The sequence below is a fragment of the Blastococcus sp. Marseille-P5729 genome, from assembly GCF_900292035.1.
GTDB lineage: Bacteria > Actinomycetota > Actinomycetes > Mycobacteriales > Antricoccaceae > Cumulibacter.
In genome coordinates, this window is record NZ_OMPO01000002.1 from 342,361 (window position 1) to 400,031 (window position 57,671).

The window sequence follows — 57,671 nt, forward strand, 5'->3', positions numbered from 1 at the left end:
GGCACCCTCGCGCCCACCGAGGCGGCGCGGATCGGGGTGGCGGTGCTCGCGGCGCTGGAGTCCGCGCACGAGGTCGGCATCATCCACCGCGACGTCAAGCCCGGCAACATCCTGGTGCCGCCGGACGGCCGGGTGAAGCTGGCCGACTTCGGCATCTCGCGCCGCGCCGACGACTCGCAGCTCACCCGCACCGGCCTGATGGTCGGATCGCCGTCCTACATTGCCCCTGAGGTGGCGCGCGGCCGCGAGGCGACGTCGGCGTCCGACATCTGGGGCCTGGGCGCGACGCTGCAGTGCGCGGTCGAGGGAGCCCCGCCGTTCGATCTCGGCGACCCGGTGGCGACCCTCACCGCCGTGGTCGGTGATCCACCGCGACCGGCGCCGCACGCCGGCCCGCTCCAGCCGCTGCTGACCCGGATGCTCGACAAGGACCCGCGCACCCGGATCCGCACCGACGAGCTGCACGGCGCTCTACAGGCGATCGTCGATCAGCATTCCGCGCCGCGGCCCAGCTACTCCCCGCCCAGCGGTCCGCTCGCGCAGCCGATGAGCGGCCCGATGAGCGGGGTGATCAGCCCGGCGGGGGCCCAGGGCTACCAGAACCGCCCGGCCCCGCAGACCTACCCAGGCTGGCCCGGCGCGGGGCCGGGGCAGCCGGGCTCGGGGCCCGCTCAGGCGGGGCAGCCGGGCTCGGGGCCCGCTCAGCCGGGACAGCAGGGCGCGGGGCCGGGCCAGCGGACGGCGTACATCCAGGGTCCGCACGGTCCGACGTACGCCGCGGCGCGCACCCTAGCCCCGGCCACCGGCCAGCACACCGGCCTCGCTGCGCACCAGCCGGCGACCAGCTACGGGCGGCCCGCGACGGCGCACTCGCCGAAGAAGAAGCGCAACGCGTGGATTCCCGCCGTGATCGGCATCCTGGTCGCGGCGCTGATTGCGGGCGGCATCTACTGGTTCCTGTCCGAGAAGGACTCCGGCAGCGGCAGCGCCGATCCGAGCACCACCGGGACGACGTCCGTCGGGCCGTCCGAGAGCGGCAGCCAGACCACGACGCCCCCGGAGCAGAACGACTCGAAGATCGAGGGCGGGACGGCGTCCGGGGCGATCAAGGTGGGCGAGGAGTTCCGGCCCTTCGCCTTCACCCTGCCCGCCGGCTGGGAGGTCGGGACCTTCAACGACGACCGCAGCGAGTTCCTGCTCAGCTCCGGCGGTGAGGATCCGGCGTCGATGGTGAAGGTGACGGTCGTCGCCGGGGTGCTCAGCGCGCCGTCCGTCGACGCGCAGATCAAGTCGGAAATGGGCAACGAGGGCTCCCCCGCCCAGCTGCCGGCCTACCAGGAGATCACCTACGAGGTCCGCAACGGCAACGTGCTGTGGCAGTACTCGAACAAGCTCAAGGGCGCGGACCGCCGCGGCTTCTACTACGCCGCAAACCGGGACGGCATCCTCTGGAAGATCATCACCGCTGGCCCGGCCGACCAGGCCACCGAGACCGCTGCGGTCGCGAACGAGATCATCGCCTCCCTGCAGACCTGAGCCCACCCGTCGCCCCGACCCGCTCGATCTGCGGGGCAGCAGTGCACGATAATCGCCCGATAGCGGTCTGCACTGCACCGCAGAAGAGCTCCCGAAGGAGAATCACGCATGGTGAGTAGGCCGTCCGAGACCGCGCTTCGGGAGACCGTCGAGGCGTGGATCGCCGACGACCCGGACCCGCGCAGCCGCGGCGAGCTGCAGGAGCTGGTCGCGAGGCTTCCCGACGAGGCGGCTCTGGGTGCGCTGGCCGACCGGTTCAGCGGGACGCTGCAGTTCGGGACGGCGGGGCTGCGGGGTCCGCTGCGCGCCGGGCCCAACGGCATGAACCGGGCGGTGGTGGGCCGCGCCGCCGCCGGGCTGGCCCGCTATCTCGACGACGTCGGTGCCGAAGGTCCGGTCGTCATCGGGTACGACGCCCGCCACGGCTCGCGAGAGTTCGCCCTAGACACCGCGCAGATCGTCGCCGGCACCGGACGCACCGCGCTGCTGATGCCCCGCGAGCTGCCCACGCCCGTGCTCGCGTACGCCGTGGGAGCGCTCGACGCGGCGGCTGGTGTCATGGTCACCGCCAGCCACAACCCGCCGCAGGACAACGGCTACAAGGTCTACCTCGGCGGCCCGCTGGGCCTGAACGCGCAGATCGTGCCCCCGGCGGACGCCGAGATCTCGGACCGCATCGCGGCCATCTCCTCGCTCGCCGACGTACCGCGCTCCGACGACTACCGGCAGGTGGACGAGGCGATCTACGACCAGTTCCTGCAGGCCGCGGCGGACGCCGTCGCCGCCGAATCGCCGCGGGAGGTCTCGGTCGTGTCGACCGCGCTGCACGGCGTCGGCGGCGAGACGCTGCAGGCGGCCTTCGAGCGCGCCGGGTTCCGGGCGCCCACGCCGGTCACGCACCAGCAGCGGCCCAATCCGGAGTTCCCCGGCCTGGCCTTCCCCAACCCCGAGGAGCCCGGCGTGATGGACGACGTCCTCGCGCTCGCCGTGTCACAGGGCGCGGACCTCGCCGTCGCGAACGACCCGGACGCCGACCGGTGCGCGGTCGCGGCGCCGATGCGCGAGGGGTGGCGGCCGCTGCGCGGGGACGAGCTCGGCGTCCTGCTGGCCGACCATCTGATGCGCCGCGGCGAGCGGGGCACGTACGCGACCACAATCGTGTCGTCGTCCATGCTGGGCGCGCTCTGCGAGCGGCGTGGCGTGCCGTACGCCGCCACGCTCACCGGCTTCAAGTGGATCGTGCGGGCGTTTGAGCAGACCGGCCAGCCGCTGCGCTTCGGCTACGAGGAGGCGATCGGGTACGCCGTCGACCCGGCGTCCGTCAACGACAAGGACGGCATCTCGGCCGCGCTCGTCGCCGCCGGGCTGGCCGCCACTCTGAAGGCCGAGGGATCGTCGATTCAGGCACGTCTCGACGAGCTGTACGCCGAGCTGGGCACCTACCTGACCGCGCAGATCTCGGTGCGGGTCGAGGACCTGTCGATCATCGCCGGCACCATGGCGCGGCTGCGCGCCGAGCCGCCGTCGCGGCTCCGCGACTGGCAGGTCGTGACCGACGACCTGCAGGAGCGCACCGACGCGATCATCATTCGCGGCGACGGGGTGCGGGTCGTCGTCCGCCCCTCCGGGACCGAGCCGAAGCTGAAGGCCTACCTGGAGGTGGTGCAGCCGCCGTCCGGTGATGTGGTGGCGGACGCCGACGCCGCTGCGGCCCGCATGCAGCAACTGCGGGCCGCCGTCCAGCAGCTCGTCACCTGAGCCGGCAGCACCCCCAACGGTCGTCGAGCGAGGGAGCGCCAGCGACCGACGCCGAGACGCCACCCCCAACGCCCGTCGAGCACCCCCAACGGTCGTCGAGCGAGGGAGCGCCAGCGACCGACGCCGAGACGCCGCAGGACGACAGTGTCCGCAACCGCCCCCAACGGTGGTCGAGCGAGGGAGCGCCAGCGACCGACGCCGAGACGCCACCCCCAACGCCCGTCGAGCACCCCCAACGGTCGTCGAGCGAGGGAGCGCCAGCGACCGACGCCGAGACGCCGCAGGACGAGAGTGTCCGCAGCCGCCCTAGTGGGCGACGCCGTAGAGGCGGTCGCCGGCATCCCCGAGACCCGGGACGATGTAGCCGACGTCGTTGAGCCGCTCGTCGACGGCGCCGGTCACGAGGGTGATCGACGGCGCGACGTCGTCCAGCACGGTCCGGAGGTTCTCGATGCCCTCGGGGGCTGCCAGCAGCGTGACGGCGGTGATGTCGTCGGCGCCGCGGTCGAGCAGGAAGCGGATCGCGTCGGCCATCGACCCGCCGGTGGCGAGCATCGGGTCGAGGACGTAGACCTGCCGCCCGGAGAGGTCGTCGGGCAGCCGGTTGGCGTACGTCGTCGGCATGAGCGTCTCCTCATCGCGCGCCATGCCGAGGAAGCCGACCTCCGCCGACGGCAGCAGCCGGACCATGCCTTCGAGCATCCCGAGCCCGGCGCGCAGGATCGGCACCACGAGGGGCTTGGGGTTGGACAGCTTGATGCCCGTCGTCGGGGCGACCGGCGTCTCGATGTCGAAGGGCTCGACGCGGACGTCGCGGGTGGCCTCGTAGGCCAGCAGCGTCATGAGCTCCTCGGCGAGCCGCCGGAAGGTCGGTGAGTCGGTCCGCACATCCCTCAGGTAGGTCAGCTTGTGGGCAATGAGCGGATGGTCCGGGCAGATGACTCGCATGTACGAAACCTATCGCGCCGTCCGATCACCCGGGCCGAGGCCGCGGCGAAAACTCGTGAGGACGATCCGGTCCCATAGTGTTACCGGATCGTCCTCACGAGTTCATAGGACCGGTGACCGACTCGCTAGAGTGGCACCGTGAGTTTCGACCTTCTGAGGGGTTATCGATGAGCGCCGCCGAGATCATCCCGATTGCCCTGGTTCTTGACGAGCGCACCGGATACACGCTGTGGGCACCTCCGTGGGAGGAGGACGGCGAGGTCTGGCAGGCCTTCCTGGGCAAGGAGGACAAGATCCTGCTGTTCACCTCCCCCGCCCAGCTCGCGCAGTTCATCCGGGACGAGGACGACCACGATCTCGCCGACCACCCCGAGTGGGAGGAGTGGGAGGACTCCGATCCGTTCGAGCTGGTCCCGGACGACGACCACGTCTTCGACCTCGACGGGGTGTACGAGCTGGTCGCCAGCCGTCCTGACCGGTGGTCGGTGAACGATCTCGGCCGCACCCTCGGCATCGTCGACTCGATCGCGCAGTGCTGCGACGAGGAGATCCTCGAGCCGGTCGCCGACACCCCCGAGCTCGGCCTGGTCGCCGACGGCCCGGGCGCGTTCACCGGGCGCGGCGGCGATCGCGCCTGGGACAAGATCGCGATCGCCATCTCTGGCCAGTGGGAGTCGGTGTGCGAGCGGGTCGGCGATTGGATCGACTGGCGCGAGCCGGTCACGTTGGACGACGAGCTCGCCGAGGCCCAGCGCGAGATCGATGCGACGACGGTCCCGGTCGACGATCCGGACGCGCTGATCGAGGCCGAGGAGGAGGCGCGCGACGAGGACGACGACGAGGGCGACTACCTCGGCGTGCGCGATGCGCGCGAGCAGGCGGATCTCGAGGACGAGGACCTCGTCTCCGACGACTCCGACGACGACGATGACCCCTCCGATGATGACGACTCCGACGACGACCGTGACGATGACACGGACGACGACGTCCAGGACGTCGACGCCGACGACCTCGCCTACCGGCCGCTGTCGGGCTCGTCGTCCGACGACGATGACGACGAGATCGACGCGGAGACGGCGTACGCCTTCTGGGAGGAGTCCGGGATCCTGCCGGTGCGGGTGAGGTTCCCGAAGGAGGACTTCGACAACGCCGAGGCGTACACGCTGCGCTGCTATCTCGAGGACAAGCCGGTGTTCCTGGGGTCGTCGCTCTCGCCGTGGATGTGCAGCTCGTCCGACGGGCTGCTCGACGTCATCGAGGACGAGGACCAGAACGACATCGAGAAGCCCGGCCACGATCTGCGGGACCTCGCCACCTGGCCGACCGTGGTGGGCGCCGTCCGCGACGAGGACATGCCGCTGGCGATCGCCAACGAGGACGACGTCGACCTCGAGGCGGCCGATGCGATGCTGCGCGGCGAGGTGGACTTCGATCCCGCGATCGTCGCGGCGGCTGCCGACCTACTGCTGGATCTCAGCGAGTACGGCGAACTGGACGGCAGCAGGGAGCTACTCGACGGCGACGGCGACCTCGCCGACGTGCTGTCGGCCGCGCGCGACGGCGAGGTCGTGCGGATCGACGACGACGAGTCCGACGCTCTCGACGAGTGGGAGAAGGTGCTGCGCGAGGTCGCCAGCATCATCGAGTGGACCGACTGACCCCGCCACGCCCGTAGCGACCACCCCGCGGGCGCCCAGGACGCCGCCAGCCACTACCGGGCTCTACGGGCGAATGATGTCACGCACCAGCGGCTGCTGCGTCACGTCGGTGCCGGGATCTGCGAGGCGGACGGCGCCGTCCAAGGCCTCTAGTGCCCGCTCGAACCGCGCCGGATCATCGGTATGCAAGGTAAGTAGCGGCTGGCCGCGTCGTACGGCGTCCCCCACGCCCGCGTGCCAGGTGACGCCGGCGACGGCGCTGACCGGGTCCTCCTTGCGGGCTCGTCCGGCCCCGAGTCGCCATGCCGCGACGCCGACCGACAGCGCGTCGAGCCCGGCGAGGACGCCGTCGCGCTCCGCCAGCACGTCGTGCCTCTCGCGCGCCACCGGCAACGCAGCGCTAGGGTCACCGCCCTGCGCGGCGATCATCTCGCTCCACTTGTCCATCGCCTTGCCGGAGGCGAGCACCTCGGCCGGATCGCGCGAGATCCCCACTGATGCGAGCATCTCGCGGGCGAGCACGAGGGTCAGCTCGACGACGTCCGCCGGTCCCCCGCCGGCCAGGACCTCGACCGACTCGGCCACCTCGAGCGCGTTGCCCGCCGAGCGGCCGAGCGGGTTCTCCATCGACGTGAGCACGGACGCGGTGCGGACGCCGTGCGCCGTACCGAGTGCGACCATCGTGCGGGCGAGCTGCTCGGCGTCGGCGTACTCGCGCATGAACGCCCCGGAGCCGAACTTGACGTCGAGGGTGAGCGCGTCGGCTCCCTCGGCGATCTTCTTGCTCATGATGGAGCTGGCGATCAGCGGGATGCAGTCGACTGTCCCGGTCACGTCACGCAGCGCGTAGAGCTTCTTGTCGGCGGGCGCGAGCGTGTCGCCCGCCGCGCAGACCACCGCGCCGACGTCCTCGAGCTGTTGCCGGTACTCCGCGGCGGTGAGCGACGCTTTCCAGCCAGGGATGGATTCCAGCTTGTCGAGCGTCCCGCCGGTATGTCCCAGGCCGCGGCCGGACAGCTGCGGCACGATCGCCCCGCACGCTGCCACGAGGGGCGCGAGCGGGAGGGTGACCTTGTCCCCCACCCCGCCGGTGGAGTGCTTGTCGGTGGTCGGCCGGTCGAACTCCAGCCGCATCCGCTCCCCCGAGCGGATCATCGCATCGGTCCACCGGGCGATCTCGTCGTCCGCCATGCCGCGGATGAAGATCGCCATCAGCAGCGCCGACATCTGCTCCTCGGCGACCTGCTCGCGCGTGTAGGCGTCGATCACCCAGTCGATCTGGCTGTCACTGAGCCGCCCGCCGTCGCGTTTGGCGCGGATGACGTCGACCATGTCGTGCTCTGCCATGCGTTGACCTCTCGTCTCACTGCGTCTCGGCGTCGTCTCCGCTAGCGCTCCGCCTCGCTCGACGACCGTGGTAAGGGTTCCGCCTCGCTCGACGACCGTGGTGGGGCCGCCTCGCTCGAGTGCTCTGGCATGCGTTGACCTCTCGTCTCACTGCGTCTCGGCGTCGTCTCCGCTAGCGCTCCGCCTCGCTCGACGACCGTGGTGGGGCCGCGTCGCTCGAGTGCTCTGGCATGCGTTGACCTCTCGTCTCACTGCGTCTCGGCGTCGTCTCCGCTAGCGCTCCGCCTCGCTCGACGAGCGTGGTGGGGCCGCCTCGCTCGACGAGCGTGGTGGGGCCGCGTCGCTCGGGGAGTGTGGATCCGTGATCTCGTTGATGTCGGTGGCATCGAAGGCGTCGGGGAGCACATCGCTCATCGGCCGGACGCCGCGCGAGGTCATCAGCGAGCACGACGGCCCGCCGTGCTCCCACAGCAGCTGCCGACACCGCCCGCACGGCATCAGCGCCTCGCCGCGCGCATCGACGCAGTACACCGCGACCAACCGGCCGCCACCGCTGGCGTGCAGCGCCGAGACCATCCCGCACTCGGCGCACAGGCCGACGCCGTACGACGCGTTCTCGACGTTGCAGCCGACGACGATCCGTCCGTCGTCAACCAGCCCGGCGACACCGACCGGGAACCGGGAGTAAGGCGCGTACGCCGTCCGCATCGCCGCCACCGCGGCAGTGTGCAGCGCAGACCAGTCGACGTCCGGCACCCCGACTACTCCCCTCGTCGGTAGGTCAGGCCGTCAGCCGCCGGCATTCGCAACCGCTGGGAGGCGAAGGTGAGCACCATCAGGGTGATGATGTTCGGGATCGCGCCCTTGAACGACTGCGGAATGCCGGTGTTCGACAGCCACATCCACGCGAACAGCAGATACCCGATCGCGTACGCCGGGAGGTTCGCCGACGATTGCGCATGGGCGAGAGTCCGCCGGAAGGCCTGCACCCCGTAGTACAGCAGCGCAATCAGCACCAGCATGACCACCACGATCAGGATGACCACGCCCACCTTGCCCAGGCTCGTGGACTGTGGGTTATCGGGGATGAACTGCGATTTCAGCAGCAGGGTCCGCGCCGAGAAGAACAGCGCCACCACGGCACCGGCGAGCAGCAGCCCGATGAACACCAGCGTCGATATCCGGGTGGACTTCTTGATCGCGTGATCGCCGCGTCCGGCGGCGAGCTTGCGCAGCTCGATCACCAGCAGGACGGCGAGCCCGATCGCGACGAGGACGACGATCGCGGTGGACGCCGAGAGGTCCGAGCGGGCGTTGACGGCGCTGGTGTAGCCGAACAGTAGCGAGCCCAGGAGGGTGCCGGACGCCGTCCAGTTGCCGAAGATCAGCGCGGCGAGGCCGATGTAGCCGCGTCCGCCGGTCTGGTTCTCCAGGTAGCCCTGCGAGGTCACGATCACCAGGAACGCACCGCCGAGCCCACCCATGGCGCCGGAGATGATCACCGCGAGGTACTTCTCGCGGTAGACGTTGACGCCGAGCGACTCCGCCGCCTTCGGGTTCTCACCGGCCGAGCGGACCCGCAGGCCCCACGGGGTCTTCCACAGCACCCACCAGGTGGCTGGGAACAGCGCCAGGCACAGGATGGTCAGCAGACTCAGGTTCGTGGTGAGGCCGCCGACGATGCCGGCGACGTCCGAGATCACCGGTGTTCCCTTGGCGTGCAAGGAGCCTAGCGCGTCGCTCCACGGCAACGTCACCTTGGTGATCTGGCCCGGAGGCGGCGACATCTTGCCGTTCTGCTCGGGAAAGAGGATCTCGGCGAGGAGTCCCGCGACGCCGAGCGCCAGCAGGTTGATCGCGACGCCGGAGACGATGTGGTCGACGCCGAAGGTGATGGTCGCGACCGCGTGGATCAGGCCGAACAGCGCACCGCCCGCGACGGCGGCGATCACGCCGGCCCACGGGCCGCCCTTCACGCCGATCCAGGCACCGAAGATGGTGCCGGCGATCAGCATGCCCTCCAGGCCGATGTTGACGATGCCGGCGCGCTCGGACCACAGGCCCGCGAGACCGGCCATCGCGATCGGGATGGTGAACACCAGGGCCGCGGAGACCGACCCCGCGCTGGTGAACTGGCTGGCACCGGTCGCCCACCGCACGAGACAGAAGGCGAGGAAGGCGCCGCCGATGATCACCCACCGCTGCTGCGCCGTCAGCTTCTTGCGCTTGGCCGGCTCGCCCGGTGCGGGCGTCGTGGTGTCGATGAGCGCTGCGCTGCCTGGAGTCGACTGCGTCATCACGTCACCTCCCCATCGCTCGTCGGGCCGTCGGTAGGTCGGCGCCGTTCATCCCCACCTGCTGTAGGTTCTGCCTCGCTATAGCGAGGCGTAACGTCCCGCAGGTCGTCGGGTGGTACGGGCGTCGACCCAGAGGCGCCGTCCGTGGCGTCCACGCGCGTCGAACCGGCGGCATCGCCGCTGCCTGAGGCTTCGCTGTCAGAACCCGCGCCCGCCGGGTGCGCGGGCGTGTTGGCCGCAACCGCCTTCGCCTCGGCGGCCTTGGTACGACGGGAGACGACGGTGTAGGCGACGACGACGGCCAGCAGGACGACGGCCTGCATGATCGCCGACAGCTTGTTCGAGATGCCGATGAGCTGGAACCCGCGGGTGGCGACGTCCAGGAACGCCCAGATGAACGAGGCGATGAACATGCCGACCGGGTTGTTGCGGCCCAGCAGAGCGACTGAGATCCCGGCCCAGCCGACACCGGTCACGAAGGTCTCATCGAAGCTGTGCTGGCGTCCGCCGAGCAGCTCGGGCAGGCCGGCGAGGCCCGCGAGCGCACCGGAGATCAGCATCGCGTACACAGTCATCCGCTTGGCGTTCACGCCGCTGGCGCGCGCGGCTTCGGCGTTCTGACCTGAGGCGCGCAGATCGAAGCCGAACCGGGTGCGCTTGAGCATGAACCCGTAGAGGACGCCGAGCGCGATCGCGACCAGCAGGAAGCCGTAGGTGTTCGAGCTCAGCGGCGGCGGCTCCAATCCGAAGGCGTTGAGGATCGGGTCGACGATCCCGTTGATGTTCGGGAACCAGGCCGACTCCGGCAGCGGCGGCGTCGCGGGACGGCGTCCGGCAGCGTCCGGGCTGAAACCCGCATCGCGCAGCAGGAAGCCGATCAGCGCCGCCGCGATCGCGTTGAGCATGATCGTCGAGATGACCTCGGAGACACCGCGGGTCACCTTCAGGAATCCTGCGATGCCCGCCCAGATCGCGCCGACGATCATCGCGGTGGCCATCATGACGAGGATGTGCAGCACCGCGGGGAGCTCGCCGACCGAGGCGCCGACGTACGCCGCGAACAGCGCCGCCAGGCGGTACTGTCCCTCGACGCCGATGTTGAACAGGTTCATCCGGAAGCCGACCGCGACCGCGAGCGCGGAGATGAAGTACATCCCCGCCTTGTTGATCATGTCGATCCAGTTGCGGCCGAGGTCCATCGTGTTGCCGATGCTGTCGAACACCTCGCCGATGCCGCGACCGGAGGCGAGGACGACGAGGATCACGACGACAAGCGCTACGAGGAAAGCCGCGATCGGCGCCGCGAGGGTGAGCCCGAACGAGCGCCACCGGGTGCCCTTCACCGAGGGCGCGGTGATCTCCTCGGCCACGAGCGGCGAGCCGTCGGACGGCGGCGGTGTCTGGGTGGGGGTCGCGGTGTTCTGGTCGCTCATCGCGCGTCCTCCTCGCTGGTCGTCGCCGTGGCCCCGGGGCCGCCGCCCACGACCGCTGCGGTAGCTGGATCCGGGGCGTCGGTGCGCGCAGCGGTGGTATCGGCCGAGCCGTCCGCGCCGGTCATCGCCGAGCCGAGATCCTCCGGGGTCACCTTCGCGGGGTCGAAGGAGCGCACCAGGCGGCCGCGCAGGATCACCTGGAGGCTGTCGGAGAGCCCGATCAGCTCGTCGAGGTCCGCAGAGATCAGCAGCATCGCCATACCCTCGGCGCGGGCGGCCCGCAGCTTGTCCCAGATGGCGGCCTGCGCGCCGACGTCCACGCCGCGGGTGGGATGGGCGGCGATGAGCAGCTTGGACTGGTGCGCCATCTCGCGGCCGATGATCAGCTTCTGCTGGTTGCCGCCGGAGAGCGATCCGGCCGTGACGTCGATGGACGGCGTCCGGACGTCTTCTTCACGCACGATCCGCTCGGTGTCGGCCTTGGCGCCCTTGGTGTCGATCAGCGGGCCGGAGATGTTCGGCTCCTGGGTCTGGTGCCCGAGGATCCGGTTCTCCCACAGCGGGGAGTCCAGCAGCAGCCCGTGGCGGTGCCGGTCGGCGGGGATGAAACCGATGCCGGACTCGCGGCGGCGGCGGGTCGACCACTCGGCGATGTCCTCGCCGTCGAGGGTGATCGTGCCGCCCTGCAGGATCTCCATGCCCATGATCGCCTCGACCAGCTCTTCCTGGCCGTTTCCTTCTACACCGGCGATCCCGAGGATCTCACCGGCGTGGATGCGCAGGTTGATGTGGTCGACGACTGCGCGGCCGCTGAAGTCGCGGACGACGAGGTCCTGCACGTCGAGGACGACGTGGTCGGTCTGCACGGTGTCGCCGCGGGTGGTCGGCTCGGGCAGCTCGTTGCCGACCATGAGCTCGGCGAGCTGCCGCGAGGTGGTCTGCTTGGGGTCGACCGCGGCGACGGTGGTGCCGCGGCGGATGACGGTGACGTCGTCCGCCACCGAGAGCACCTCGTCGAGCTTGTGCGAGATGAAGATGACGGTGTAGCCCTCGCTCTTGAGCTCGCGCAGGTTGTCGAACAGCTCGTCGACCTCCTGCGGCACGAGGACGGCGGTCGGCTCGTCGAGGATGATGATCTTCGCACCGCGGTAGAGGACCTTGATGATCTCCACGCGCTGCCGGTCGCCGACGCCGAGGTTCTCGACCAGCTCGTCGGGATCGACCTCGAGCCCGTAGTCCTCGCCGATCTTGCGGATGACGTCGCGGGCGCCGTCCCCGATGCCGTGCAGCTTCTCGGCGCCGAGGACGATGTTCTCGAGCACGGTGAAGTTGTCGGCGAGCATGAAGTGCTGGTGGACCATGCCGATGCCGGCCTTGATCGCGTCGGACGGCGTGTGGAACACGACCGGCTTGCCGTCGATCAGGATCTCGCCCTCGTCCGGACGCTGCATCCCGTACAGCGTCTTCATGAGGGTGGACTTGCCCGCGCCGTTCTCCCCGACGATCGCGTGCACGGAGCCGCGGCGGACCTTCAGGAAGATGTCCTTGTTGGCGATGACGCCGGGGAACCGCTTGGTGATGCCGACCAGCTCGACCGCGAGCTCGTCAGCGCTCTCGCTCGCTGCTGCGGGAGGCGCAGTTGTCATGGCTACCTCGAACCAGGTGGGTGCTAGAGGGAATTCTCAGGCGAGAAACATACCGCTCGCCCGGGGTGCCGCGCGGGTGGTCGCCGATCGCCAGCAGCGCCGGTGATCCCGCTAGTCACGTCTCAGAACGCGACCGTCGGGGTGTGAAAGGCATCGGCCTCCCACACCCCGACGGATGAAGCATTGCAGTTACGCAGTCGGGACGGTGATCTCGCCGCTGACGATCTTGTCCTTCATCTCGGTGACCTGAGACTCGACCGCAGACTTGACCTCGGCGTTGTTGATGACGAAGTCGACGCCCTCTTCCTTCAGGCCGACCGAGTTGGTGCCGGCCTCGAACGAGTCGTCATTGACGTTCTTGATGAAGTCGTAAACGACGGTGTCGATGCGCTTGAGCGCCGAGGCGATGATCGTCTCCTTGTAGGAGGGGTCAGCGCTCTCGTACTGGTCGGAGTCGGTGCCGATCGCCTGGCCGCCCTTCTCGGCCGCGGCCTCGAAGACGCCGTTGTTCGACAGGCCGGCGGCGGCGTAGATGACATCGGCGCCTGCGTCGTACTGACCCTCTGCGGTGACCTTGCCCTTGCCGGGATCGGTGTAGCCGGAGTAGTCGCCGGCCTCGGTGAGGTACTTGACGTCGATCTGGATATCGGGCTTGGCGGCCTGAGCTCCGGCGATGTAGCCCTTCTCGAAGTTGTTGATCAGGGTCTCGTTCACACCACCGACGAAGCCGATCTTGCCGGTCTTGGAGGTCAGCGCCGCGATGGCGCCCACGAGGTAGGCGCTCTCGTTGTCCTTGAAGACGTAGGAGGCGACGTTCTCGGCCTCGAGGACGTTGTCGATGAGAACGAACTTCACGTCCGGGTAGTCCGGAGCGACGGTCTCGAGGGCGTTCTTGTAGGAGAAGCCGACGGTGACGATGGCGGTCGCGCCGTTGTCAGCCAGCTGGCGCAGGCGCGCCTCCTTGTCGGCGTCCGTCTCGTCCGGCTTGCCCGAAAGCTCGGTGGCCTTCTCGAGGTCGAACTCCTTGACGGCCTTGTCCAGGCCTGCGGCGGCGGCGTCATTGAAGGACTTGTCACCGCGGCCGCCGGTGTCGAAGGCAACCGCGACGACCGGGGCGTCGCCCGAGCCGCCGTTGCCTCCGCCGCCGTTCTCCGAGCCGGACCCGCCGGAGTCACGGTCGCTGCTGCAGGCGGAGAGAACCAGGGTCGCCGCGAGGGCTACGGCTACCGCGCCCCGACGGAACAAACGTGGACGGCGCAAGACCGTCTCCTTTCGTGAATGTCCAGCCGGCAACGGGGTCGACGGGACGGTCATGATGGCTACCCAAGGGTAGCGCTCGGCTAACGGTCGTTAACCCGAGGTTGGGTACACCGACACCATTTCGTGCCCTGCACAACGATGGAGTCCGCGCTATCCGGTGGTGGCCGGGGCGGCTGGGCCGCGGTGTCCCGCTGCGGGGAGGTGGGTGGTGATGAGGTCGGCGGCGTCGCGGTAGAAGGCGTCGCGTTGTGTGGTGGGGATGTGTGCGGCGATGAGCTGGATGAGCTCGTCGATGTCTTCGCCGGGATCGAGCAGGTCCCGTATCAGCCCGGTCGGGTCGCCCGGCGGACTCCCGCCACCGCCTCGGCGTCGCGCTCGTTCTCGTTCGGCGCGGTCGCGTTGGGCTTGCCTCACACTGTCGGCGAGGTGGGTGATCTCGTTTTGGCAGGGGATCTTGATCCGGGCGTTGATCTGCGGTTTCTGCTCCGGGTCGAGCCACGCCGGTGGGGTCCAGACGGGGATGCCGTTGATGATGTCCACGGCCCAGCCGCGTTTGTCGAATTCGCGGTGGTGATACCCGCAGACGAGGGTGAGGTTGTCCAGGTCGGTGTGTCCGCCTGACCACCACGCGATCACGTGGTGGCGCTGGCACCAGTCGGGTGGGGCTTGGCATCCGGGGAAGCTGCACCCGCCATCGCGGGCGATCAGGGCGTGGGTCTGGGCCGGGGAGGCGGTGCGGCGGTCGCGGCCGTAGGCCACGATCCCGTGGATGTTGCTGATCCACACCGGGATCAGGGCCGCGTCCCGCGCCAGGCGCAGGATCTCGTTGATGGTGAGCTGCCCGCCGCCGGCGATGCGGCCGGCGGCCTGCTGCGCGGTCGTGCGGCCGGAGGGGTCGTCGCGTAGCTGCGCGATGGCTTCGATGAGCCGGTCGAGGTCGATGGTGATGTGCACCGTGGCAGCGGTCCCGCCGGACGCCGGCGCGCCGGCGAGCTCCAGGAGCCGTTGGCAGGCATCTTGTAGGCCGTCGTGGGTGCGCTGGGCGGCGGTGCGGTCATCCGGGCCGTTGGCGTCGGCGGGGTGGGGTGCGGCGAACGGCCCGATCGCGGCATCGAACAGGGCCTTGCCCTCGCGGGTCAGCGCGCCGGAGATCTTGTGGGTGCCGTCGCGGCCTTCGGGCCCGATCATCACCCCGCGCCGCGCCGTGGCGACCTCGTCGCTGGGCAGGGTGCCGTCGGGGTTGATGACCTCCTCGACCTTCTCCGCCGCGACCTCCAGCTCCTTATACGTCAACCCGGCGGCCTGGTGGACCAGCAGCCGCTCGGCCAGCTCGAGGTTGTGCGGGTCGAGGTCGGGGTTCTGCCCCACCCGCGTCATGGCCTTGCAGATCACATCCACCTGGCCGGTGCTCACCGAGCCACCCTGGCGGACCGCGTCGGCCAGCAGCGGGAGGCGCGGTGGGGTGGTGCCGCTGCTGAAGGCGTTCTGCGGCAACAACTGCTCGGCGCGTTTCGCGCGCGCGTTCGCCTCACCACTGGAGACATGCAGCACCTGACACAGCGCGAGGGGGATGCTGCTGGCGCACACGTGATCCTGCAACCGATCCTCCCTCGCGGCCTCGATCACGTACGAATCGACCATGATCAGCCGCGTGCGGTGCGCCTCCAACCGCTGCGCCATCGCGATCAGGCGGTCCGGACCCAACGCGCCCAGCTCGCCCTCTTCCCCGATCCCCAGCAACAGCTCATAGCCGCGCTGCAGATGCGCGAACGCCTCATCCAGATCGCGGTCCAGCTCCCGAGCAGACTCGCTCGCCAACCACAACCGCTCCGCATCAGCCGGCGAGGCGGCAGCAGCGATCGCCCAATCCGGCTCCGTCGCGGACGCTGGCGTGGCCGCTGCGTCGGCCACCGGCGGGGCGGCGTCCGCCGGAGAGTCGACGATCGCCGGGGAGGGTGCGGTGGGCAGTCCGTCGCTCGTGTGCTGGTCGTCCACTGCGCTCACCTCCCTACGTGGATAACGTTATCGTACATGTGTTCGAGGCACCACGCAAGCGAGAATCTGAAAATCTCGGAAAGGGCGCTGCGGGAGATGACCGTCCAGGTCACCGGGGCGATTCCATAGAACTGCGTTACGTGGTTGTGATCGCGGCGCAACGGGGATCGGCTGAGTCGGGTTGTAGGGTTCATGCCCATGACACGAGCGAACGACCCAGTTCCGGGCGATTCGAACGATCCGGCGCTCACTGGTTCGAGCAGTCCTGCCGCGGCCGGCTCGAGCACGGCCACCGCGGAGCCGCCTCTGGTGCAGATCGAGGGCGTCAACAAGTGGTACGGCGACCTGCACGTCCTGCAGGACATCAACCTCGACATCCGCAAGGGCGAGGTGGTCGTGGTCGTCGGTCCCTCGGGCTCGGGCAAGTCCACGCTCTGCCGCTGCATCAACCGCCTGGAGACCATCCAGGAAGGCACCATCCGGATCGACGGCGTCCCCCTCCCCGAGGAGGGCAAGCAACTGGCGAAGCTGCGCGCCGAGGTCGGCATGGTGTTCCAGTCGTTCAACCTGTTTGCGCACAAGTCGATCAAGGACAACGTGACGCTCGGCCCGCTCAAGGTGCTCGGCAAGTCCAAGAGCGAGGCGGACGACGACGCGATGCGGCTTCTAGACCGCGTCGGCATTGGCAATCAGGCCGACAAGATGCCCGCTCAGCTCTCCGGCGGACAGCAGCAGCGTGTGGCGATCGCCCGTGCGCTGGCCATGCACCCGAAGGTGATGCTGTTCGACGAGCCGACGTCCGCCCTCGACCCCGAGATGGTCAACGAGGTCCTGGACGTCATCACCGACCTGGCCCGCGAGGGCATGACGATGGTAGTGGTGACCCACGAGATGGGGTTTGCCCGGAAGGTCGGTGACCGAGTGATCTTCATGGCCGACGGGGCGATCGTCGAGGAGGCGACCCCCGACGAGTTCTTCACCAACCCGCAGTCCGATCGTGCCAAGGACTTCCTCGGCAAGATCCTCAACCACTAGCCCTCAGCCATTAGCCCTCAACCACTGATCCTCAACCACTGAAACCTCGGCGAGCGCCGTGTCCCGGTCGCACCGGCCGGGTGTCCTGGAGAAAGAGAAGGTAGAGCGTAGATGCGTATCAAGTTCGCCGCGGTAGCTGCGGCATCGGCCCTGGCCCTGACGCTCAGCGGCTGTGGCAATGCAGAGTCCGAAGGTGGCGCTGATCCGACCGTCGAGTCCGAGGTCAGTTTCGAGGACGGCACCACCATGGCCACCCTCAACGAGGCCGACGCGATCAAGATCGGCGTCAAGTACGACCAGCCCGGCCTCGGGTACGTCGACCCGGCGCAGGGTGACGAGCCGCAGGGCTTCGACATCGAGATGGGCAAGATCATCGCGGCGAAGCTCGGCATCGAGGCCGACAAGATCGAGTGGGTCGAGACGGTCTCGAAGAACCGCGAGCCGTTCCTGCAGAACGGCACGGTCGACATCGTCATTGCCTCCTACTCCATCACCGACGAGCGCAAGCAGGTCGTCGGCCAGGCCGGCCCGTACTACGTCACCGGTCAGCAGCTGCTGGTTCGCGAGGACGACGACTCGATCAACGGCCCCGATGACCTCAGCGGGAAGTCCGTGTGCTCGGTGACCGGCTCGACGTCCATCAAGACGGTGCAGGAGAAGTACGGCGCGAACCCGAGCCCGGCTGCGACCTACTCCGAGTGCGTGCAGGCGCTGCTGAACAAGACGGTAGACGCGGTGACCACCGACGGTCCGATCCTGCTCGGTTACGCCGCGCAGGACCCGGGCAAGATGAAGGTCGTCGGCGACCCGTTCTCCGAGGAGCGTTACGGCATCGGCTACAAGCACGGTGACACCGCGATGTGCGAGTTCATCACCGAGACGATCAACGAGTCTTTCGAGGACGGCTCGTGGGAGAAGGCCTTCGACGACACGTTGGGCAAGGCGGACGTCGACGCGCCTGAGGCTCCCGAGACCGACTCCTGCTCCTAGTTCCCTCGGTGTCCGCGGCGGTGGCCTGATCTGCGCCACCGCCGCGGCCCGTCCGGCCGGTACGCCGCCCGCGGGTGGCGCACGGCGGCCAGTTCTTCTCAGCTGAAGGGCACTACTCACCGTGAACGTTCTAGCTGCCAGCGGTCTCGGCGTCCTGACCGACAACGCCGGCTCGCTGCTCCGTGGATTCTGGGAGACGATCCAGCTCACCTTCTGGGCGGGGTTGTACGCCTTCGTGCTCGGGCTGATCCTGGCCGCCTGCCGAGTGTCCCCGGTCCCGGTGCTGCGTGCCGTCGGTACGTCGTACGTCAACATCTTCCGCAACACTCCCCTGGTGCTGCTGTTCATCCTGTTCGTGTTCGGCATTCCGCAGCTGGGCATCATCGACCCGACCTGGACGTTCGTGTACGCCGTCGGGGCGCTCGGCACCTACACCGCGGCGTTCGTGTGCGAGGCGATTCGCTCGGGCATCAACTCCGTGCATCCCGGGCAGGCCGAGGCGGCCCGCTCGATCGGGCTGACCTTCTCGCAGAACCTGCGCCTGGTGATCCTCCCCCAGGCGATGCGCGCGGTCATTCCGCCGCTCGCCAGCGTCTTCATCGCGCTGGTGAAGAACTCCGCGATCGCCGAGGCCTTCTTCATCACCGAGGCGGCGTTCGTGATGGACAGCCTCGTGCGTGACTACCCGCAGGCGCTGTACTGGATCTTCTTCGGCACCGCCCTCGGCTACATCGTGATCGTCTTCTTTATCTCCGGTATCGCGCGATTGCTCGAGAAGCGGCTGGAGGTGGCCCGATGAGCGCCAACGTATTGTTCGATGCGCCGGGGCCCCGGGCGCGCCGCAACCAGCGGATCGCCGGCGTCATCACCGTGCTCGTGCTCGCCGGGATCCTCGGCTTCATCGCCTACCGGTTCGCGCAGACCGGGCAGTTCGAGTCGAAGATGTGGAGCCCGTTCACCAACCCGAACGTGATCCGAGCGCTCACCAACGGCTTGATCAACACGATCCTCGCGGCGGTGTTTGCGATCATCTTCGCGTTGATCTTCGGTGCGGTGTTCGGGGCGATGCGCCTGTCATCCGTCGCCCCGCTGCGGTGGATCGGAACGATCGTGGTGGAGTTCTTCCGCGCCGTACCGCTCGTGCTGCTGATCCTGTTCGTGTTCCTGGGCTTCCGCCAGGAGTTGCAGGCGGCGTCCGACACGATCGGGCTGACGAACCTGATGGACAATGCCGGGCTGGGCCGCAGCCAGGGTGCGCTGTTCGCGCTCGTCATCGGCCTGACGCTCTACAACGGGTCGGTGCTGGCGGAGATCTTCCGGGCCGGCGTGAACTCGGTGCCGAAGGGCCAGCGGGAGGCGGCGTACGCGATCGGGCTGACGCAGGGTCAGACGCTGTGGATGATCCTCGCGCCGCAGGCGGTCCGCACCATGCTGCCGGCGATCGTGAGCCAGAGCGTGGTGGCGCTGAAGGACACCTCGCTGGGCTTCATCGTCGCCTTCGGCGAGATCGTCCGCACCGGACAGCTGATCGCCGCCGACCCGGCGCGACGCAACTACATCCAGATGGCGATCGTCATCGGCGCGGTGTTCATCATCATCAACTATGCGCTGTCGAAGCTCGCCCAGTACCTCAGCGCCCGCCAGCGCAAGGTCAAGAAGCTGACGCCGATCAAGGCCGATCCCCTTCTGCCCCCGGACACCGCCATCGAGATCGAGACCGAGCGCCAGCTCAAGGATTGACGAGGAACCCGATACGTGTCGGCCTTCGGGCGCGAGAACTGATCAGCACGCGCCATGAGGACGAAGTCAGAAAGAATGACTACGCCTCAGGTCCCGTCGCGCATTGGGGCTGCTCGTCGTCGTGCAGGGCATCGAGAATGGGCATGACCTTGGGGTAATCCGGCTCTTCGCATTTGAGGATGTAGAGCTCGCCCGCGCGTCGCTGGCTGGGTGACGGTCGAGGTCTTCCGAAGATGGGAGTTCTCACCGCCCATCCGAAAGACCTCGACGTGCCTGACGCTGCTACCTTCGCCTACCCGCCCTGAGGACCTTCACCCGGCTGGACGCGCTCGGCCTGGAGGTGACCGCCCAGCTGCTCAAGCCCGACCGGGCGGTGCTCGCCTGCCGGGTGGACGACCCGGACGACTGGTGCCGCCGCTGCGGCTGCCAAGGCGTAGCCAGGGACACCGGCGTCCGCCGGTTCGCGCACGCGCCGCTCGGATGGCACCCCACCACCCTGCTGGTCACGGTGTGCCGGTACCGGTGCGCGGAGTGCTCGCGTGTGTGGCGTCAGGACACCACTGCCGCGGCCGAGCTGCGGGCGAAGATCTCCCGGGGCGGGCTAGCATGGGCTCTGGTCGGCATCATGGTCCAGCACCTGCTGGCACCTGAGTGTGGCTTCGGGGCCGACCAATCAAGCGGCTGCAGGGTTGCCGCGCGGCGCTATATCTGGACGAAGTCGAGAATCGAAAGAAGATCTTGAACCACGAATTCTGGCTCTCCTCCGGCCGGGGCCGCGCAGTCGACGTGAAGCTGGCCTTTCTCTTGAAGGCGCACCGAGTGAGTTCCGGCCCTGCTTGCCGCTAAGAAGTCCTTATGAGGGTTGTCTGCGACGTATACGGCCCGGTCGGGCCGCACCTCAAGTTGCCGAAACACCTCGATCAGACCGATGGGCGAAGGCTTCCAGGCATCACGACCGCCGAGCGAGTCGGTGCAAACTACTTTAAGGCCGCGCTCACGTAACTGTAGCGCCGCTACCTTTGCCTCCTGCATGACGAGCGGCCCGTCCGTTACGACGCCTAAAGCGACGACGCCGGATAGTTGTTCCAGTAGTACCTGAGCAGATGCCTTCAACTCGACATTAGGTTTGTGAGAGCGATAGGTCTCGACGCATTGCGCTACAAGATCCTCACGTCCGAATGGGGCAAGGACTGCGTCAAACGCCCGGGCACGGTCCGGGGAGTCGAATATTGCTTCGAGCCTGCACACGAGTGTCCGCGCTGGCGTGTCGAGCAGTCCTTCAAGAGTCTTTGCGACAGCCTCGTAGCCACTGCTCACGTAGTCACGTTCTCGGATCAGCGTGTCATCAAGGTCCAGAATGACCGCGTCTACTTGCGGGCGGGATTGGATCATGGCCGATAAAACAGCGACTCATCGAAGCGCACCATGTGTAGGCCGACATCTAGGGGCTCAAGTGGTCGCGCTTCCTCGAAAAGGTAACTACGAACGAGCAACTCTGCGACAGGTATCCCGGCAGCAATCGCCAATGGGAGACCGCCACCCATGCGAGCGTTAATCTCGGTCACTCGAAACTGACCAACGTCGTCATACATGCCTTGGACGGTCACTGGCCCGGTGGGTTTGAGCGCATCCACTACCGCGCTTGTCATCTCACTGATCTGGGGATCGTCGACCAGAACTCCTCGAACCACTTCGCCTCCGCGCGTTGCTAGGCGTTGCCGTTGAGCGCTGGCCAGCACTTCACCCTGGCGACCAACCAGGACGTCGACCGTAACTTCGGGCCCTTTAAGCAACTCCTGCACGATTGGTTGTTCGATATAGCCGGTAAAGAATCGAAGCGCATCAGCATCACGAACCACGAACGCATCTACGCCGCCACTGCCCCTCCGGGGCTTCATGAAAAGTGGCAGGTCAGTCGGATCAGGCAAGTCATCTGAGCCGGGTATCCATGTACGGGGAGTCGGGATATCGTGCGATCGCAGCCAGGTGTACGTGAGCCACTTGTCCGACACCATCGGAGCCTCGTTTGAAGCCACCGAACGCAGCGGAATTCTACTGGTCGAACCACCTAGCACTGCTATGTCCGGATCGATGAGAGGGAATACTGCATCGACCTGCTCAGACTCGCATAGGTCCGCAATCGCTGATGAATACGACGGATCGTCAGACCGCGGCACGAGGCGAATCGCGTCGCCCAACAGCTGGGCCGCTGGCGAGAACACGTCGATCTCAGTACCTAAGATCCGCAGTCGGCCAGGGTGATCCTCGACGTAGTGCTGAAAGTGACGCAGTAGTTCCACTCGGCGCCCCACTGATGTGAAGAGAAACGTCAACGGAGGCGCCACCAGGTCTCCTTCGTGCGGCGGTCTACAGACGCTCATACTGTAGCGTTGCTGGGTGAGACTGCTATTCCTCACCCAGTGGTTTCTGAACTGGCCCAGGTTTTCCGCCGCTCCTATATGCGCTGCCGGTTGAGTGCCGCGCAGTGGGCCTGTTCGAACTCTACTGGGGTCATCATCCGAAGAGAGCCGTGCAGGCGCCTGTTGTCGTACCATTCGTCCCAGCCGGCGGTGAACCGCCCCGGCGAGTCAGAGCCTGCCCCACTTTTCCGGACACCGATTCTGGGGTGTGATTGCCTCGGGAAGGAGTCTTGGAGATGCCTGCTGCCAAGCCGCCGGAGTTCCGGCGTCGTGCTTTGGATCTGGTCGCTGCGGGTGAGCCCGTTGCGCGGGTCGCGAAGGATTTTGGGGTCAGCGAGTCGTGCCTGCGTCGGTGGATGGAGACCGACGCGATCGATTCGGGTCGGGCCGAGGGGCTGACGTCGGCCGAGAAGCGGGAACTGAGTTGCGACGCCGCAACCGGGTCCTGGAGACCGAGATCGAGATCCTCAAACGCGCGAGTGCGTACTTCGCCAGGGAGAACGTCCTCCCAAAATGATGTTCCGGTGTGTCCAGGAGTTGGCCGAGCAGGGGTTCCCGGTCTCGGTGACGTGCCGGGTGTTGAAGGTGAGTTGAGTCCCGCATAGTGGTGTAGCGCGGTCGCCGGGATCGTCGCCGGCGTGTACGGCAGACGTAGATGCGGCCACCGCGTGATCCTTCGAGTGAACCTCTCACAGCACCCTCGAACGGAGTCATCACGATGACCGCACCACACATTGTCGACCCTGCCGGCCTGCTGGGTGAGGCCCTGGCCGTAGCGAGTCCGGATCTGATGCGTTCGCTGCTGCAAACGATCATCAACGCGCTGCTGTCCGCGGATGCCGACGCGGTGGTCGGCGCCGAGTACGGCCGCCCTGATCCGGGTCGGACGACGCAGCGCAACGGCTACCGTCGCCGTCCGTTAGACACCCGGGTCGGCACGATCGACGTGGCGATCCCCAAGCTCAGGAAGGGCACCTACTTTCCTGAGTGGCTCCTGGAGCGCCGCAAGCGCTCGGAATCCGCGCTGATCACGGTGGTGGCCGACTGCTACCTCGCCGGCGTCTCGACTCGACGGATGGACAAGCTGGTCAAGACCCTCGGGATCGATTCGCTGTCGAAGTCACAGGTCTCCCGGATGGCCGCCGAATTGGATGCCACGGTCGAGGACTTCCGGCACCGCCCGCTGGGTGCGGCCGGGCCGTTCACGTTCCTCGCCGCCGACGCGTTGACGATGAAGGTCCGCGAGGGCGGCCGGGTGATCAACGCCGTGGTGCTGCTGGCGACCGGCGTCAACGGCGACGGGCACCGCGAGGTCCTCGGCCTGCGAGTGGCCACATCTGAAACCGGGGCAGCATGGAATGAGTTCTTCGCCGACCTGACCGCCCGCGGACTGAGCGGTGTCCGACTGGTGACCAGCGATGCGCATGCCGGTCTCGTGGAGGCGATCGCAGCAAACCTGCCCGGCGCGAGCTGGCAGCGGTGCCGCACCCACTACGCCGCCAACCTGATGTCGGTCACACCGAAGTCGATGTGGCCAGCGGTCAAGGCAATGCTGCACAGCGTCTACGACCAGCCCGACCGTTCCGCGGTGCACGCCCAGTTCGAGCGGCTCCTTGACTACGTAGACGGCAAGCTGCCCGAGGTCCACGACCACCTCGACACCGCGCGCGCCGACATCCTCGCGTTCACCGAGTTCCCCAAGGACGTGTGGACCCAGGTCTGGTCCAACAACCCCGCCGAGCGACTCAACCGCGAGATCCGCCGCCGCACCGACGCCGTCGGGATCTTTCCCACCCGCGAGGCCATCATCCGACTCGTCGGCGCCGTGCTGGCCGAGCAGACCGACGAATGGGCCGAAGGACGCCGCTACCTCGGACTCGACCTCCTGTCCCGCTGCCGCGTCAACATCGTCCCCGACAACGACACCGAGATCGGAGCTGATCAACTGCCCGCCCTCACCGCCTAACCCCAGAAGAAGGAACGCAGCACTACACCACTACTAGGGACTTGACCTCGGTCGCGGCCTCGATCACAAATGAGTCGATCATGATCAGGCGGGTGCGGTGCGCCTCCAAGCGCTGGGCCATCCGGATCAACCGATCCGGACCCAACGCGCCCAGTTCCCCGGCCTCGCCGATCTCCAGCAGCTTCTCGAAACCCCGCTGGACGTACGCGAACGCTTCATCGATGTTCGCGTCAAGCTCGCGAGCGGAGTTGCTGGCCAGCCACAGGCGCTCCGCGTCACCCGGCGACCCGGCTGCCGCAGTCGCCCAGTCGGCGTCCGCTGCGGAGACTCCAGAAGTCTCTGCCGCGGAGACTCCAGAGTCAGCTGCGGGCATCTCCGCTGCGCTCGGCGTCGCTCGTTCCTCGCGCGCCGCGCTCCGGTCGATGACCACCGACTGGTCGGCCTCCACCATCGGGTCGACGGGCATAGCGGGGGTGAGGAGATTGCCGGTGTGTTCGTTGTCCACAGTGCCACCTCCTCGCGTTCTAATTGATTCGTACATCTGTTCGAACAATACCGCAACGGGTCGGCCAAGTTTCCGAGAAAGGCGGCCGGTTTACGCAGCAGGTCAGGGCTTGCCTGGTCCAGCTGCTCGGTCAGGAAACGAGCAGGGTCGATACTGGGTCCAGCGGTCATCGGTGTGTCCTTCTTCGAGTCGGTTGTGAGAGATCACTCGAAGGATCCACCCGGTGGCCGGGACTACGTTGCAGACGCGCTCACCGAGCTACTCGTCGTACACCACTCTGCTGGACTCCACTTGGGCACAAGGTCGGCGCGGCCGGCGACAACGCCGCGAAGGAGAAGAGACTCGCGCCCATCGAGGCCGGTTAGCCCGAGGACTGAGAATCAGGTCGGGTGCCTGTTCCGCTTCCACAATCTTGCTGTTGAATTTCACGGCATCGCGCATGACGGGCCAAGGTGCAGCGACTCGTCCCCGTGGGCGGCCTGCACATCTGGGCAGGTCCGCCCGCTGGCATGGTTCAATGACGTGTGTGCAAAGAACCGTGAAGCGTTTAGGCGATGTAACAGTGGCAGGCACCGGCGTCGTTGTTCTGTCCCCACTCTTTCTGGCAATTGCAGTCGCAGTCAGGCTGACCACCGGATCTCCTGTTCTTTTCAGGCAGATGCGCCCGGGACTTCACGGTCGGCCGTTCCAGATCCTCAAGTTCCGAACGATGTGTGACGCCGCCGATGCCGACGGACAATTGCTGTCTGATGATGAGCGGCTCACCAAGTTTGGGGCATGGCTCCGATCCACCTCACTAGACGAGCTTCCGGAGTTGTTTAACGTGCTCCGAGGCGAGATGAGCCTAGTTGGCCCACGTCCACTCCTGATGCAGTACCTGCCCCTCTATTCGGAGTTCCAGGCAAGGAGACACGAAGTGCGGCCCGGTGTTACCGGATGGGCGCAGGTCAACGGCAGAAATGCTATCTCGTGGGATCAGAAGTTCGATCTCGACGTCTGGTATGTGGATAATTGGTCCCTTGCGCTAGACGTCAGAATCCTCGGCCGCACCGTTCTAAAGGTCCTGCAACGACAAGGAATAGCACAAGAGGGGTGCGCAACAGCGAAGTATTTCGAAGGGACCGCCAAGTGAAAGTGCTCTTTCTCGGCCGGAAAAGGCTGCAGCGAATGCGCTTCAGTGGTGCGTCGAGAGCGGCTTCGAAGTTGTTGGCGTGGTGACCGACAACCATATTGCTAACTCCTCCACGGCTAAGCGGGCGACAGAACTGGGGCTGCCACTGTTCACTCTGGAGGACGTCTATCATCGCATCACCACCGGGACGCTGGAATGCGACGTAGCGACCTCGTTCGTATACTGGCGGAAGATCAAACAGCCGCTGCTCGGTTACCCCAAGTATGGGATTATCAACTTTCACCCCGCTCCCCTACCGGAGTATAGAGGGACTGCAGGTTACAACTTGGCAATCCTTAACCGTCTGGACCGCTGGTCTGTTACCGCGCATTACGTCGATAAAGACATCGACACCGGCGGTATAATTGATGCGTTCGAGTTCAGTATCGATAGCGAGAGCGAGACAGCTGCAAGCCTTGAGGCCACAAGTCAGGCCTTCATGCTCGGCCTATACCGAAAGACCCTAAATCGGGTGGCAAAGGAGGGGAGTTTGCGCGCCATCGAGAACCTAGGAGGACGGTACGTATCTCGCGCCCAGACGGAAGAGATGAAACAATTTTCCGAAGGCGACGATATAGATCGGCAGATTCGAGCATTCTGGTTTCCTCCATATACGGGCGCATTCGTAGAAATCGCAGGCGTGAAGTATACGTTAATAAACGAGTTCATACTAAAGTCGCTGGTGCCGGGCGGCCAGACTTTCCAGTTACCGACAACCGGCACGCGGAGCATTCCGCCAGCAGCTCCGTGAACGCGAGGCACTTTTCAGGTACACACGCAATTAGCCGAGTGTGGCCTTGCCCCCGCCGTGCGTGGGAACATGGTAGCGTCATCAAGCAAGGGACTTGTGGCCGGTTGAGGCAACGCAGGATCTCGGCGGAATTAGAATGGCTTGCGCTCGCGAAAGGACATGATGGTGGCGAAAGCACCAATTGCCGTCGTCGGCGGACGCATGGCATCACGAACTAGCAGTTTGCTGGCTGCAGTTCGCCAGGTGGCGGTTGTTCTTGACTCACCTACCCGCGGCGTTCGCGTCTTCGGGTGGTGTGGCCATTCATCGCTATGAGCACCCGTAAAGTAGCCGTGATGAGAAAGGTCTTGACAGATCGGCCTGCTGACTACTCGTTGATTGAAGGTGGCAGCGCTCGCGAGTGCTGCAGAGTCGGTGTGGTCGCCCTCATGACGAGTTCGCAGGCATCGAAGGATGATCTCCGTTCAATTTCGATGTCTTTACTTAGCGATTGACCAATCGCTTAGAGCGGACTTCCTCTCCCTCTCGGATTCCTTATGCTGACAATTATCACGGCAACCTTCAACCGCAGATCCACATTGCCGCGGTTGTATGCCTCACTCTGTCGCCAGACGAGCAGAGACTTCGAGTGGGTCGTTATTGATGACGGTTCGACTGACGACACCACTGGTTTGCTTAGGGAGTGGCAGCGAGACGAGATAATCGACTTGCGTTACTTTCGGAAGCTCAACGAAGGCAAGCATGTCGCGGTGAATCTCGCCGTGTCTCAAGCGCTGGGCGACTTCTCGATGATTGTCGATTCCGATGACTGGCTCGCCACCAACGCAGTGGAGCTCGTAACCACGTGGGCCCAGGATACGATTGGTAGGCCAAATCTCGCAGGGGTGTCGGGGCTCAAGAATCTCGGAAACCCACCACGCCTTGAGCGTTTCCCCAGAGAGTTCGTTGAGTCCTCCCATCGCGACCGGCTGCAATATGGGCTACGTGGAGACTTGGCCGCCGAAGCTTACCGCACGAATATCCTTCGAGAGTTCCCGTTTCCTGTGTACTCGAATGAAAAGTTCATGCATGAGGCCGTGGTGTGGAACCGAATCGCCGACGCCGGATACGTGGTCCGCTGGTATCCGGTGGTCATCTACTACGCCGAATACCAGCCTGGGGGGCTAACACGCAGCGCCGAAGAGAACGCAATCAATTCGTTCGAGGGTTTCACAACCTACATGGTCGAAGCATCCCGAGGTCTTCACGGATGGCGTCGATTCCGGCTTATCGGCGCCTACGGGAAAATCGCTCGAGTGCATCGACTTCGAACGCGAGAAATCGCATCTCGGTTCAATTGTTCGCCGGTCACAGCATGGCTCGCGCGCTGGAGTAAAGTGGCGTTTGACCGCGTACGATCATTGCGCCGACAGAGTCCCGGAGAATGAGCCGCAGGACCGGTATCTGTCTGTGGCCTGAGCGCCATCTCAGTCAGGTGGGCACGAGGGGGGTTCATATCGAGCGTGATGCGCAAACTGGTCCGGGGCTGTCGCCGAGTGAATCGTATGGCTCGATCGCGGGTGAGCACCCTGTGGCTACAGGCGGCTTACACCGGACTCCGCTTTGAAGGAACAGTCCGCATCGGCGCGGGGTGCGACATCTATGTAGCGCCTGGTTCGACATGCGTCATTCGAGCCTGTGCGATAGGCGACGGCGTGACTATCGCAACTGCGCCGGGGGCCTCGCTCGTGATTGATGCTGACTTTGTTGGCTCTTCACAATCCAGGGTGTAGCGGTGGGGTGAGCGGGATCGGCGCGTCGGTGCGGGGGTAGGGGTCGAGTTCTTCCGAGGATGGAGGTTCCTACACGCACCATCCGGAAGACCTCGACATGCTCAACGCTACCTTCGCCGCGCCCTGCCTCACTACGTTCTGCCGCCTCGACGAGCTTGGCCTTGAGGCTGTCGGGCAGCGACTCGAGGCGGATCGGGCGGTGATTGAGTGTCGCGTCATGGAGGACGATCCGTGGTGTCGTGAGTGTGGTGCGGAGGGTGTACCGCGGGACACGGTGGTCCGCCGGCTCGCGCATGAGCCATTCGGGCACAGGCCCACGGTCCTGCAGGTTCGGGTGCGTCGCTACCGGTGCGCACACTGCCGGCGCACGTGGCGGCAGGACACCTCGGCGGCCGCACCGCCGCGGGCGAAGATCTCTCGTGGCGGGCTCGGCTGGGCGCTGACAGCGATCGTCGTGGATCACCTCACGGTGACCCGCGTGGCGGCCGGTCTCGGGGTGTCCTGGCATACCGCGAACAGCGCGATCATCGCTGAGGGTAGGCGGAGGCTGATCGACGACCCCGCCCGGTTCGACGGGGTCACCACGATCGGCGTCGACGAGCACGTGTGGCGACACACGCGGCTGGGTGACAAGTACGTCACGGTGATCATCGACCTCACCCCGGTCCGGGACAAGACGGGCCCGGCGCGGTTGCTGGACATGGTCGAAGGCCGTTTTCAAGCAGTGGCTGAACGGCTGCCCGAAGCAGTGGCGGGACGGGATCGAGGTGGTCGCGATGGACGGGTTCAGCGGGTTCAAGACCGCCGCTGCGGAAGAACTGCCCGACGCGGTCCCGGTGATGGACCCGTTCCATGTCGTCCGCCTGGCCGGCGACGCCCTGGACCGGTGCCGGCAGCGCGTCCATCAGGACACGCGCGGGCGTCGAGGACGCGCCGGCGACCCGCTGTATAAGGCACGTCGGACCCTGCACACCGGTGCCAGCCTGCTCACCGAGAAGCAGACCGCCCGTCTCAACGCTGTGTTCGCGGTCGACGAGCATGTCGAAGTCGAAGCGACCTGGGGCATCTACCAGCGAATCGTCGCGGGCTACCGCGAGCCCGACAAGAAGAAGGCGAAGCAGATGATGCGAACCGTGATCGAGGCGGTCAGTAGCGGCGTCCCAGCCGCGCTCGTCGAGATCCGCAAGCTCGGCCGCACCCTCAAGCAACGCGCCCTCGACGTCCTCGCGTTCTTCGACCGACCAGGCACCAGCAATGGACCGACAGAGGCCATCAACGGGCGGCTCGAGCACCTGCGCGGCTCGGCTCTGGGCTTCCGCAACCTCACGAACTACATCGCCAGGAGTCTGCTCGAAGCAGGAGGATTCAGACAACACCTACACCCTCGAATGCGATGAGCCGCTTTGTTGGCAAGGGCACCGTGATTGTCGCGCGAGACAGAATCGGAGTGGGAACCGGTAGCAAGATTGCGGAATATGTCACGATACGTGACGCGGACCACGATAGGTCAGTACCCCTCTCCCACTTGGCATTTCGGCAGAAGCCAGTGACCATTGGGCGCAAGGTCTGGGTAGCCGCACAGGCAATCGTTCTGTCGGGGGTAAGTATCGGCGACTGTGCCACCGTGGCCGCCGGCGCGGTAGTGACGCGCGACGTGTCTCCGGGAACCACAGTAGCTGGAGTCCCGGCGAAACCTATCTAAACCGACGATGTGTGCAACGCGCCCCCCCCGGCCCGCCGGCGCTCCTGCATTCGATCAGTTCGCGGTGCTTGCGTCAGAGCAAGGAACTGCCGCTAGGCGGTATCCACCGCGTCCAGTGACGACACCCGTCTCCCACCGGGTCGAGCCGCAGCGAATGCGTCCACGCCGCCGTCGGGTAGTCTTTCAAAGTGCGGCAAATTCGACTGATGCCATTGGCGATTCTCGGTCTTCTGTTGCTTGGTAGGGACCCGCTTCTTAGGTCGAGCTTGACGACGATGGCAGCGGTCGCGACAGCCGTCCTTGTGCTCGTCATGCTCTCAGTCGTTCGCTCCAGCCGCTTCGGCGTCTGGAGCATGGGATTCTGGTATCTGGTGATCCTGGCGCTATTCCATCTCGGATTAGCGATCCCGCTCGGCTTCGGATACTCGGGCGCGGGGGTGAATTCCGCATACGTGACGTCCTGGTTTGGTCGACACTCATTTCGAGTTGAGGCGACCTACCTAGCCACACTCGCCACGGCGGCGGTGGGAGCCGGGTACACCGCGCTCGCCTCCAGCCGCCGCGTGGAAACCTCTTCGAAACCTACCCGGTTTGGATCCGAGGGCCCTATCGGGGCAGCCCTGACTGTCGGCGGCACGGCACTTACTGTGGTGTATCTTGCTCTGACCAACACTGCAGCGTTGACGGGCATCAGCCGCATGAAGTTTGTGGAGACCGCATCGTCCGTTGGCGTGGAGACGATCGGTGCACTATCAGTGGCCTTGGGTGCTCTACTACTTGCGACCGCACAGGCGTCCCGAACTCGGACACTTGGAATGATCGCAGTTGTTGTCTTCGGGTCCTGGGCGTTGAGCACGGGCGCTCGCAGTCTCATCATGTACACCGCGGTGGCAATGCTACTGGTCGCGATCCGCTTGCGACCACTTCCGAAGCGCCGCGTTGCCCTAGGCGTGGGCGCATTCGGTCTAGTTTGTGTGTCGCTGGTCGGGTTCTATCGGGTCGACGGCCTCGCGCGTGCGCAGATTGGAGCGGATGCGCTAAACCCGTTAGCCGCTATCACGGAGATGGGCGGCTCAATCCGACCCCTCATCGAGAACCTGAATTACAACCACAGGCTTGACGAGGAACCCCTCTGGGGGATCACGTATGTCGCGACGATTATAAGGACTGGGGAGCGGTTGGCCGGGCTACCTCGCGCTGGTGCTCTGCAGGACCCCCGCGTGCCTGGAAGCGAGATCGTTCAGCGGGTTGACACGTATCAAATTGGCTACTCTGCAGTTGCCGAGGCCTATCGAAACTGGCGCACCCCGGGTGTGGTCCTCGTCTTCGGACTCTTCGGATTCATTCTTCGGCGGATCGATTCATCTGACCGCCAAGACACAGCGCGACTCCTGGCGTCGGGTGTGATCTTCTTGGCACTGATCCAACACGTGCGTCAGCCTTCGAACCAGGAATTGCCCATTCTATTAACCGGACTCCTACTTGCTCTCGGCCTCTCAATAATAGGCCCTGTATCACGTCGGAGACGGAATGAAGAGAACGCTGGTCTCCCTTCCACAGAGCGAGCTGTGTTCATTTCTGGACCGTCTACGCGGGCAGCCGGACCAGTAACCACTGACAACTATCTATCACCATCCGATTTGCCAACTCTTGGAAGTTGAGAGCTTGATGACAGGTGTCGCTCGGCGATTCGGATCCACTGCACTGATTTTTCTCTTGGGAACCGCTGCGTCGCGGCTTCTCGGGCTAGCCCTATTGCCGATCTATGTGCGAATGCTTAGTCCAGCCCAGTACGGCGAGTACGACCTTTGGATGACGCTCATAAACTTTGCCGCCCCAATTGCCTTCTTCCAGGTCTGGGACGGGATCTATCGTTATTATTTCGATTTGGCGAGCCCAACCGCACTAGTTACGAACGGCTTGATACTCATGGGGATCGGTGCTTCGATCTTTGTGACAATCTCGACGACTCTATTTGTCGCCTGGAATGCTCCTGCGCCACTAACGCTATTCCTTTACGGTTCGTCTCTATCCATTCAGTACTTTCTGGGATACTTGGCGCGGGCGGAGCTGCGAAACACCCTGTTCGTGCTCTCCGGAGTTGTCAACACCCTAGTGGGCGCCTGCGCCTCAGTGGCGTTACTCAACTGGACAGAGCTCGGGATCAGTGGAATCTTTATTGGAATGACAGTTGGCAACGCGGTTCAGATAGGAACCATCGCTATAGTTATGAGACCGCTCAGAATGCTTGAGTGGTCTGCACGCGATCAAGCACTTCAGCGTAGACTTCTTAGGTTTTCCTTGCCCCTGTGCCTAGCTTCAACAGCATATTGGCTCCTCACGGGCTTTACTAGGTTTGCGTTGGTCAAGTTCGATGACCAAACGGCTAATGGTCTGTTCGCCGTTGCTGACCGATTTGGATTCGCCGTCACTCTCACATCGACGGTTATCGTCTACGCATGGCAGGAACTGGTCTACTCGGAGCACGGCGAGCCTGATTCAAGAAGGCGGCGAGCTTCCTTCCTACAGTGGCTGGTGGCGGGAGTTCTGCTCGTAGGAGCCGCGTCCACGGTCATCGTGGCTCTTCTCTTTGACTGGGTCATCTCCCCGAACTTTTCTCGCGCCTACGCCCTCGTCCCAATGACCCTCTTAGCGGCGGTTATGAATACCATCTCCAATCTCATTGGTGTCGTCCTGATGTCCGATCTCCGAACCGCGACTCTCCTTGTAAGTACGACGGTCGGGGCAGTCGTGAACGTGGTGCTATGCCTCGTTCTGATCCCCCGGTGGGGCGCCGCCGGGGGCGCGGTCGCGTTACTTATCGGCTTGACAACTATGACGTTCCTTCGAGTCCTTGAGGGCCGTCGGCAGGAGGTGCTAGCGTCGCTGGGTTGGCCGGCAGGCTGCGCCGCGGTGGGACTCGTGTGCAGCATTGCCGCCTATCTGTCGCGTATGCCCTCCGCTCAGTTTGCAATGGCTGCGCTGATCTTAGTGTCGAGCTGCTTCGTCGCGACGCATGTGCATCGCGCCATGCGACCACCCGCACCCGGCGCGTGATCTGCGGGAGGGCCTGACCGCTCTAGCGGAGCAACCTCATCCAAAGTGGCCAGTCGAATCAATCGTGTACAAGCGCGTGAACGACTGAGCGAACTGATCCATGGAGAATGGCGAGGCTTGGAAAGTACGCAATGCTACTTCAAGAGGTGGGCGGGCCGACAAAGCCTTCTCTAGGGCATCGGCCCATTCCTGATCGTCGGCGGCCAACGAAACGCAGTGGACCCACGGAAACCAACTCGCGATCCAGCGCGAACCTGCGATGTCTGAACTAACCACCGGAAGACCAATTGCCGCAGCCTCAATTACAACGGAGGGAAGGCCTTCCCGCACAGACGTTAAGAGAAGCGCCGATGCCCCCGCCAATTCATCCCCGATGTCAGACGTCGGGCCACTGAAGGCAACGTATCCTTTGACATCCAAATGAGTCGCTCTTTCTAGGACGGCGCAATCGATTTGGATGTCTCTCGGCCCCACGATACGCAGCGTCGCAGGGCCGTGCCTATCTCTATAGGCCGCGAGAACCGCGGGCATCCGTGAGAGATTCTTTTCCGACGACGCCCGGCCTAGTGAAAGGAAGATTCTTGCCGACACTTCCGGAAGCGGTTCGTAACGACTACGGGATGGCACGAATCCGTTCGGTATCACTAGTGCCCTGTTGTCCTGGGACAGATGCTTTGAGTAGCCCTCGCTCAGCGCCGACGGAGAAACACCGACAATGTTTGTCGCGTTCCAATAGATGAGTTGCCTCATAACCGCGCGATAGAGCCTTCGCCGTATCGATGATGGTCTCCCATCGCCGTCGCTGTGAAAGTGCGCGATTCGGACACGAACTCCAGCGAGACGAGCTACCGAGAGGATCAGCCCCGAGAATGTCGCGACATGGGATTGGATTGCGTGCGGTCTCGTAGCCCGGAGGTGAAGAAAGAGCTTCAAGGGAAACAGCGGCCCTGCTCGCAGTGGCGACACTGTGGCGCCAATTGCGCGAAATGAGTCGGCGAGGCTCCCTTCCTTTCCAGATAGGGTCACAAAGTCAGCCTCGAGCCCTTTGGCTGCTAGGCAGCCAACCAAGTCGCGCATTCGCAATTCTGTGCCACCAGTCTCGAGTATGCCAAGAACGTGCGTGATTCGAATGGGTCGATTCACTTGACTACCTCTGCGGCGAAAGCCTTCTCTTCGGACCTGGCAGACTGAAGCAAGTCATGTGCGACCCCCCAATTTCGGGCGCCTTCTCTTCGTCGGAAGTCCAGGTCCGCGACGAATACGCTCAGGACAGCCACTAGCTCGGGCGTATTTCTCGGCCGTGCTATCGCGTGACTCGGAAGTACCTCCGGCACACCACCAACCGACGTAGCGACACACGGAAGACCGACCGACATCGCTTCTATCAGTGCTCTCGGCATTCCCTCTGCCCACGATGCAAGTACAAAAAGATCTGCATCGAGGTACGCGTCCGTAAGCTCCGTCTCATCCAGTTGCCCGAGCGCGACCACTTCGATTCCTGCGCCGCTGGTCTCAAGGAGATCGTCGGCCAGTCGACCTGAGCCAGCTACACGCAATTCGATCTCGACTCCCGTCACTTCTGACGTCGCCTCGAGGGCGACTATTAGATCCGCAACACCCTTGTAGGGGCGATCTAGGCTTCCTACCGTCAGAACCTTTAAGCGCCGCCCGGCCGTCGGCGTCAGAACAGCCCGGCCCCGGCGAGATATGCCGTCCGTGATTGCGAACTGTCGGACATAGTCTGGCGAGGGATACCGAGTCTGCAGGTAGGAGCTGGTTACATATCTCACGACAGACGCGCGTTTCAGCGCCCAGGTCATAGCTGCCGTCACCACGGTTCGAATAGCTTTACCTCTTAGCCCGGGGATTACGTCTTCGGCCAGCGCAGCCATCGGATCGCCGACGACCACGCACACCAATCGGCGTCGAAGGAGCACGGCCACAGGCGCAAGAAGCGAACCGAAGAAGCTTGGTTCGTAGATAATTACCGCCTTCGCCAGGCTGAGCGCCCCCAAGGCTCGGGCCAGCGATCCTAGACCTCGCACCGCAACAAAGTCTTTCGCCCCGTCGACAACGGGCTGGCCACCCGACTCGTCCGTGCACCCACGTAACACCAGAGTCAGATGAGACACATCAGCCACACAATCCAGGGCCGATGCGCGCTGTCGCCCGAGGACTCGCCCCTCCGCCACCCACCCACGTGCCTCCAAAATCGCTACGACGCGGATGCCGTCGGTCTCGTCGGCAGATCTGCCTGGGCGGCGCATCCTCGTCGCCGAGGCTATGCGCCTTCGCGCAGCTCTAAGAACTCTCGCCACTTCGTCCAAACCCTCTCGCGCACGAATCTGTCGATTATCATCTGCCTTCCGGCCCGACCGGCGGCTCGATCCTGATCAATGTCGCGCTCAAGCCACGCAGACACCCGGGCTGCAAATTCTTGATCGTTACCCTGCGGTACAGTCCATCCGGTGACTCCATCGATCACCGCGTCGACGGTTCCAGTCGCCGCAGACGCAATCACCGGTAGGCCACAGGCGGCAGCCTCAAGCACCACCGTCGGCAGACCTTCCCGCCGCGTCGGGAGGATCAACAGGTCACTTGCACGGAAAACGTCGGCGACGTCGTCACGCCGACCCAAGTAGGCGACGCTCGGCGTCGACAAAAGCACCTGAATCTGTACAATGTCCGCTCGATCGTAGGGCTCTAACGCTCCAGCGACGGCGAGGGTTGCCGACTTCGTGAGGGCTAATCGCTTAGCCACAGCAACTAATGCCCGCAGACCCTTGTCGCGGTTTAGGCGCCCAACAAACAGGACGACGGGCAGGTGATGCGGTATGCCTAACTTTGCGCGAGCCTCTCGCTTTTCGCTCGCCTCGGCCGGACGGAAAGCCTCAACGTCTACTCCGTTCGCCGACCCATAGCCGAGGACCTGAACCTTGGCGGCAGGCGCAAGGCGATCTGCGATCACACGGTTACGAACGCTGGGGCTCACGGCGACGACATCGGTGGAAAGAAGGCAAACAAGGCGCTCGATTAGGATCAGCAACTGACGGCCAGCGCCGGAAAGCCCCTCATATCGTAGACCATGAAGCAGATAGACCCGTCGAGGAACCCCCGACACGCGACATGCTATCGACCCGAGTAGGCCCATTTTCGGCGTCCCCATTACAGACACATCGGGGCGGACCCGCCGTACTACGGCGATCACGCGAAGGAGCGCACGGAAATCTGCTAAGAATGACGGAGACCTCTCGATCGGGATGTGGTGGACGACGGCCGAGTTCTGTCGTGCCATCTCCCTGAGTTGAGCATCCGCGCTGCTCGCCAGGTGAGTCGCGAGACCATTAGCGGAGAGGAACGCGAGTTGCCCGTCGAGGAACGCGAGAGCAGTCTCCGGTGCTGTAACACCAAACAGAACCGTCCGCCGCTTCTCCGCAACGCCGTTCTCGTCGACACTCCTCGCGGAACGCGACAACTTCGCCACGCGCTTCATCGTGCGGTAACCTCCTTCACGAATCCCATCGCAGTCACGAAAAAGGTTGGCCCCGCTACAGACAACCTCAAGCACTTGGTCCAGACCGCCACCCCATCTGCAAATAGGTCGCCAATCCCACACGCGGCTATTCCCCGCCGCGGCCAGGCATTAGTTCGGACGCGTTCGTGTATCGCCGAGAATCTACCGAACTTGCGCACCCGGCTGACACGCCGGTGGACACCGAATGAGAACATGGCGTTCGAACCGCTTGGTGGACGCGGGGCAGTACCCCTGCGAAGCGGACGACAGTTTACGACGGCCGAAGCACTTCGAGTGGGGGTAACTGCCAGTCTCATCGCTTCAGCAACTCCATAACGGCATCGTCGATGCGATTGAGCTCCGTTGGGGTAAGGGCCGATCCGCTTGGCATTGTGATCCCAGTCCGGAACAGCCGTTCTGCGCTCCCATCAGTGAATGAGCGTCGGCCGCGGAACACCGGCTGGAGATGCATAGGTTTCCACAGCGGGCGCGTCTCAAGTCCGGCGGCGGCGAATGAGCTCACGATCTCGTCGGCGTCCCACCTCTCCACGCTCTCATCCACCAGTATCGCGGTTAGCCAGCAGTTGTCAGAGAGATCGCCGTCACGCTGAAAGATCTCGATACCGGGAGCCTGTGCGAAGAGTTCGGCGTAGTGCTCTCGGTGCGCCCGTCGTGTCGCCATCATCGATTCGAGTCGGCTGAGCTGCGCCCGTCCGAGAGCGGCGAGCAAATTGCTCATTCGGTAGTTGAAGCCGATCTCCGAGTGCTCGTAATGGCGCGCTGGTTGGCGTGCTTGCGTACTCAGGTACCGAACTCGTTCCGCTAGCACCTCGTCATCAGTTACAAGGGCGCCACCGCCACTCGTCGTGATGATCTTGTTGCCATTGAACGAGAGCACCGCGCTCTGCCCGAATGAGCCGGCTGGTTTGCCGCGATGATTGGCGCCCAAGGACTCTGCCGCGTCGGATACGAGCGGAATCCGGTAGTGCGCTGCCAGCGGCTCGAGGCGTGAATAGTCAGCGCATCGCCCAAGCAGATCGACCGGAACCACCGCAGCGATGTCTTCTCCTTCGGCCCGTAGCGTCTCGATGGCAACCTGCAGTAGTTCAGGCGAGAGATTTCCCGTCTCGGGCTCGCAGTCTACGAACACGACCTGGGCGCCTGTGTAATGCGCCGCGTTCGCTGTGGCCACGAACGTCATCGTCGGCACGATCACAATGCGGCCAGGTCGCGCACCTGCCTCGAGCAGTGCCAAGTGGAGGGCTGCGGTTCCTGAACTCAGCGCCACTGCGTGTCCTCGTCCGCACCTCGCAGCGAGTTCTCTCTCGAACGCGTCGACCTCAGGTCCGAGTGGGGCAATCCAGCCGCCATCGACTGCCCGGAGTAGAGCCGCACGTTCGTCATCGCCTACGTCCGGCGACGAAAGGTAAATGCGTTCAGCCTCAGACACGCGCCGACTCACCTCTGTCACGAGTCATCTGTTCGCAGACACTCTGGAGGGACAGCGACAAATCGTTGGGCCGTTCAGCCAGTATCCAGCTGGCCACCTGAGGATCTACGAACGGGACTTCGACGTGCGAGATCAAGGGGTGTCTATCCCGGCGTACTGTCTCCTGGAGGCCGACCAAGTCTTCGTGTAGCTTCTCGCCACCGCGTAGTCCCGTGTACTTGATCTCGATCGGCTCACCGGACAGCGCTATCAACTGCCTCGCGACGTAGTCGATTCTGATCGGATCACCCATGTCGAGCACGAGGGCCTCGCCTTCTGAGCCTACGGCTGCGGCCTGGATAACGAGTTGAACCGCCTCAGGGATGGTCATGAAGTAGCGCGTCACGTCGGGGTGAGTGACGGTGACCGGCCCACCCTCGGCGATCTGTCGCGCGAAAGTCTCCAACACCGAACCTCGGCTGCCCAGCACATTGCCGAACCGCACGCTGATGTAGGTGCCGTCGGCTACGCCCGCCATGTGGGCTGTGAGTCCTTCGGCGATCCTCTTCGTATACCCGAGAACGCTTTCCGGGTTGGCCGCCTTGTCGGTCGAGATGTTGACGAACCGCTCCACGCCTACCCGGTTGGCTGCGTTGAGTACGTTGAGCGTACCCAGGATGTTGGTCTTCACGCCCTCGGCCGGATACTGCTCGAGCATCGGGAGGTGCTTGAGCGCGGCAGCGTGAAAGACGACCTCGGGACGCCGATCATCGAAGATCGCATCAAGAACGTCCGCTTCGCGGATGTCGCACAGCAGCATGTCTGGCGAATCGAGCATGCCGTGCCCATAGATGCTCAGCTGCACCGAATGCAGCGCAGACTCGTCGCGGTCGAGCATCAGCAACTGCGCCGGGCTGAAGGCACTGATCTGTCGGCACAACTCGGACCCGATCGACCCGCCCGCGCCCGTTACCAGGACACGCTTTCCGTCGATATAGTCCGCGATCGAGCGAAGGTCGGTATCGATCTGCTTCCGGCCAAGGACGTCGTCCACGTTGATGTCTCGCAGATCCCGAATGCCGACCTGGCCGCGGAAGAGCTCGTTGACCGACGGCAACACCTTCACGTCCAGACCAGCCGGTTGGGCGATGGCCGAGACCCGCTGGAAGAGCTCGCGGTCCGCCGAGGGGACGGCGACGATGACCATCCGCGCATCCACCTCATCAGCCACCTCGACGAGATCGTCGATTCGGCCTTTTACGGGAACTCCGCTGATCTTGAGATGTCGTTTCGCTTTGTCGTCGTCCAGCAGCGCGACCGGTAGCCACGGGCTGGTCGGCGTCCGCAGCATCGAGCCGATGACCTGTCGGCCGGCGTTGCCCGCGCCGATCACGACCACTCGAGTGTCACGTTGTGAGGCCGCACGGAGGTCGTCGGTGAACGTCATCGCCCGGTAGGTGGATCGCCCCAGGATCATGAGCACGAGCGCGAGCAGCGTCGTGAGGATCGGAACGCTCCGCGGGATCAGCTGCCAGAAGAAGTTGGCGAAGAAGACGACGGCACCGCTGATGAGAGCCACACCGCTGAGCAGAACGGTCTCGTCGACGGTGGCAAGTGTCGCGCGGCCCTGATGGAGTCGCACGAACCTGCCGACCAACAAGTAGATCGCGATCAGCAGGAGCGCGATGAAACCAACCCGGCGCCAGGAGATCGCCTCCGGGTTAAGCTCGAGGCGGACGAGCGCAGCGATCCCCGAGGCAGCCAGCCACATGACCGCGTCGAACACGACGAGCGTGACGACACGGTTGCGGCGTAGGATCGTGCTGATATTTCCAGGCACCATAGGCCGAAGCTTCTTTCGTGGAGCAAGGGCAAGGGGCAACTCCGGCCAGACTGTGCCCGGCCAGATACCACTTCTTCACGCAAACACGTATCTTACGTAGATGAGGACTCCTTAGCGAGTCATTGAACATCGAACTAGGTCACAGAACAACTACGACGACCGTGTATCGCTCCGGCGTCCGACCTGGAATACTCTTCACATTGTCTTGACCTCGAATGCCCGAAGGCGGTCTGGTGGAACTTCGCGACTATCTGCGGATCATTCGGCAGCAGTGGCTTCTGATCGTCTCCTGCGTCCTCATCGCGATCGCGGCGGCGGCCCTGGTGACCTTGCGGGCCACCCCGCAGTACCAGTCCACGGCCTCGCTCTTTGTCTCGACGCCCCAGTCTGATGGCGGTTCGGCGTCGTACCAAGGCGGGCTCTTCTCGCAGCAGCGCGTGTCGTCGTACGCGGACCTCATCAAGGGCAAGCAGATCGCCCAGCGAGTCGTGGACAAGCTTGACCTCGATGAGTCGGCGTCCTCCCTCGCGAGTCGGGTGAGCGCCACCGTCGTCCCCGAGACTGTGATCCTCAACGTCACCGTGCAGGACTCCGATCCGCAGCAGGCGCAGAAGCTCGCCGAGGCAATCGCGCAGGAGTTCACCGTCTTCGTCAGCGAGCTCGAGACGACGCCGGGTGCGGAGAACGCCCCGATCAAGGCGACCATCGTCGACCCGCCCACCGTGCCCACCACCGCGGTCAGCCCTCAGCCGCTGCGCAACTTCGGACTCGCCGCGATCCTCGGCCTTCTCGTCGGCATCGGCCTCGCCATACTACGAGAGATGCTCGACAACACGGTCAAGAACACCGACGCGCTCCGCGAGGCGTCCGGCGCGGCCAACCTGGGCAGCGTCTTCTACGACCCCAAGGCCGCGACGCGGCCACTGGTCACCCAGCTCGACTCGCACGCGCCGCGTGCCGAGGCCTTCCGCGTGCTGCGGACCAACCTGCAGTTCATCGACGTCGACAGCGCCAGCAAGGTCTTCATCATGACCTCGCCGCTGCCCGGCGACGGCAAGTCGACCACCGCGGTGAACCTCGCCATCACCCTCGCCCAGGCCGGTCAGCGCACGGTGCTCATCGAGGGTGATCTGCGACGTCCCAAGACCTCCGAGTACCTGGGTCTCGAGAGCAAGGTCGGTCTGACGACCGTCCTCATCGGAAAGGTTGACCTCGACGACGCGATCCAGCCCTGGGGTGAGGACGGACTGCACGTCATCTCCTCCGGCGCGATCCCGCCCAACCCCGCTGAGCTCCTGCAGTCGCGGCAGATGGGGACCGTCCTCGAGCGGCTGCGCCGTCACTACGACGTCGTCCTCATCGACGCTCCCCCGCTGCTGCCGGTCGCCGATGCCGCGGTTCTCTCGCGCCAGGCCGACGGCGCGATTCTCGTCGTCCGCCACGGCAAGACCACCCGTGACCAGGTCTCCGCTGCCGTCGAACGGCTGCATTCCGTCGACGCCGAGCTGCTCGGCACCGTTTTCAACCGCACCCCCAGCAAGGGACGCGGCGGCTACGGGTACGGGTACGGGTACGGATACGGATACGGGTATGCACCCAGCGACGACGCCGAGGTCATCGACGACGCCGCGTTCACCCGCTCAAAGCGTCGCGCCAGTTCTGCCGACGAGGAGAAGCCGCGCGCAGCCGAGCCGGCGCCGGAGATGCTTGAGCCTGCGCACGACGCCGTCGTGGGGCATCCTCGGATGCCCAACCGCGAGGATCTCGCGCTGGAGGACGAGTACCCCACCGACGAGCAGCCCGCCGTCGACGTCCCTCCCGTCGAGCAGCCGGCCCACGCCGGTCGCTCCACCCAGTTCGAGCGGGCTATCGCCCGCTCGGGGCTGTCCGACACCCGCCCAGAGCGGGCCGAGGCCTCCGCCTCCGCCCGGTCGGGCGCGAACTCTCAGCCTCCGGCGCGCAGGCGCCGTTCGGTCGGCGACTTCCTGGCGAAGGAGTCCGGCGAGTAGCTGCCGGCTCGCGGCGTCTCGGCGTCGCTCGTGCCTCGCTCGCTCGACGACCGTTAATGGCCTGGTTGCGGACGTTGTTGGCCTGCGGCGTCTCGGCGTCGCTCGTGCCTCGCTCGCTCGACGACCGTGGGGTTTCGCCCGACGACCGTGGGGTTCTCGTTCGACGGGCGTGGGGTTAGGGGTAGGTGCAGCGGGAGAGGGCGTCGGCAAGGACCTTCATGCATTCGTGGATCTCGGCCATCGCGACCTGGTGCTGCTCGGTGGTGCCGCCGTAGGGGTCGACCACGTCGAAGTCGGTAATCTCGGCGCCGCCGCGGTGCCTGTAGGCTGCAGCCACCAGTTCCCTGGCCGACTCGTACTCCTTCGAGTCGAGCGAGACCAGGTGCGCGAACTCCTTCATCGTGAACGTGCGCCGCAGCCCGCGCGGGAACCGCTCCACCAGCTCGCTGCGGTGCTCCTTGGTCGCCGTCAGGATCAGGCTCCCGTCACTGACGATGCGGTCGTTCAATGGCCGCGACGAGAAATCCTCGGACAGCCCACCGAGACCCTCTAGGGCTGCGGCCGCGTCGGGGTCCATCGGGGAGGCATCCCAGCCGCGGACACCGGCAGACCGGATCCTGATGCGCAGCGCGTCGGACAGGTCGCGCTGGGAGAGCTCAAGCGCCAGCAGACGCTCCGCGCCGGGTGACCGGCAGATGTTCGCGGTGCAGACCATCAGCACGTCGAACACGTCGCTGTCCTGACGCACCGGATCCACCACCGGCCCTAACTCCACGTCACACCGCCGTCCCTAACCCCACTTCACCTCATCGCACTGATCCCTGAGGATCAGGCACATCCTGTACCAGTTCCCACGATATGACCGCCCGCTCGCCCGGCGTTGCGCCGCCCGCCCTAGTTCCACGTTGCGCCGCCGTCCGAGCTCAGATGAGCCTGACCATCGACCGTCGCGACGACGAGCTGGCCGATCGCGTCCAGCGCCTGCGGCGTCGTGCCCTGGATGCAGCCGACCGGGCTCCAGGTGACGCCACCGTCCGTCGTCCGGGACACCTCGGCTCCGCACTGCTCCCCCACGGAGAGCGCGTAACCATTGCGGCTGCTCAAGAAGGACACGCTCGCGATGTCGGCGAGAGTGCCCGCGGTCTGCCACTCCGCGCCCGCGTCGGCGGTCGATCGCACGGTGTCGTCCTCGCACGCGATGAAGACGGCGTCCCGGCTCAGCACCGACAACGACACCGGCTGGCAGCCCGGATCGACCGGACCGTCCGGGCCAATCAGCCCGTCGCCCTCCGGCGCGAGATGCCAGGTGCCCTCAGAGGGGCCCTTCGACCAGGTCTCTCCCCCGTCCACCGACTGATAGAGAGCAGGCTTGCACTCGTGGTCGGCGCCGACATATTGCAGGTTCGCTTGCGACTTCGCGATCACGCGCAGGATGCCCGGCGTCGTGCCAGCGACCGTCTCGAAGGTCTGCCCCCCGTCCGTCGAGACCTCGAGTACCGCAGGCGGCCCGCCCTCGCAGGAGCCCGTCGTGGCCCGAAGGACGCTGTTGTCGGATCCCATCGACACCAACGCAAGCCCGTTCGCGGACGGCGTCCCCGCAGCGCTCGGCGACCCGCCTCCAGTGGGGCTGGTGGCGTCGTCCGGCCCGGCCGACGTGGTGGCGCTCTGCGTCTCCGCGCTGGCGGCATCACCACTGCGCGTGTGCCGGAAGGCCAGATACACCAGGACGATGTCGACGATGACGAAAGCGGCAAGGGCGATCGGCACCCATCTCTTCTTCATGGTCGTCCTCGCTGTGGCACTGGATCAGACGGTCGTTCTCCTGGACACTACCGGGATTGCCCCAGTTGACCGGCGAGGCGCGGCCGCGGTGCGATACTGCTGACAGTCCCCGACGCCCGACATCCGCTCCCCATACAGTGTCCTAGGCCGCGATGAGCACGCGAGCCGCCGAGACGAGGTCCATCACCCATGGCACGAGGCCAGTACGACGACGAAGCCGACAACCTGCGGCTCGACGAGATCGGCGGCACCGACGAATCGGCGGACGATCGCGCGTCGGACGGCAAGCGCAAGGGCTTCTTCGCTCGGCACAAGGTGCTGACCACGTTCCTGGTGCTGATCGGACTGCTTGTCGGCTCGGTGGTCGGATTCGCCTTCTACCTGAACTCCAAGCTCTCGGACGTCGACACCTACGTCAGCAAGCTTGACGACAAGGACCGGGTGCCCAAGGCGTCGGCTCCCCCGGGCCAGAGCGGCCCGCCGCCGGTGAACATCCTGCTGCTCGGCGCCGACGCCACCAGCGGGAAGTCCATCGCGGAGCTGGTCGCCGCCGACACCTGGGACGCAGGCTCGATGCGCTCCGACACGATCATGATGGTGCACATCCCCTCGGATCGATCACGGGTCTACCTGATGTCCTTTCCCCGCGACTCCTGGGTGAACATCCCCGGCCGCAGCGGCAACGACAAGATCAACGCGGCCTTCTCATATGGCGGCCCCGACCTCGCCCTGCAGACCGTCGAGCAGTACTCGCAGGTGCACATCGACCACGTGATGATGATCGACTGGGAGGGCTTCAAGGATCTCACCGACGCCCTCGGTGGGGTCTCGCTGCACGAGCCCGGCCAGGGCCAGGTGAAAATGAACGGCGAGCAGGCCCTGGAGTACGTACGAACCCGAAAGTCCTTGCCCAACGGCGACTTTGACCGGATCAAGCGGCAGCAGAACTTCCTGCGCCAGCTCATGGCGCAGACCGTCGACAGCCTCTCGATCACCGACCCGCTGATGCTCGCCGACGTCCTGAACGCCATCACCAGCAACACCACCGTGGACGCCAGCTTCACCCCCTCGGTGATGCGCGACCTCGCGTGGGAGCTGCGCGGCATCAAGACCGGCAACGTCACCTTCTTCACCGTGCCCACCAACGGCACCGGCATGGAGGGTGACCAGTCCGTCGTCTACCTCGACGACGCCGCGAACAAGGAGCTGTTCAAGGCCGTCAACGAAGGCCTGCTCCCCCAGTACCTGAACAGCAACCCGCCGGACTCACTACCGGACCCCACCAACGTGAACTAGGGCAGCTGCCGGCCGGATCTTCCCCCGACGGTGGTCCTCACTTCGGCTTACGGCGTCTCGGCGTCGGTCGCTGGCGCTCCCTCGCTCGACGACCGTAGGAGGGGGCGACGACCGTAGGAGGGGGCGCGAGGACCCGAGAGAACTCGGCGACCTCAGAGGTCGGCGGCCCAATCGCTGATCCGACTCAGCGCCTCGTCGGCCTCCGGCAGGAACTCGAACAACGGGAACACGTGCACCGAATCGTCGATGAAGTAGCGGGTGACCTCGACGCCGGCCTGCTCGGCGCGTTCGGCCAGCCGGGTCGCGTCGTCGTAAAGCACCTCGCCGTCGGTCGCGGCAATGAACAGCGGCGGTAGGCCGGTCAGGTCGCCGTAAACCGGCGAGACGAGCGGGTCGGTGGGCTCGTGGGTCTGGATGTACATGGCGGCCATCGCGGTCAGGCTGTCGCGGTTGGACGCCGGATCCTGGCCGTCGTATGTCGTGACGCTGGGTGAGGACAACGTGAGGTCTGCGAACGGGCAAATCGAGATAATGCCAGCGGGCAGCTCATCCCCAGCGCCCCGCAATGCCAGCGCGGTCGCCACCGCCAAACCGCCGCCAGAAGACTCGCCGGACAACAAGACGCGCGAGGCCGCGACCCCGTCGGCGACCAAGGCCCGATAGGCGCTCACCGCGTCATCCAATGCCGCGGGGTAGGCGTCCTCCGGAGCCCGCCGGTAGTCGATCACCATGCACGTGCCGCGCACCGCGGCGGCCAGCCGTGCGGCGTACTCCACGGACGAAGTCGCGGATCCGATGACGTAACCGCCGCCGTGCAGATGAAGGATGACCGGGCCGTTAGCATCACCGTCCGGAGGGGTCACCTTAAGTCCACGCACGCGGCCAAGATCGACTCGCTCGACCTGCACGTCGTCCGGCACCGGGAAGCTTGTCTGCAGGAACCGGTCGTAGCCTTCGCGCATGCCGTCGTGACCGCGTGCCAGGTCCTCCTGCGTGAGCGCCGACCGCCACATGTCGTGCGCGCGTTGGCTCTCGGGACGCTTCTTCTTCGTACCCTCCCGCGCACCGGACAGCCCCACGACGTGATCGGCAGGCTCGAGCACTGTCTTGGTGATGTCGTAGTTCATGGCGAAGGCCCAGGTCGTCTTGGCCATCGGATCGATTCGGATCATGCCTTGGAACCGGCCGTTGCGGACCCGCACCCGGTCTGGGTCCGCCTCGTGCACCATCTTCACCATCGCTCGCGAACCAGCCTGCACGCGAGCCGTGCGCGGGCGACGACGCGCCTCGTAGTCCATAAGCGCCGCTTCGATGGTCGCGTGCTGCGGGTCAGTGAGGCAGTGAGCGAGAGCCCATGCGTCCTCCATCGCCTGGCACGCGCCCTGGGCCAGGAAGGGCACCATCGCGTGCGCCGCGTCGCCCATCAGACTGATCCGGCCCTGCGTCCACCAGTCCAGCGGGTCGCGGTAGTACATGCCGGTGATGAAGCCGGTGTCGATGGCTTCGAGCATTGCCCGGGCGCGGGGCTCCGCGTCCTGGAAGGAGGCCATCATCTCGTCGAGATTGCCGGTCTCGGTCCAGTTCTCGCGGCTGATCTCAGTGGCGGGCACCGAGGCCAGCACGCTGTACAGAACCCCGGGGCGCACCCAGTAGGTGATCAGCGTGCGCCCAGGGCCGAACCAGTAGTTGCCCTTCTCCGGCAGGTCCAGGTCGGCGATGCGGTCAGCGGGAATGAGCCCACGCCACATCAGGATGTCGGCAAAGTGCCTCGGTTCCTCCCCACGCAGATTTGTGCGGACGACGGAGTGGATGCCGTCGGCACCGATGACCGCATCGCCACGGACCCGCTCGCCGCTGTCGAGCTCCGCCCACGCGCCGTCGTCATCCTGGCCCACCGAGACCACCTTCGCACCGGTTCGAATGACCTCGGCTGGGACGGCGCCGGCGAGCAGCTTGATGAGGTCGGCTCGGTGGATGTTGTACAACGGGGCGCCGTACAGCTCGTCGGCAGCAGCGCCGAAGGGGAACTCGATCAGCTGCTGGCCTGTGCGCAGATCGCGTGCGTCAAAGGACTCGGGCTTGACCGCTTGAGCAGCGAGCGACTCCTCCAGATTGAGCTGGCGCAGCACATGGACGCCGTTCGCCGCGATCTGGATGCCCGCGCCGGTCTCGGTCACGTCGTCGGTGCGCTCGAGGAGGGTGACCTGCGCGCCCTTCTTCAACAGCGATGCGGCGGCGGTCAACCCGCCAATGCCGCCGCCGACGATGACGACATGCGGTGAGCGGTTTTCGGGCACGGGTTCTCCTGGGTAACGAGTTAAGCGCTTCGACTTAATATGCGATACTTAAGTCGAAGTACTTAACTCTGTCAAGGGAGGCGTCGTGTCCCCTCGCGTTACCGCACGGGCGCCGCGCTCGGACAGCGAGGCGACCAAAAACCGGATCAAAGTGGCCGCACAAAGACTATTTGCGGTGCGCGGAGTGGATGGCGTCTCCGTGCAGGAGATCGTCACGGCCGCCGGTCAGCGGAACAACGGTTCGGTGCACTACCACTTCGGCGGCAAGGACGCGCTGGTGCGAGAGCTCGTGGCGGACGGCGCCCGAACGATCAACCAAACCCGCCTTCGGATGCTCGCCGATCTCGAGACCGGCACGGAGCCTTTCGGTCTGCGCGACGTGGTCGAAGCCCTGGTCAAGCCGGTGCTGGAGATTCGGCGCCCGGATGGCACACTCGATCTGACCTACCTGCGGTTCGTCACTAACGTTCAACTCAACCATCGTCCACTGCTCCGGGAAGCGCTCGACAGCAAGCTGAACACTGGCTACCGGCGGTGCCTCGATCTCATCCGCTCGCGAGCCGACGACTGGCTACCCCAGGTGCCGGCGCCGCTGCTCGACCAGCGGATCTCCTTTACCGGGATCTACGCGAATGCAATCCTCTCCGCGCGGGAGGCGCATCTCGCGGGTGACGATTCCGGGCGGCTGTGGACGCCGGCAAACTCCGTCGTCAACGTCATCGATTCGTTGGTCGCGGTCCTGGAGTCCGAGCCGTCGAGCGGCGCTATCCAACTGCTGTCCGACTAACGTCATTGCGACGGGCAGAAATGTGGGCTCTTTCTTTGATGTTGTCTTGCGGCTAGCGCGACATCCGCGCTTGGTGCCAGGCGAGGGTCTCCTTCAGTCCGTCTCTCAGCGGGATCTCGGGCAGGGCCGGGAACAGTCGGCGGAGCAATGCGTCGCCCGCGAGCGAGTGCCGAATCTCGCCCTCACGGGGCTCCTGATGGGTCACTTGAATCGATTGCCCAGCTATTTCTTCTAGTAGACCCACTAGTTCTAGAAGTGACGTCTGCGTTCCGAGTGCCAAGTTCACCGGCCGATCGATGTCGGCCCGACGCTCTACTGCGTCGAGGAGGATGCGGCAGACTGCGCGCACGTGCACAAAGTCTCGTGTCTGAAGCCCGTCGCCATAAATCGTCAGGGGTCGACCATGCACCAGCGCATCCAGAAAGGCCGGGATCACGGCGGCGTACACGTGATCCGCTGGTTGCCCGGGGCCATAGACGTTGAAGAACCGGAACGCCGCGGTGGGCAATCCGTAGCTCTCCGAATAGGCCCTCGCATACTGTTCGGTCGCCACTTTCGACACAGCGTATGGACTCAGGGGCGCCAGCCAGGACGACTCGTTGAGTGGCAGCGAGGAATTCGACCCGTACACCGCGCTCGACGACGCGACGGTCACCTGTGACACTCCGAGATGCCGAGCCGCGTCCAACACCTCCAGGGTGCCGCGCACATTGACCTCGTTCGTCGCGAGCGGGTCTTCGATACTCAGCGGCACGCTCGCGATCGCCGCAAGGTGCACGACCGCGTCCGCGTCCGCCAGTGCTTCGTCGAGCGCCGGGCGATCGAGGATCGACGCGTGCAGGAAGCGATGCTCCACCTGTAGATTCTCCCGATCACCGGTCGACAAATCGTCAATGATCGTGATCTCGTGACCTCGGGCGACCGCGAGCGTCGCGAGGTTGGAGCCGATGAAGCCCGCGCCGCCAGTGATAGTCAATCGCATCCGGCCTCCATCGCCAGGTTTCGGCGAAGGATAACACTCGCATCCTCGTTATCTGCCGCATGGGTTGCACGGTGTGAGCATCGGCGCGCTTTGACCACTTACTCATGCAGAAGTTCGTATCCTCGTGCGCATGCCCTCACCTCGGAGCACTGTGCGCGAACGCGGCAGCGGCTCCCGATTGGCGAGCACGCGGACGGCGCCCGCGGTACAGGTTCTCGTCGTGCTGGTCCTGGTGGCGGTGCTCGCGCCAGCGGCGTACGCCGCCCCGTCGAGCTCCTCGGAATCGTCAGGCTCGTCCAGTTCGCCCACGATCGACTCGGCCGCGCCCACCCGACGTCCCCTCCCGCCACCCTTCCACCGCAGGGCCACGGCCCCGGCGGCGTCACCATCGGCGGACCGGAGCTCGACACGCGCGGCCAGGTTCTCTACGAGGGCGCCGCCCCGCTGCCGGCTGACCTCAACACCCGAGCGCTCGTCGTCGCCGACCTGACCACCGGCCAGATCCTCGCCGCGCAGGACCCGCACGGTCGCTACTACCCCGCCAGCACCCTGAAGATGCTGACCTTCCTCGCGCTCTACCCGCACCTCGACCCCAACCAGGTGCTCACCGCCACCTTCGAGGACGCCTCCGTCGAGGGCAGCCGCGTCGGCATCGTGGAGAACGGCCAGTACACCGTCGCCCAGCTGTGGACGGCGCTCATGCTGCAGTCCGGAAACGACGCCGCCAAGATGCTCACCGACGCGGCCGGGGGCCAGGACGTCGTCCTGGACCTGATGAACGCCAAGGCCGAGCAGCTGCAGGCCTACGACACCCTCGCTGGGACGACGTCCGGGCTGGACGTCGCCGGGCAAAGCTCCTCGGCGTACGACCTGGCGCTGTTCATCCGCGAGATCGTCCGCGACCCGACGCTGCGCTCGATCGCCGGCCAGCTGCTCGGCGAGCTCCCGGCGCAGCCGCCGAAATACCCGGCCCCCATGAGCTACGGCAACCAGAACCAGCTGATGCTGGCCTACCCCGGGGCCATCGCCGGCAAGACCGGCTTCACCGACGCGGCCCGGCACACCTTCGCCGCGGCCGCCGAGCGCAACGGCCGGACCATCGCCGTCACCCTCATGCAGGCCGAGCACCAGCCCAAGCCCACCTGGCAGCAGGCAGCGGCGCTGCTCGACTGGGCCTTCGCCGCCCCGGTGGACGCCTCCGGCGCCGGCCGGCTGGTCGAGCCCGGCGAGGCCTCGCCCGAGCCGCCGTCGTCCGCCTCGAGCTCTCCCGTCGCGCCACAGGCGGCCGCCGACCGCGGCGCGAGCGGGCGCCCGGCCGTCGTAGGCCTGTCGGACTCCGGCGACCGCGAGATGACCACCTGGCCACTGCTGCCGATCCTCGGCGTCCTGCTGCTGGTCGCCGTCTGGATCGCTGCCCCGTCACGCCGTGCGGCGAAGGCCCAGGCCGGTGCCCACGAGCAGCGCTGAGTAGCGCGGAGCGGCTCCACCTGTCGGTGGAGGTGAGTATCGTCGCGAGTGCCTGACCGCCAGCAGCCGAGAGGACCCGATGGCTCGTCGTACCAGCGCCCGACAGCCCGGCGCCCGCGGGGTGCTACCCCACTGGATCATCGACATCACCGATATGGATCTGGTCACCGTCTTCGGCCCCGCGGCGGTCCAGCGCGGCGCTGCGTACCAGCGCAGCGGCGCCGTGTCCGGACTTCGCTCGGTCGAGCACGAGCTACAGGCAACGGTGACCGGGACCAAGCGCTATCAGAGCTGGGCGTGGCTCGAGGACGACAACGACCCGAGCTCGGTCTGCGGCACGTGCTCCTGCCCCGTCGGCGTGGACTGCAAGCACGTGGTCGCAGCCTTGCTCGAGGCCCGACACCGGCTCACCTCGGGCACGCCCCGGCCGGTTGGCCAAGAACGCGCACCGCGCCCGTCGTGGCGCGCCCTGCTCGACCCGGTCGTCGCCGCCTCCAGCGACCCGACGACCGCCGTCCCGCTCGGGCTGCTCATCGAGGAAGCCCCCGACCGCAGCCGCCCCGGCTCCGACGCGACCCGCCTGCGGATCCGCCCGGTGCAACCCGGCACGACGCGTCCCTGGGTCAAGGGGCCGATCAGCTGGTCAGCGCTGCGCTACCTGACGTCCGCGCGCGACCACGAGCCCCGACAGATCGAGGCTCTGCACGGGATCTGGAACGCACGCAACGCGCCGTCGTGGTACGAGCCCACCGACTGGCTCTGGCTGAACGATTTCGGCCCCGCGATCTGGCGGGCCCTCCGGTACGCGCAGGACGCGGGCCTGTCGTTCGTCACGCATGCCGCGAAGCCGCACCCGGTCCGGCTGCTGCCCGACTCGGTCAGCGTGCACATGGATGCCCGTCGGGACGCCGACGGTGCGCTGCTGCTGCGCACGTCCGTCCCCCTGCCAGACCCGGCCGGCCGGGTCCACCCGCTCGGCAACCCGCCGCATGGCGTGTTCGCGTCGTCCGGGGACGGGCTGCTGCTGGCCGAGCTCAGGGACCCGCTCTCCGGGCCGGTCGGGGCGCTGCTCGAGCAGGCCGACGAGATCCGGGTGCCCGCCGCGGACGCCGGAGCCTTCCTCGCGCACTACTACCCCGCACTGCTCCGGCAGGCAACGGTCGAGTCCACGGACGGCAGCGTGCACTTCCCGTCGTACGGCCCCGCCCGCCTGGGACTGCAGGTGCATAGCAGCGGGGCTCACCGGCTGCAGCTGCGTTGGTGCTTCCGGTACGCCGTCGACGACCAGGTCCACGAGGTGCCGCTCATCGCCGCGGCCGGGCAGCCCGCGGCGGTGAGCGTCGTACCGCGCGACCGGGACGCCGAAGAACGTCTGCTCGCCAGCCTCGACGTCCTCGGCCAGGTCCCCGGGCTGCTCACCCCGCTGCCGGGAAAGACGCGGCTGGGAGTAGTGGTGGAGCCGCAGCTGCAGGGGTGGGCCACGGCGGTCTTCGTCCGCGACGTGCTGCCCGGCCTCCAGGCCCGCGACGACATCGACGTGACCGTCATCGGCGAGCTGCTCGACTACGCCGAGAGCGTCGAGCCGCCCCGGATCGAGGTCGCGACCCGCGACCCAGCACCAGGCGCATCCCCCGACTGGTTCGGCCTCGCGATCTCCGTCAGCGTCGACGGTCGAGAAGTCCCCCTGACGCAGCTGCTGAGCGCCCTCGCCCAGGGTGACGACCGGCTGCTCATGGACGACGGCACGTGGTTCAGCCTGCAGCGGCAGGAGCTACAGGCACTGCGGGAACTCGTCGAGGAGGCGCGGGCCATTCAGGATCGGCCGAGCGAAAGCCTGCGGGTGAACCGGTATCAGGCCGGCTTCTGGGAGGACCTCGCCGCCATCGCCACCGTCACCGACCAGAGCGAGCGCTGGTCGCGCAGCGTCGGCGCGCTGCTGGCCATCGACGAGCTGCCCAGGCCCGACCAACCGGCCGGGATCACGGCAACCCTGCGCGACTACCAGCTGGCCGGTTACCAATGGCTGTCGTTCCTGTGGGACCACGAGCTCGGCGGGATCCTGGCCGACGACATGGGTCTGGGCAAGACGCTGCAGGCCCTCGCCGCGCTCGAACGCGCCCGGGCCGACGGCCGGCTCACCCCCGACCGGCCGGCTCTCGTCGTGGCGCCGACCAGCGTCGTGGCGACCTGGCAACGGGAGGCGGCGCGCTTCGCCCCCGACCTGCAGGTAGCCCCGATCACCTCGACCAGCAAGCGGTCCGGGCGCACGCTCGCCGAGGCCACCGACGGCGCTCACCTCGTGGTCACGTCGTACGCCCTGCTGCGCATCGAGGCCGATCAGTTCACCGCGCGGGCGTGGCACGCGTTGATCCTCGACGAGGCGCAGGCGGTCAAGAATCACCAGTCCCGTGGCCATCAGGTCGCCCGGCTCGTCGCGGCGCCGATCAAGCTGGCGATCACCGGCACGCCGCTGGAGAACTCGCTCATGGACCTGTGGGCGCTGCTGTCGATCACCGCTCCTGGGCTGCTGCCCTGCCCGAAGCGCTTCGGCGAGTTGTTCCGCAAGCCGATCGAGGCCGGCCAGTCCCCCGACCAGCTCGATCGGCTCCGCCGGCGGATCCGGCCGCTGATGCTGCGGCGCACCAAGGACGCGGTCGCCGCCGACCTACCGCCGAAGATCGAGCAGATCCTCACCGTGCCGCTCAACCCCGCCCACCGCCGCGTCTACGACACCCATCTGCAGCGCGAGCGGCAACGCATCCTCGGGCTGCTCGCGGACGTCAACCGCAACCGGGTCGCGATCCTGACCGGGCTCACCCGGCTGCGCCAGCTCGCCCTCGACGTCCACCTGGTCGATCCCGACCTGCCGGCGAGCATCGCGCCGTCCAAGGTCGACACCCTCATCGAGCACATCGCCGAGCTCGCGGCCGAGGGGCATCGGTGCCTGGTGTTCAGCCAGTTCACCCGGTTCCTCGCCGTGGTCCGCGACCAGCTCGCCCTCGACTACGTCTACCTCGACGGGCGCACCCGTGACCGGCCGCGGCGGATCGCGCAGTTCACCGAGGGTGATGCGCCGGTGTTCCTGATCAGCCTCAAGGCCGGCGGCGCCGGACTCACCCTCACCGAGGCCGACTACGTCTTCGTGCTCGACCCGTGGTGGAACCCCGCAGTCGAGGCGCAGGCGGTGGACCGCACCCACCGCATCGGGCAGGACAAGACGGTCATGGTCTACCGCCTGGTCGCCGAGGACACCATCGAGGAGAAGGTCGTCGCGCTGCAGGCACACAAGCGCGAGCTGTTCGAGAAGGTCATCGAGGACGGCGGCCTGATGGCGGCCCCGCTGACCGCCGACGACATCCGGGGCCTGCTCGACGCATGAGTGTGCGGGACATGCTGGAGTGAATGTCGTGAGGACGATCGGCCCCATAGTGGTACCGGATTCGTCCTCACGAGTTTCGCGTGACAGATGGAACAGCAGACCCCAGGCGCCGCGCCGAGATCTATGGGGGGATTCATCTCGGCCATGCACCTGGGGTCACCGCCGTGCCTCAACGGCACGGACGCCCGCGCGTCGCCGGGGGGAAGACTGCGCGCGAACGGTTACCTACTGTAGTCCCGATTGCCCGATTGCAACCCCGGAGAGACACGCGCGTCCGAGCGTTTCGTCACGATCGAGTAGCCCTCGTCGTAAGTCGTTGTACCTGGTCAATCGACCTTTCTGCGGACCGGCGTCGCCCCGCCCGCCACTGGATGCTCCTGCTCGGGCGCGGCCTCGGTCAGCTCGGCAGTCCACAGTTTGAGCTGGTGTTCCAGCACCGGCCGGCTCGATCCGGTCCAGCACACCACGATCAGCAGCCACCGGCACAGCACGTTCACCCACACCAGCAGCACAACCACCGCGCCGAACACACCCGCCGCGGCGCTGCGCGAGATCAGGTTGCCGATGAACAGCGCGCCCGCCTGCTTGAGGATCTCGAACCCGACCGCTCCCATCACCGCCCCGCGCAGCACCGCCCGCTTCGAGACGCGCTGCCGCGCCAGCGAGACCATCAGGTACTGCAGGATCGCGATGTTGGCGACGATCGCGGCGGCAGTGGCCACGAGCGTGACGAACACCCCCGCTCCCGGTACGTCGTCCAGCCCCAGCGCCCGCACGATGTGCTCGGTGATGCTGCTCGCCGTGGCGCTCAGCGCGAGCGAGGCGAGCACCGCGATCCCCAGCCCCACCAGCACGACGAGGTCGATCGCCTTTTCCTTGAACCAGTTGCCGCCACCGGGAGCCTGGCCCCACATGCGCTGGATCGCCACCCGCATGTTGCTGATCCACGCCGTCCCGAGCCAGATCATCAGCAGCAGGGACAGGACGCCGATCGCACCGGCGCGGTCCTCGGTCGCGCGCATCGCCTCGATCAGCACGTCCCCGCCGCCGCCGGGGATCTGCTCGGCGACCTGCTGGAAGAGCTTCTGCGCGCGGTCGAAGTCCGAGCGCAGCACGAAGCCGAAGACGGACGCCGACAGCAGCAGGATTGGCACCAGCGCGACGAAGGTCTGGAAGGTCACCGCCGCGGCGTACGAGTCGCCGTTGCGGCGGTCGTAGCGGGTGAGCGTGATGACGAGGTGGTCGAACCACTCCCACCGCCGGCGGGTCTCGCGGAAACGCAGCGTCCAGCGGCCCGCCTCGTCGTCCGGAACCGGCGCCACCCGCGTGTGCTGGAGGTCCTCGACCCGATGGGCCAGCTCTCGCAACGGGAGACGTTCGGCGCTCACGGCAGCGCCACCCCCGCCAACGGGAAACGCGCGAGCGGGGGCCAGGTCCCGACGCCGTCCTGCCGATGCGCCCACACATGGTCGACCAGCAGGTCGGCGCGGAAGCCCTCCAGGCCTTCAAAGGCGGCGTCCAGTGCCTCGGGGTCGACGTCCTGCGCGACGGTCACGTGCGGGGGGTAGGGGAAGCTGCGGGGCGCGCGCAGCTCGTCGACCAGCAGCCGGTCAGCAAGCAGCTCACAACTGGAGATGCCTTCGGCGACGGCGATGAAGACGACGTCCGACACCGGCCGGAAGGTACCGGTGCCGCGCAGCTTCATCTCGAACGGCGGGACCGCCGCGCACCGCTCGCGCAGCGTGCCGAGGATCCGGTCGAGGCCGTCGTCCGGCACCGGCGTGGGCGGGACCAGGGTGACGTGCGGGGTCACGTGCTCCGCGAGCGCATCGCCGGACCGGCGGCGCCACGCGCGCAGCTCCGCCTCGTACGGCGGGGGGATCTCGATCGACACGCCCACCGTGACCTGACCGCCCGACTCGTCTAATACGCCTGGCTCGCCTGGGACGGTTGGCGTCCCCGGCACACCGGGCACGACTGGCACCCCGGGCACGCCTGGCACGGGCACGGCTGCCACGGCTATCCGATCCGCACGAACCCGACGGCCGCGCTGACCGACTCCATCACCGGAGCCGCGATGCTACGCGCGCGTTGCGCGCCGTCCCCCATGGCCCGGATCAGCTCGGAGGGGTCCTCGAGCAGCTCCTTGGTGCGGGTCGCGATCGGCTCAAACTCGGCGACGACGGCGTCCGCCACGTCGGTCTTCAGCGCTCCGTACCCCTTGCCGTCGTAGTCGGCGACCAGCGACTCCGGATCGCGCCCAGTGGCGGCGCCGAGGATCGACAGCAGGTTGGCTACGCCGGGCTGGGTCTCGCGATCGAACCGGACGACGCCCTCGTTGTCGGTGACCGCGGACTTGATGCGCTTGGCAATCTGCTTTGGCTCGTCGAGCACGTTGATCATGCCGCCGGCGGTCTGCGCGGACTTGCTCATCTTGCCGGTGGGGTTCTGCAGGTCGACGAACTTCGCGGTCTCCTTGCGGATGATCGCCTCCGGGACGACGAAGGTCTTGCCGAAGCGCGCGTTGAAGCGCTGCGCGAGGTCGCGGGTCAGCTCGAGGTGCTGACGCTGGTCCTCACCGACCGGGACACCGGTTGCGTTGTACAGCAGGATATCGGCGGCCATCAGCATCGGATAGGTGAACAATCCGACCGAGGTGTGGTCACTGCCCTCCTTGCCGGACTTGTCCTTGAACTGCGTCATCCGCCCGGCCTCACCGAAGCCGGTGATGCACTGCAGGATCCACGACAGCTGCGAGTGCTCGGGCACGTGCGACTGCACGAACAGCACCGAGCGCTTCGGGTCTATCCCCATCGCCAGCAACTGCGCGTAGCTGACCAGCGTGCGGCGGTGCAGCTGCGCCGGATCCTGCTGCGCTTCGATGGTGATCGCGTGCAGGTCGACCACGCAGTAGATGCACTCGCTACCCTCCTCCTGCATGCTCACCCAGTGCTTAAGCGCGCCGAAGTAGTTGCCGAGATGGAACGAGTCCGCGGTCGGCTGGATGCCGGAGAAGACGCGCTGCGCTGAGCTCACTGGTGACCTTTCGAAGAACGCACGTAGGGCATCGTCCATTCTCCCACGCCACCGATCGGCGGCGTCCATCGCTAGCGACCGCGAGCCGAATACCGATAGCCGTTAAATTCTTGTAGACAACACCGGACGATCCAGGTTCAATGTGTCTAATCTGAGAATTTCCTCACACCTGGAGGAGTCATGAAATCCAGCCGCGTCGCCTCCTCTGCAGGCCTTGGCCTCGCACTGTGCATCGCCGCCTCATCAACAGCCTTCGCTGACGACGCCGAGACGTCACAGCCTGCTTCCCCGGCGAGTGACCAGTCGGTGTCCGCACCGGACGCTGGGGAGGCGACCGAGACAGAAGCGGGCACCGAGGCGGCTCCGGATTCCGCGACGGATCCGTCGCCCGAGCCGGGGCCGGCGCCCGCAGCCGAGTCGAAGGCGGCGCCCGAGCCCGATGCCAACCCGGAACCCGACGCCGAGCCGGCGTCGCCCTCCGATGCCCCAGCCGCACCGCCCGCGACGACGGCCGCCCCGGCGGCTGAAGACGGCAGTCAGCCGGCGTCCAACGAGAACCCCGCTAAGGCCGCGAACGACGCGGACGACGCTGCCGCGGACGAAGCTGCCGCGGACCAGGCAGGCGCGACGTCCGTGGCCCCGGCAGACGAACGGGCCGACGCGACGGTTCCCGTCGCGGCCGCAGCGACCATCGGGATCGCGTCGGCCGGCCAGACGGTGACCACCGTCGCAGACGGCCTCACGCCCTTTCAGCTCGCGCAGTACCTCGCCGGCGCTGGCGTAACGATCTCCAACGTGACGTACACCGGGCATCCCACTGCCGCCGGAATCGCCGACGGAATCTCTGCGATCGGGCTGGTCGG

Annotated in this window: 44 protein-coding genes and 2 pseudogenes (2 of these 46 only partly in view); 23 read left to right on the forward strand and 23 right to left on the reverse strand. The window is 66.1% G+C overall.

Going from position 1 to position 57,671, the window contains the following annotated elements; genetic code table 11:
• Both DAA40_RS10160 and DAA40_RS10165 read left to right on the forward strand, forming a co-directional pair.
• On the forward strand, positions 1-1,536 hold the 3' portion of the coding sequence (locus DAA40_RS10160) for a serine/threonine-protein kinase (protein ID WP_106849616.1). It extends 420 nt beyond the left edge of the window; the window shows 1,536 of its 1,956 coding nt (coding positions 421-1,956); its start codon lies off the left edge, out of view; its stop codon occupies positions 1,534-1,536.
• A 108-nt stretch (positions 1,537-1,644) separates the two neighbouring features.
• Positions 1,645-3,294: a phospho-sugar mutase gene (locus tag DAA40_RS10165; protein ID WP_106849617.1), complete on the forward strand. Its 1,650-nt coding sequence runs from the start codon at positions 1,645-1,647 to the stop codon at positions 3,292-3,294.
• Positions 3,295-3,600: 306 nt separating this feature from the next.
• On the opposite strand, the gene upp is transcribed toward DAA40_RS10165, so the two are convergent.
• The gene (gene upp / locus DAA40_RS10170; protein WP_106849618.1) at positions 3,601-4,242 is read right to left on the reverse strand and encodes a uracil phosphoribosyltransferase; all 642 of its coding nucleotides are present in this window, start codon (positions 4,240-4,242) and stop codon (positions 3,601-3,603) included.
• Positions 4,243-4,409: 167 nt separating this feature from the next.
• Here upp and DAA40_RS10175 point away from each other — a divergent pair, with 167 nt between their 5' ends.
• Entirely contained in the window at positions 4,410-5,900 is a 1,491-nt protein-coding gene (locus DAA40_RS10175) for a hypothetical protein (protein ID WP_106849619.1), read from the forward strand.
• A 63-nt stretch (positions 5,901-5,963) separates the two neighbouring features.
• On the opposite strand, the gene DAA40_RS10180 is transcribed toward DAA40_RS10175, so the two are convergent.
• From DAA40_RS10180 to DAA40_RS10210, 7 genes are all read right to left on the reverse strand, one after another.
• Positions 5,964-7,247: a thymidine phosphorylase gene (locus tag DAA40_RS10180; protein WP_106849620.1), complete on the reverse strand. Its 1,284-nt coding sequence runs from the start codon at positions 7,245-7,247 to the stop codon at positions 5,964-5,966.
• Between the two features lie 273 nt (positions 7,248-7,520).
• Complete coding sequence (locus tag DAA40_RS10185; protein ID WP_199849695.1) at positions 7,521-8,003, reverse strand: cytidine deaminase; 483 nt, start codon at positions 8,001-8,003, stop codon at positions 7,521-7,523.
• A 5-nt stretch (positions 8,004-8,008) separates the two neighbouring features.
• The gene (locus DAA40_RS10190; protein WP_106849621.1) at positions 8,009-9,544 is read right to left on the reverse strand and encodes an ABC transporter permease; all 1,536 of its coding nucleotides are present in this window, start codon (positions 9,542-9,544) and stop codon (positions 8,009-8,011) included.
• Complete coding sequence (locus tag DAA40_RS10195) at positions 9,544-10,977, reverse strand: ABC transporter permease (protein WP_106849622.1); 1,434 nt, start codon at positions 10,975-10,977, stop codon at positions 9,544-9,546. Before DAA40_RS10195 ends, DAA40_RS10190 begins: the two co-directional genes overlap by 1 nt.
• Complete coding sequence (locus DAA40_RS10200) at positions 10,974-12,623, reverse strand: ABC transporter ATP-binding protein (RefSeq protein ID WP_106849623.1); 1,650 nt, start codon at positions 12,621-12,623, stop codon at positions 10,974-10,976. Before DAA40_RS10200 ends, DAA40_RS10195 begins: the two co-directional genes overlap by 4 nt.
• Positions 12,624-12,812: 189 nt before the next feature.
• The gene (locus tag DAA40_RS10205) at positions 12,813-13,883 is read right to left on the reverse strand and encodes a BMP family protein (protein WP_158716362.1); all 1,071 of its coding nucleotides are present in this window, start codon (positions 13,881-13,883) and stop codon (positions 12,813-12,815) included.
• Between the two features lie 150 nt (positions 13,884-14,033).
• Positions 14,034-15,878 (reverse strand): HNH endonuclease signature motif containing protein, encoded by a 1,845-nt coding sequence (locus DAA40_RS10210; protein WP_106849625.1) that lies wholly within the window; start codon positions 15,876-15,878, stop codon positions 14,034-14,036.
• Positions 15,879-16,184: 306 nt separating this feature from the next.
• Here DAA40_RS10210 and DAA40_RS10215 point away from each other — a divergent pair, with 306 nt between their 5' ends.
• From DAA40_RS10215 to DAA40_RS10235, 5 genes and pseudogenes are all read left to right on the forward strand, one after another.
• A complete protein-coding gene (locus DAA40_RS10215; RefSeq protein WP_234356366.1) occupies positions 16,185-16,913 on the forward strand; it encodes an amino acid ABC transporter ATP-binding protein in 729 nt (242 codons plus the stop codon).
• A 111-nt stretch (positions 16,914-17,024) separates the two neighbouring features.
• Positions 17,025-17,903, forward strand: coding sequence for a glutamate ABC transporter substrate-binding protein (locus tag DAA40_RS10220; RefSeq protein ID WP_106849627.1), 879 nt, complete (start codon positions 17,025-17,027; stop codon positions 17,901-17,903).
• Between the two features lie 121 nt (positions 17,904-18,024).
• A complete protein-coding gene (locus tag DAA40_RS10225) occupies positions 18,025-18,702 on the forward strand; it encodes an amino acid ABC transporter permease (RefSeq protein WP_234356334.1) in 678 nt (225 codons plus the stop codon).
• Positions 18,699-19,643 (forward strand): amino acid ABC transporter permease, encoded by a 945-nt coding sequence (locus DAA40_RS10230; RefSeq protein ID WP_106849628.1) that lies wholly within the window; start codon positions 18,699-18,701, stop codon positions 19,641-19,643. The genes DAA40_RS10225 and DAA40_RS10230 overlap by 4 nt, the downstream gene beginning before the upstream one ends.
• 301 nt (positions 19,644-19,944) lie before the next feature.
• Positions 19,945-20,283: pseudogene (locus tag DAA40_RS10235) on the forward strand (ISL3 family transposase); the annotation flags it as partial.
• A 62-nt stretch (positions 20,284-20,345) separates the two neighbouring features.
• Here the strand turns inward: DAA40_RS10235 and DAA40_RS10240 are convergent.
• Positions 20,346-21,035, reverse strand: a complete 690-nt coding sequence (locus DAA40_RS10240) for an HAD family hydrolase (protein ID WP_106849629.1) — start codon at positions 21,033-21,035, stop codon at positions 20,346-20,348.
• A complete protein-coding gene (locus DAA40_RS10245; protein ID WP_158716363.1) occupies positions 21,032-21,988 on the reverse strand; it encodes an ATP-grasp domain-containing protein in 957 nt (318 codons plus the stop codon). Before DAA40_RS10245 ends, DAA40_RS10240 begins: the two co-directional genes overlap by 4 nt.
• A gap of 311 nt (positions 21,989-22,299) precedes the next feature.
• Here DAA40_RS10245 and DAA40_RS17035 point away from each other — a divergent pair, with 311 nt between their 5' ends.
• Together DAA40_RS17035 and DAA40_RS10255 are read left to right on the forward strand one after the other, a co-directional pair.
• Positions 22,300-22,668 carry a helix-turn-helix domain-containing protein gene (locus DAA40_RS17035; protein ID WP_106849631.1) on the forward strand — a complete coding sequence of 123 codons (369 nt, stop codon included), beginning with the start codon at positions 22,300-22,302 and terminating at the stop codon, positions 22,666-22,668.
• Positions 22,669-22,781: 113 nt separating this feature from the next.
• Positions 22,782-24,029, forward strand: a complete 1,248-nt coding sequence (locus DAA40_RS10255) for an IS256 family transposase (RefSeq protein WP_106849632.1) — start codon at positions 22,782-22,784, stop codon at positions 24,027-24,029.
• 22 nt (positions 24,030-24,051) lie between these two features.
• On the opposite strand, the gene DAA40_RS10260 is transcribed toward DAA40_RS10255, so the two are convergent.
• Complete coding sequence (locus DAA40_RS10260; protein WP_158716364.1) at positions 24,052-24,534, reverse strand: hypothetical protein; 483 nt, start codon at positions 24,532-24,534, stop codon at positions 24,052-24,054.
• A 562-nt stretch (positions 24,535-25,096) separates the two neighbouring features.
• Here DAA40_RS10260 and DAA40_RS10265 point away from each other — a divergent pair.
• The 7 genes and pseudogenes from DAA40_RS10265 (at position 25,097) to DAA40_RS10295 (ending at position 32,987) form a co-directional block, all read left to right on the forward strand.
• Complete coding sequence (locus DAA40_RS10265) at positions 25,097-25,666, forward strand: sugar transferase (RefSeq protein WP_304529200.1); 570 nt, start codon at positions 25,097-25,099, stop codon at positions 25,664-25,666.
• Positions 25,667-25,745: 79 nt separating this feature from the next.
• A complete protein-coding gene (locus DAA40_RS10270; protein ID WP_199849696.1) occupies positions 25,746-26,456 on the forward strand; it encodes a formyltransferase family protein in 711 nt (236 codons plus the stop codon).
• 536 nt (positions 26,457-26,992) lie between these two features.
• A complete protein-coding gene (locus DAA40_RS10275) occupies positions 26,993-27,883 on the forward strand; it encodes a glycosyltransferase family A protein (RefSeq protein WP_106849636.1) in 891 nt (296 codons plus the stop codon).
• 442 nt (positions 27,884-28,325) lie between these two features.
• Positions 28,326-29,625: pseudogene (locus tag DAA40_RS10280) on the forward strand (ISL3 family transposase).
• Entirely contained in the window at positions 29,622-29,930 is a 309-nt protein-coding gene (locus tag DAA40_RS10285; protein WP_106849637.1) for an acyltransferase, read from the forward strand. The pseudogene DAA40_RS10280 and the gene DAA40_RS10285 overlap by 4 nt, the downstream one beginning before the upstream one ends.
• Before the next feature lie 206 nt (positions 29,931-30,136).
• Positions 30,137-31,591 (forward strand): O-antigen polymerase, encoded by a 1,455-nt coding sequence (locus DAA40_RS10290; RefSeq protein WP_106849638.1) that lies wholly within the window; start codon positions 30,137-30,139, stop codon positions 31,589-31,591.
• A 7-nt stretch (positions 31,592-31,598) separates the two neighbouring features.
• Positions 31,599-32,987 carry a lipopolysaccharide biosynthesis protein gene (locus tag DAA40_RS10295; RefSeq protein WP_106849639.1) on the forward strand — a complete coding sequence of 463 codons (1,389 nt, stop codon included), beginning with the start codon at positions 31,599-31,601 and terminating at the stop codon, positions 32,985-32,987.
• 36 nt (positions 32,988-33,023) lie between these two features.
• Here DAA40_RS10295 and DAA40_RS17040 read toward each other — a convergent pair whose 3' ends face one another.
• From DAA40_RS17040 to DAA40_RS10320, 5 genes are all read right to left on the reverse strand, one after another.
• The gene (locus tag DAA40_RS17040; RefSeq protein WP_370430643.1) at positions 33,024-34,130 is read right to left on the reverse strand and encodes a glycosyltransferase; all 1,107 of its coding nucleotides are present in this window, start codon (positions 34,128-34,130) and stop codon (positions 33,024-33,026) included.
• Entirely contained in the window at positions 34,127-35,002 is an 876-nt protein-coding gene (locus tag DAA40_RS10305; protein ID WP_158716365.1) for a glycosyltransferase, read from the reverse strand. The genes DAA40_RS17040 and DAA40_RS10305 overlap by 4 nt, the downstream gene beginning before the upstream one ends.
• A gap of 266 nt (positions 35,003-35,268) precedes the next feature.
• A complete protein-coding gene (locus tag DAA40_RS10310; RefSeq protein ID WP_106849642.1) occupies positions 35,269-36,480 on the reverse strand; it encodes a glycosyltransferase family 4 protein in 1,212 nt (403 codons plus the stop codon).
• Between the two features lie 334 nt (positions 36,481-36,814).
• Positions 36,815-37,972, reverse strand: a complete 1,158-nt coding sequence (locus tag DAA40_RS10315; RefSeq protein WP_370430644.1) for a DegT/DnrJ/EryC1/StrS family aminotransferase — start codon at positions 37,970-37,972, stop codon at positions 36,815-36,817.
• Entirely contained in the window at positions 37,944-39,773 is a 1,830-nt protein-coding gene (locus DAA40_RS10320) for a nucleoside-diphosphate sugar epimerase/dehydratase (protein WP_199849697.1), read from the reverse strand. Before DAA40_RS10320 ends, DAA40_RS10315 begins: the two co-directional genes overlap by 29 nt.
• Before the next feature lie 233 nt (positions 39,774-40,006).
• Here DAA40_RS10320 and DAA40_RS10325 point away from each other — a divergent pair, with 233 nt between their 5' ends.
• On the forward strand, positions 40,007-41,782 hold the full coding sequence (locus DAA40_RS10325; RefSeq protein ID WP_106850124.1) for a polysaccharide biosynthesis tyrosine autokinase: 1,776 nt from the start codon (positions 40,007-40,009) through the stop codon (positions 41,780-41,782).
• A gap of 175 nt (positions 41,783-41,957) precedes the next feature.
• On the opposite strand, the gene DAA40_RS10330 is transcribed toward DAA40_RS10325, so the two are convergent.
• Positions 41,958-42,530 (reverse strand): low molecular weight phosphatase family protein, encoded by a 573-nt coding sequence (locus tag DAA40_RS10330; RefSeq protein ID WP_158716366.1) that lies wholly within the window; start codon positions 42,528-42,530, stop codon positions 41,958-41,960.
• Positions 42,531-42,676: 146 nt separating this feature from the next.
• A complete protein-coding gene (locus tag DAA40_RS10335) occupies positions 42,677-43,564 on the reverse strand; it encodes a hypothetical protein (protein WP_106849644.1) in 888 nt (295 codons plus the stop codon).
• 189 nt (positions 43,565-43,753) lie between these two features.
• Here DAA40_RS10335 and DAA40_RS10340 point away from each other — a divergent pair, with 189 nt between their 5' ends.
• A complete protein-coding gene (locus DAA40_RS10340; RefSeq protein ID WP_106849645.1) occupies positions 43,754-44,860 on the forward strand; it encodes an LCP family protein in 1,107 nt (368 codons plus the stop codon).
• Between the two features lie 152 nt (positions 44,861-45,012).
• Here DAA40_RS10340 and DAA40_RS10345 read toward each other — a convergent pair whose 3' ends face one another.
• Positions 45,013-47,157 (reverse strand): alpha/beta hydrolase fold domain-containing protein, encoded by a 2,145-nt coding sequence (locus tag DAA40_RS10345; protein WP_106849646.1) that lies wholly within the window; start codon positions 47,155-47,157, stop codon positions 45,013-45,015.
• Positions 47,158-47,308: 151 nt separating this feature from the next.
• On the opposite strand from DAA40_RS10345, the gene DAA40_RS10350 reads away from it, so the two are divergent.
• The gene (locus tag DAA40_RS10350; RefSeq protein WP_255413595.1) at positions 47,309-47,944 is read left to right on the forward strand and encodes a TetR/AcrR family transcriptional regulator; all 636 of its coding nucleotides are present in this window, start codon (positions 47,309-47,311) and stop codon (positions 47,942-47,944) included.
• Between the two features lie 52 nt (positions 47,945-47,996).
• Here DAA40_RS10350 and DAA40_RS10355 read toward each other — a convergent pair whose 3' ends face one another.
• Entirely contained in the window at positions 47,997-48,926 is a 930-nt protein-coding gene (locus tag DAA40_RS10355) for an NAD-dependent epimerase/dehydratase family protein (protein WP_106849648.1), read from the reverse strand.
• Positions 48,927-49,016: 90 nt separating this feature from the next.
• On the opposite strand from DAA40_RS10355, the gene DAA40_RS10360 reads away from it, so the two are divergent.
• Both DAA40_RS10360 and DAA40_RS10365 read left to right on the forward strand, forming a co-directional pair.
• The gene (locus tag DAA40_RS10360; RefSeq protein ID WP_158716368.1) at positions 49,017-50,393 is read left to right on the forward strand and encodes a D-alanyl-D-alanine carboxypeptidase family protein; all 1,377 of its coding nucleotides are present in this window, start codon (positions 49,017-49,019) and stop codon (positions 50,391-50,393) included.
• 79 nt (positions 50,394-50,472) lie between these two features.
• Positions 50,473-53,772, forward strand: a complete 3,300-nt coding sequence (locus DAA40_RS10365) for a DEAD/DEAH box helicase (RefSeq protein ID WP_106849650.1) — start codon at positions 50,473-50,475, stop codon at positions 53,770-53,772.
• Positions 53,773-54,098: 326 nt separating this feature from the next.
• On the opposite strand, the gene DAA40_RS10370 is transcribed toward DAA40_RS10365, so the two are convergent.
• From DAA40_RS10370 to trpS, 3 genes are all read right to left on the reverse strand, one after another.
• Positions 54,099-55,160 (reverse strand): YihY/virulence factor BrkB family protein, encoded by a 1,062-nt coding sequence (locus DAA40_RS10370; protein ID WP_158716369.1) that lies wholly within the window; start codon positions 55,158-55,160, stop codon positions 54,099-54,101.
• Complete coding sequence (locus tag DAA40_RS16200; protein ID WP_158716370.1) at positions 55,157-55,666, reverse strand: 2'-5' RNA ligase family protein; 510 nt, start codon at positions 55,664-55,666, stop codon at positions 55,157-55,159. The genes DAA40_RS10370 and DAA40_RS16200 overlap by 4 nt, the downstream gene beginning before the upstream one ends.
• 125 nt (positions 55,667-55,791) lie before the next feature.
• Entirely contained in the window at positions 55,792-56,808 is a 1,017-nt protein-coding gene (trpS, locus tag DAA40_RS10380) for a tryptophan--tRNA ligase (RefSeq protein WP_234356337.1), read from the reverse strand.
• Between the two features lie 180 nt (positions 56,809-56,988).
• Here trpS and DAA40_RS10385 point away from each other — a divergent pair, with 180 nt between their 5' ends.
• Positions 56,989-57,671, forward strand: the start of a protein-coding gene (locus DAA40_RS10385) for a choice-of-anchor L domain-containing protein (RefSeq protein WP_106849653.1). The gene runs 1,099 nt beyond the window's last position; 683 of the gene's 1,782 nt are visible here — the first part of the coding sequence; its start codon is at positions 56,989-56,991; its stop codon lies off the right edge, out of view.

What these genes read in the sequence shown, in the direction of transcription:
- DAA40_RS10355 (WP_106849648.1), bottom strand. Translation starts at nt 48,926, where the DNA reads ATGCGATTGACTATCACTGGCGGCGCGGGCTTCATCGGCTCCAACCTC.
- DAA40_RS10175 (WP_106849619.1), top strand. Translation starts at nt 4,410, where the DNA reads ATGAGCGCCGCCGAGATCATCCCGATTGCCCTGGTTCTTGACGAGCGC.
- DAA40_RS10180 (WP_106849620.1), bottom strand. Translation starts at nt 7,247, where the DNA reads ATGGCAGAGCACGACATGGTCGACGTCATCCGCGCCAAACGCGACGGC.
- DAA40_RS10340 (WP_106849645.1), top strand. Translation starts at nt 43,754, where the DNA reads ATGGCACGAGGCCAGTACGACGACGAAGCCGACAACCTGCGGCTCGAC.
- DAA40_RS10255 (WP_106849632.1), top strand. Translation starts at nt 22,782, where the DNA reads ATGACCGCACCACACATTGTCGACCCTGCCGGCCTGCTGGGTGAGGCC.
- DAA40_RS10240 (WP_106849629.1), bottom strand. Translation starts at nt 21,035, where the DNA reads ATGATCCAATCCCGCCCGCAAGTAGACGCGGTCATTCTGGACCTTGAT.
- DAA40_RS10295 (WP_106849639.1), top strand. Translation starts at nt 31,599, where the DNA reads ATGACAGGTGTCGCTCGGCGATTCGGATCCACTGCACTGATTTTTCTC.
- DAA40_RS10220 (WP_106849627.1), top strand. Translation starts at nt 17,025, where the DNA reads ATGCGTATCAAGTTCGCCGCGGTAGCTGCGGCATCGGCCCTGGCCCTG.
- DAA40_RS17035 (WP_106849631.1), top strand. Translation starts at nt 22,300, where the DNA reads ATGCCTGCTGCCAAGCCGCCGGAGTTCCGGCGTCGTGCTTTGGATCTG.
- DAA40_RS10165 (WP_106849617.1), top strand. Translation starts at nt 1,645, where the DNA reads ATGGTGAGTAGGCCGTCCGAGACCGCGCTTCGGGAGACCGTCGAGGCG.
- DAA40_RS10230 (WP_106849628.1), top strand. Translation starts at nt 18,699, where the DNA reads ATGAGCGCCAACGTATTGTTCGATGCGCCGGGGCCCCGGGCGCGCCGC.
- DAA40_RS10200 (WP_106849623.1), bottom strand. Translation starts at nt 12,623, where the DNA reads ATGACAACTGCGCCTCCCGCAGCAGCGAGCGAGAGCGCTGACGAGCTC.
- DAA40_RS10275 (WP_106849636.1), top strand. Translation starts at nt 26,993, where the DNA reads ATGCTGACAATTATCACGGCAACCTTCAACCGCAGATCCACATTGCCG.
- DAA40_RS10310 (WP_106849642.1), bottom strand. Translation starts at nt 36,480, where the DNA reads ATGAAGCGCGTGGCGAAGTTGTCGCGTTCCGCGAGGAGTGTCGACGAG.
- DAA40_RS10285 (WP_106849637.1), top strand. Translation starts at nt 29,622, where the DNA reads ATGAGCCGCTTTGTTGGCAAGGGCACCGTGATTGTCGCGCGAGACAGA.
- DAA40_RS10190 (WP_106849621.1), bottom strand. Translation starts at nt 9,544, where the DNA reads ATGACGCAGTCGACTCCAGGCAGCGCAGCGCTCATCGACACCACGACG.
- DAA40_RS10335 (WP_106849644.1), bottom strand. Translation starts at nt 43,564, where the DNA reads ATGAAGAAGAGATGGGTGCCGATCGCCCTTGCCGCTTTCGTCATCGTC.
- DAA40_RS10290 (WP_106849638.1), top strand. Translation starts at nt 30,137, where the DNA reads ATGCCATTGGCGATTCTCGGTCTTCTGTTGCTTGGTAGGGACCCGCTT.
- upp (WP_106849618.1), bottom strand. Translation starts at nt 4,242, where the DNA reads ATGCGAGTCATCTGCCCGGACCATCCGCTCATTGCCCACAAGCTGACC.
- DAA40_RS10365 (WP_106849650.1), top strand. Translation starts at nt 50,473, where the DNA reads ATGGCTCGTCGTACCAGCGCCCGACAGCCCGGCGCCCGCGGGGTGCTA.
- DAA40_RS10320 (WP_199849697.1), bottom strand. Translation starts at nt 39,773, where the DNA reads ATGGTGCCTGGAAATATCAGCACGATCCTACGCCGCAACCGTGTCGTC.
- DAA40_RS10195 (WP_106849622.1), bottom strand. Translation starts at nt 10,977, where the DNA reads ATGAGCGACCAGAACACCGCGACCCCCACCCAGACACCGCCGCCGTCC.